This window comes from Opitutia bacterium ISCC 52 (assembly GCA_014529675.2).
Taxonomy (GTDB): Bacteria; Verrucomicrobiota; Verrucomicrobiia; order Opitutales; family UBA2995; genus UBA2995.
This window is the reverse complement of the sequence record CP076040.1, coordinates 3,863,987-3,921,657: the sequence shown is the minus strand read 5'-3', so window position 1 is coordinate 3,921,657 and position 57,671 is coordinate 3,863,987. Positions and strand designations below refer to the sequence as shown.

The window sequence follows — 57,671 nt, the reverse complement described above, 5'->3', positions numbered from 1 at the left end:
CAATGAGCAGTCTTTATCTAATGGTAGTTTGTTTAGTTGAGCAGTTTGAACCCTCACTCCGATGTATAAGCGGGTTCGGAGAAGGTTGGAGTTTGTAGTAGCGCAGATGGTATGTTCTATGGAGAAAGAACATGTTCTATGGTCTTATGGGGGTCTGTCAAAGAGTATTTTTTACCGTAAATGGGGTAGTAAGAGGCATTATTCCTATAATTATGAGGTGAAAATGCCAGTTTGTCTCCAATGGGATCCATGGTGCTTTGAATGACTGACTATTATAGCGATCTTATTTTTGAAAAACTTGAATATTTGTCCAATTGCTTGGTGGAAACATCTCAATGGCTAAAACGGCCTAGGTATTGGTATTCCTGGGTTTTATAGAGCCTGGGTGTGAGATAATTTAGGAATGGTATGGCGGGAATACGAGAAAGGATGCAGTTACGGCCTCTCAGGGTAGACGGGGGCCTTTTAGGGCTGCTCGTTGCCAGAATAAGCCATTTTGGCTAGAATATAGCAGGTATTTTTGTACAGCGGTGCACTGATACGGCCCGATTTTTAGCGATTCCGATGAAGCAATAGGAGAAATTTCCGATTCTAAATGCTCTCATTTGTGGGAGCACTCTTCAGGCTTTTATGACAACTTTGCTGGTTTTCGGCGAATTCTCTTCAATATGAGGGGGCTAAAGAAAGCCGCAATGAGCAGCAGGACCAAAAATGTGCAGATGGGGCGATTGAGAAAGGGGAGCAAACTACCTTCGGACTTTATGAGGCCCGTTCTGAAATTCTCTTCCACCATGGGACCGAGGATGAGGCCCAGTATGAGAGGAGCCAACGGGACTCGCCTGGCTTCCAGAAAGTACCCGACTAAGCCAAATATAGCCATGACGTAGACGTCGAATATGCTGTTTCTCAGTGAGAATGAGCCGACGACCGAAAATACTAATACTGCGACCATGATCATGCTGCGTGGCAGTTTGAGCAACCAGCCAAAGGTCTTTAGGCCTAAGTAACCACAGGGTATGAGTAGTAATTGGGTGATGAGCGCGATAAGGAAGATGGCGTTTATCTGTTCTGGGTTCTGTTCGAAGATGAGTGGCCCAGGTTTGATCTCGTACATCATCAATGCACCAAGGACGATAGCAGTGACTGCATCACCGGGAATACCGAATACCAATGCCGGAATCCATGCACCACTAACCGCAGCGTTGTTGGCGCTCGTGGGAGCCACTACGCCCGCAACTTCACCTTTCCCAAAGTTAGCTCCCTTTTTCGAAGTCCGTTGCTCCAGGCCATAAGCAGCCCAGGCTGCAATATCTGCCCCTGCGCCCGGAAGAGCCCCGATGATGGTTCCGGCTATGGAGGATTTGAATACGGTGAGTTTGTGTTTCCAGATAGCGAGCCAAGCATGAAGGGCCGAATCGCCCTTGTCTGAGTTCGTAGTGTCGGTGTCTTCAGCTTTGAATCCGGATAGGACGCTGCGAATAACTTCTGATACGCCAAACAAACCTATCATCACCGGAATAAATCCGAGTCCACCCATGAGCTCGGGGTTGCCGAATGTAAATCGTTGGGCCCCGCTCACTACATCCAGCCCAATGGTTGCCAGGAGCATGCCGAATGCAGCCGCCAGTAGGCCTCTTCGGGTGTTTCCGCTACTTACAACTGCGCTCATGCTAAGTCCAAAAATGGCTAACCAGAAATACTCAAAGTTTGAGAACTTGAGCGCAAAGCGAGCGAGTTGTGGGGCTATAAGAATCAGAAGGGTGACGCCGATCAGGCCACCGATGCTCGAGCAGAACAAATCTATGAGTAGCGCAAATCGGCCTCGTCCTTGCTTGGCAAGTTGATGGCCATCGAGAGTAGCCGCAGCGGAAGCCGGAGTTCCTGGGATCCGCAAGTAGGTTGCTGGTATGTCCCCGGCAAAAATGGCGGTGAAGCTGACGCCGATAATCATTGCCAGCCCGGTGTTGGGGTCTGGCATGTAAAAGCTAACGGGTACGATCAATGCCACGGCCATGGTGGCTGTCAGTCCCGGGGTTGCACCGACAAAGATTCCGAATAACATTCCCAGTAGCCAGGGAAGTAGTACGTGTACTTGGAGGAGCTCAGATAGCACAGACATCAGAAAGGCATTCCGAATACGCCACTTGGTAGCTGTACCCGAAAAAATTGTACGAACAGTACGTAAATGATGGTTAAGAGAATGAGGGATAATGACAGGGCTCTCCACCAGGGATTCCCGAGTATCATCATCATCGTTGTGGCCATTATCAAAGTGCTGGTGGCGAATCCCAGCCAAGGGAGTAATATCACGTAAACGGCAAATGCACCTAAGAGGAGCAAGACCGATTTCCCTTCGCCTTTTACCGGCACTTCTTTTGGTTCAGATGGTTTTCTTCTGACGAACTCGAATGCTCCCCCGGCGGCTAGGAGGAGGGATAATCCCATGGGGAATGCCTTGGGTCCTGGATCGAAATTGTTTCCTAGGCCGATGGATTGAATGGAACTCGATAAGACGAGCACAGCCAAGGTGGTACAAATAAAGAAAATGCCTAGCCAAATATTGCCGCTGAATGGTTGCTTTCCGTTATTTGGCATAACCTGCGGCTTCGATCACCGTCTTCCATTGGCTGTCTTGGTCGGCCAGGAATTGAGCGAATGCATCTCCGGTTCTGATCTCGGTTGAAAAGCCATTCTTTTTCATGAAATCATCATACGCGGGCGAAGTGACAATTCTTTCGCAGGCTTCCCTGATGGTTTTCAGGATTGGTTCGGGAGTCCCTTTGGGGATTGCTAGTCCGCGCCATCCAACGGCCACCCAGTTGATGCCCGACTCCTTGACGGTTGGCATGTCCGGGTAGTCGGGTAGACGATTCTCTGACATAACGGCCAATGTTCTAAGTTGGCCTGCTTCAATTTGAGAAATGGCTTCCGGGACACTGCAACAAACAGCGTCGATATGACCTCCCAGCAACTCGACAATAGAGGGAGCAGATCCCTTCGTCGGAATCCAGCGAATGGCTTCTACTGGGACACCGGCTTCCAGCTGAAAACCTGCTCGGGCCAAATCCCAAGCACCTCCGGTTGATGTTCCTGACATGGTTATATTTCCTGGGTCGGCCTTGGCCGCTGCTAGAAACTCATTAAGGTTTTTCCAGGGAGCGTCCGCTCGAACAATAATCGCTGCAGCATCTGCATTCATCTGGAGTACCGGTTCATAGTCTTCCCAGGTAAGATCTGAGATGCCCATCCAATGCATGGTGCTCAGTTCAAACGTAATCATTGTGATGGTGTGACCATCGGGTTTGGCCAGTGCTCCGGCTGAGTGTCCCACGGCGCCGCTTCCTCCAGTTCTATTCATTACAACACCGGGTTTCCCTAGTTCCGACTGAAGCTGGTCTGCTATAAACCGGGATAGGCGATCCGTTCCCCCTCCGGCGGCCCATGGGCAGATAACGGTGATGGTCTTGCTTGGGTAGTTGGAGGCAGCTGCGTTTGGATCAGAGGGTTTACATCCGGCAAGGAAAGATAGCAGAACTGCGAGGATTGTATTAATCGATTTGGTCATGAAGTGAAATGTTTTTATGTCCTTTGTATTGTAAAATCTAATACGAGATAATAACTCGGTTTTTGTAGGAGCGATTTTAATCGCGACCCGTTGGAGACTGATTGTATTGGGTCGCGATTAAAATCGCTCCTACAATTAAGTGAAGCGAGAAGTTTAAAACTCGTCGTTAAGGTAAGTCCGGAGGCCTGTTCTCCAGTAGTACTGCAATTTAAGCATCCAACGTTCGTAACCGACAATGGCATCTGTTCTGGAAGCCCAGTTGTGCCAATCACGAGCCATGGGGATAACTATTTCGTAGTAGTGATCTGAAGCGATGTTGTTGAGCTCGAGTGGGTCGTTATCAATGTCGTATAATTCCCAGTCATGGTGTGGTTGGCCGTCTGTAGATGTGAAGTTTTTGGATACAAGTTTATACTGGTCTTTAAAGATCGCCCGATTGGCCTCATGTTCAAAGCAAATGACTCGATCGGCCAGTTCTCCTCCTCTCAGGGCTGGCATCAAAGTGGTTCCTTCCATGGGAAGAATATCATGCCCTAATCTTTGCTCTGGATACTTGGCCCCGGTGACATCCACCACGGTTGCCATGATGTCTATAACGTGGCTTCTTTGTGTCTCACGTTCGCCTTTGCGTTTTAGGCCATCTGGCCAATGAACAACCATGGGCGTGTTGATTCCGCCTTCATGGTTAAAATGTTTGTAGAGCTTAAATGGAGTATTACTGACTGCGGCCCAATGGGCACCGGTATGGTGTCGCGTGTCTTTGGATCCCATGGTCTCCAAGTCTGCTCCGCTGAAGGGTCCATCTGCACCGAAGGGCCCACCTTCGTAGTTTGCTCCATTATCCGAGAGGAAGAAGATGAGCGTGTTGTCCAGCTGTTCCATGTCTCTCAACTGGTCGATCACTCGTCCGATGCCCTGATCCATTTGCTCCATCATAGCAGCAAATATAGCCATGCGGTAAACTTGGTCTTGCCGCTGGATATCAGTGAGTGAGTCCCAGGCGCTTAGTTTTGCGGGATCGGCAAACTCATCATGCCAGGGCGGGGCATCGGAAGTAGGTGGAAGCTCCTTTATCTGGGTGAACAATCCGAGCCTTTGCATTTTTTTCCAGCGCTCTTCCCGGATTTTATCCCAGCCTTTTTCATAGACGGGAATATATTTATCAATGAGCTCCTTGGGCGCGTGGAGCGGAAAGTGGGGGGCTTGATAGGCCAGGTAGAGGAAGAAGGGACTATCCTTCTCGTTTTCTTCATGATGCTTAAGGAAACGCACTCCATGATCAGTCGTCGCATCGGTGGCGTGAAAGGGCTCAACCGTGTAATCAATAGGCTCAAGGTCTGGGGATTCCAGGATGTAGATTTCTGGATCCCAGAAGCTCCCACAGCAACCTTCGTAAGCATAGGAGTGGTCGTAACCTCTAGCAGGGGGAAGCTTGTCGGGCGTATTCCCCAGGTGCCATTTTCCCGACATATAAGTAGCGTAGCCACTATCACCCAGGACTTCCGATATGTAAGCATTGTTGCCGGGTTCTACCGGTTCGAGCTCATAGCAGCCAACTTGATGACTGTAGAGTCCGGTCGATATGCTAGCTCTTGTTGGGCCACAGCGAGCACAGTTATAGAAATTGGTGAACGTCAGACCATTGTTTGCGAGACGATCTAGATTAGGAGTCTCAATCTCGCTTCCCTGAAACCCCGGATCTGAGAAACCCATATCATCTGACATGATAATGAGGATATTGGGTCTTTCTTCAGCAACGGAGTAAATGCTTATGAAGAACGAAATCAGGGCAGTGAGTATTCCTGCTTTTTTTAAGGGATACATAAATCTTAGAGTAGGTGTATGGGATTGGAGTTAAATTTGGACGAAGCGTTTCTCACGGTAAGACATATTCCCGTATTGGCAGATCGCAGCTGCTTGTACGCCTGCTTCGACATGATCTACGGGTTGTCGGTCGTTCTTAATCGCATCCAGCCAGTCAGCGATATGAAATTGTTGGGCATCAAAATCAGCTGCGTGATCAGACCCTAACGGACCTGAGCTTGCCACCATGGATTCGCTGACCTGAGCAACCGGTTCGTTGCCGGGGCGTTGCGGAATAACCTGGTAGAGGTTCCGATCAAAGTAGATCGTTGCATCTGTACCCATAATGACAGTACAGGCCTTTTGGTGGTTGTTGCTCCAGGAGCTCACATAGTCCATCTGCAAGTCAAGCTCTGGGTATTCCATAATGCAGTTGGTGATGTCGGGTGTTTCAAAGCTGCCTTTGCGATGGTACTTCCCGCCAGACATTATCACTTGGCTCGGCATAGGTAAATCCAATAACCAATTGGTCGCATCCAGCCAATGCACCATCAGGTCTCCCAGCGGTCCATTTCCAAAGTCCCAGATCCAGCGCCAGTTCCTCATGCGGAGTGGATCAAAGGGTTGGTCGGGAGCGTTCCCGAGGAATCGTTTCCAGTCTACTTGATCCTCAGTGATCTTATACCTTGGGTCTCCGCCGAAGGGCCCTGTATTGCGACACCATTGCATATGTACCCGTGTCACCTTACCTGGGTCGATTTCGCCGGAATCGAGTTTTTCTTTCAGAACGACCAGGTGAGGCATCGTTCTTTGTTGTGCACCTACCTGGACTTTCTTCCCGCTGCGATTTACGGCCTCAATGAGGTGATGGCCTTCTTCAAGTTTATGGGTGACGGGTTTTTCTACATAGACGTCTTTGCCGGCCTCCACCGCAGCGATCGTAATGGGGGCGTGCCAATGGTCCGGGGTCGCTACAATGACCGCGTCGATGTCCTTCCGTGCCAACACCTCTTCGTATCGGGTTGTTTTCTGGATTTCTCGGTCGCGACCTCCGACGAGCACGTGAGTAGAGTTTAAAAAGTCGTCATAGACATCGCAGACGGAGGCGATCCGAGTGCCAGGATTTTTTTCTAATCCTCCGATCAATCGCCGCATCCGTCCTCCGCAGCCGATCAATCCGAAATTCATGGTATCGTTCTTAGCGTAGCTTTGTGCTTTGGATGAGTTGCTTCCGAGGGCTAGGCCAGTCGCTCCAAGGCCAAGATATTTCATGGCCTCGCGACGGGTCATGGTGTTGGATGGATTGTCAGCTTTCATAGGGCATGGGGCTTGGGGTTTCTGCGTATATTGCTAGCTTGTCTTCCAAACTAGTGCGCTGTTCCGGTTAATGTTAAGTTAAAACCTCGAAACTATCGCATCTATATCTTGATTTGTGGTGGCGAAACGACAGGATTCTCCGCGTTTTGGGTTATCCTGCTATTCGAATATCCCACAACCTCTCATCTCATCCTTTTTTATGATTCCTTTCAAGAATACCTATCAAGATAAAAAAGTTTTAGTGACCGGGCATACCGGTTTCAAGGGCTCCTGGCTGAGCCTGTGGCTTGATTCCATGGGTGCTGAAGTCCACGGTATATCCGATGAAATCCCGACTATTCCCTCACATTTTGAAGCGGCGTAGCTCGGTGGAATCATCAATCACAACATCCTGGATGTACGAGATCACGAGGCAGTTAGCAAACTGATCTCTGAGATACGACCCGATTTTATCTTTCACTTGGCCGCCCAACCGCTGGTCCCTGAATCCTACGCGAACCCTCTCAAGACCTTCGAGGTCAATGTCATGGGGACAGGTAGCATCCTGGAGACCATTCGCACGGCAGACTTTCCTTGCTCGGTTGTCTTTATCACCAGCGATAAATGCTATGACAATGTTGAGTGGACCTATGGCTACCGCGAGACGGATGCCTTGGGGGGGGAAAGATCCATACAGTGGTTCCAAAGGTGCCGCCGAGTTGATCATTAAAAGTTACTTTCATTCCTTTTTCGTCGGGCAAGCAGATCGCCTCCGCATGGGAATTGGTCGTGCTGGGAATGTCATTGGTGGAGCCGATTGGGCAGCTGATCGTATCGTTCCAGATTGTATTCGTTCCTGGTCAAAAGGTGAGGTCGTGCAAATTCGGAGTCCTCATGCAACTCGGCCCTGGCAACATGTGCTCGAACCTCTGAGTGGTTATTTGATTCTTGGGCAGCGACTCCATGCCGAATTGAATGGTGAGTCGTTCCCTGGTGGAAGCGTGCACGGCGAAGCTTATAACTTTGGTCCCGATGCGGTTCAAAATGTGACGGTGGGTGAGCTGATCGAAAGCATGCGTGAGCATTGGGAAGGGGTTCGATGGGATGACGTCTCTGAGTCCAATAACGCCGGACATGAAGCAGGTCTCTTGAAGCTTTGCTGTGACAAGGCGCTGCATGGACTTCATTGGAAAGCCTGTTTGAATTATGACCAGATGGTGAAATTCACTGTAGACTGGTACCGTGATTTTTATGCCAATAGTGGGGAGTCCACTTTGGAATTAAGTCGAAAGCAAATCCAGGAGTATATGGAAGCTGCACTTGCTAGTGAGCTTTCGTGGATTTCCGAGTAACTGCCGTCTGATGTCAGCTTCTGATCCCAACCATTGTCCCATTCCGGACGTCACTTTGACACCTCTAAAAGTGATTGAAGGGGCTCAAGGTAACATCATGCATGGTATGCGTTCGGACGATGAAACCTTCGTTGGATTTGGTGAAGTATATTTTTCGACCGTACATGCGGGCGAAAAAAACCTTGGCGTCGGCACACCAAGTTGACTTTGAACTTGTTGGTTCCGCATGGGGAAATTCGTTTTGTTCTTTGCGACGATAGGGATGGGAAAGATCCCATATTTTGGGAAATCAACATGTCATTGGAGAATTATCAGTGCGTGACAATTCCACCCCGCATTTGGCTCGCATTCCAGGGAGTCTCCGAGGGTATTAATATGTTGCTCGATCTAATTGATTCACCTCACGATCCAGATGAATCAGATAAACGCGACCTCGAAGAAATTCCCTACGATTGGGGTGAGTGAGTCGATCCAGGATCTAAGCCGACCTTGCTCACGGAGTTAAGATGTTGAGGATGACGACTGAAAGGTGAGGGCACGCAATGCTGTGCGTAACTGAGCCGAGAGTAAGGAACACTCAGCATGTTAGCTCGAAGATGTGTGCAAAACGGAATTTTGAAGATGTGATTAGATCTGAAGCTATTAATATGTTTGGATTAGAGTATCTCCTTTGCGCGCATCTGGTGAGCAAGGTCGGCTAGGCTTAGATCACTACCAGGAACAGGGTCGCAGTTCCCCGTCCGGTATTGACGATCGTGTGCGGGATGTCGGCACGGTAGTTAGCTGAGTCTCCTTGTTCTAGCACATCGCTTTCTTCTCCCGATGTGACCTCGATCTGGCCTTGCTCAACGGTGAGAAATTCGCGGGTGCCTTCAAAGTGCGCTTGGCTTCGAAGTGCTCCTCCACGTTTCAGTTGTACTTCATAAAACTCCACATCCTTTTCCAGGTTGAGAGGTGAAAGCGTCCGAATCTTGCAGTTCTTGTCCGACCGGTAGTGAAACGTGCGGTCATTGGCACGAATGACGTTTAGCGATGAACTGGCGTTGGGCATGTTGATCAATTCGCCCAAGTCGAGTTCGAAGGCATGAGCAATACGCAACGTGACTGCTAAGGTGGGGTTGGCCTTTTCCCGCTCGGTCGGCTTCATGGGCAAGACCGGTCGTGGCACGCATGAGCATTGTGGTGTGATGGGCCGTGTGGACATCATTACAGGTACCTTAGGAAAAGCACTGGGTGGTGCGAGTGGTGGTTACACCAGTGGTCGAAAAGAAATTGTCGAGCTGCTGCGTCAACGTTCACGTCCGTATCTGTTTTCAAATACATTGGCTCCATCGATAGCAGGTGGATCAATGAAGGTGCTTGAGTTGTTGAGTGAGTCGACAGAGCTACGTGACCGGCTGGAAGAAAACACACGTTACTTTCGGGAAGAGATGTCAAAGCTGGGGTTCGTATATTGCCAGGAACGCACCCCATAACTCCAGTCATGTTAGGCGATGCTGCATTGGCTACCAGGTTTGCCGATGCGATGCTGGAAAAGGGGATTTACGTGATTGGGTTTTCTTATCCTGTAGTGCCGCAAGGAAAAGCCCGGATAAGGACACAAATTTCAGCAGCCCATTCTCGCGAGGATCCGGACCGTGCGATTGCGGCCTTTAAAGCAGTGAAGTCGGAGTTAGGGTAGCACAGGCATCTTGCCTGTGTACGTTCCGGTGATAAACACAGGCAAGATGCCTGTGCTACTTTAGGCTGCTCAAATAAGCCATGACGTCTCTCAGTTCTCGCTTGTTCAAAATCAGCCCCATGGGAGGCATCGAAGACATGGGTTCAGTCCGAGACTCAATATCTGCGCTCGAGATCATTTGTCTGTTTCCTTCTAGATCCACAAGCTCGATTCCCGAATCTGTTTCTTTACCCAATTGGGCGGTGATACTTTCTCCATTCTTCAAGCTAACGGTGGTCATGCCGAAGCCTTCTGCAATATCGGCGCCTGGTTCGACGAGGGATCGGAGGATGTATTCCTTATCTCTTATCGCACCGATATCTTTTAGGTTGGGGCCTATCTCGCTACCCCGACCATCTTTAAATTTGTGGCACCGGGCGCATTGGGCAGCCAGGTGTGTATTGGCAATCGCTTTACCCGCCTCGATACTTCCTCCTTCAAGTGTCTCGATGTAACCTGCGAGACTTGATTCCTGGGGGCGGGTGGCTTCAAAGGCTGCGATTTCGCTGGTCATGTCCCTGGCATTAGCCGCTTCTAGAATATCCAGTTGAAGTCCCGGGTTCAAGGTTCCGAGCTCTAGCTGTTCGAATTGCAGTTTGATTTCTCGGTCCGCGATTTCGTTCCCGATTTCGGCCAGCATGGCTATGGCTTTTTGTTTTTCGGTGAGTGAGCGCGAACGGCTTAGGCGGGTGGCCAGGAAATTGGCTGCACTTTCCTTATTTGTTTTTAAGAGAAAACTGGCTGCCGCCATTCTCAAGTCTTCGCTTCCTGAGTTTTGCGCGTAAGTTATGTTCTTTGGATCTTGAAGACTCTTCAGGGCTTCCACGCGGAGGGAGCCTGGGGCCTGATTATTGCGTAGGAGCTTCTCCAGTGCGACTGGGCTTAGGGTGACGGATAAGTTGTTCGCTGCGCTAACCGCTTTCTCTAGTATCTCTGAGTTCTCAGAGTTAAGCAAATTCTCCAATTTGCCTTTCACTATGCTTCCAATGTTGGTCACAGAGCGATCTTTGAAGTAGCGGCGTCTTCCATCTACACGGTCGAGTGGGGGAGGAGTTTTCCAATTCGCCAAGGCGTCGAGCGCATCTATGCGTAAGATAGCAGCATTGTTGTTATTGTCCGCGTATTCAGCGACCTGGTACGCTTCGTTTTCGCCTCCTATGCGAAAGTTGGCATTTATCAGCCTACGGACAAGCGCTTCGTTGTTGCTGCTGTTCGAAACAAGATGCCTTGCGAGTATGGGTAATGCTTCTTCGATAGAAAAATCATCATGGATGGCTCGTGCTGCTTCGGTTACTACGAGTTCTGAACTGTCCATGAGGAAATCAGCGACCGATGGGTTTACGAGTCTGCGAAGTGCAACGACTGCGCTAAGACGTACCTGCTCCGATGCATGGTCTAATAGGGTCTCCGCACCGCCAATACCCTCAAGGGAGACAACCCCTGCATGACGCATGTAGGTATCGTTCTCTTTGGTGGCTTCGATCATTGAAACGATCTTGTTGAAAGCTTCGCTCACTCCTTGTTGACCGATTGACAAGGCCGCTTGAAAGCGCACCCGAGGGTGAGGGGAATCCAATAGGGGGATGAGGACTTGTCCATTGAAACTGCCAGGTTTTAAGTCGCCAAGGGCTTTGCTCGCCTGCACTTGAATTTCAGGATCTGCCGCATCAAGGAGTTTGAGCAACTGATTAATGGCTGTTTCATTCTCAGCTCTCGCAAGCTGCCCCAGTCCCCAGACAGCGTGAATGCTTTTAAGTTGATGATCGGCTTGGCTGTCTTCCGCCAGCGAGTCGATCTCGTTTCGTTTGACCAGTTCAAATTGTGCATTGAGGCGAATGCGCTGATCCGCATGGGATAAGAGCTCACGCAGTTGTGGAACGGATCTTTCAGCCATGCCTTCCTGCAGTAATTGCTCCACTTCTGCACGGATAGCCTGATTCCCGCCCGGAGTATCCAGTTTCCAAATGGCTCCCGTTTCGTTCATGGGGTATCCACCACCCCAGTCAGGTGTATAGAGTGCACCGTCATTGCCCCAAGTCAGTCCGATAAGAGGTAGGCCTTCTCCGATCTGGTGGTCGTTCACCATCCTAAATGAGGCTCCATCTTGCTCTACCTGGAAGGCGTATTGTGCGCCATTCATAGTTGCGTTTAGGAAAAAGTAATCTTTGTAGCGCTCATTGAGCGCCGTGCCCGGATTCTTCACAAAACCCGCAGGTCCATCAACATAGTTGCGAATGGTAGGGACGATGTAAGCGGCTTGCCCTTTGTGATAAGGAATTGTCATTTTCTCATCCATCCAGGGGTTGTATCCATCACCCCGATACTGGTAGTCGTTGCGCCAGCCTGCATCCATGCCATCTACAATATACATGAATCGTTCGGTCTCACCGGTTTGGTCAGAGTCGTTGTCCACGCCAAACCAATTTCCATACTCGTCGAATGCTGGCTCCTGGACGTTTCTCAATCCGCGTGCGAATACTTCAAAGTCGCTTCCATCGGGGTTGGCTCGAAGCACTGCCCCTTGATTGGGATAGAAAAACCGAGTTCCTTCTTTAGAAACTACGTTTAGGCCCTTGTCCCCGATTGACCAGTAAATCTTCCCATCGGGCCCCACGATAAGTCCGTGCATGTCGTGTCCACCATAGGCGATATGGAGGCCAAATCCGGTGGCGAGCACTTCCTTCTTATCGGGGATGTCGTCGCCATCGGTATCTCGAAACTTCCACACGTCAGGTGCTACGGTCGCATAGACATCTCCTTCGTGCCAGAGCACTCCAGCCGCCACTCCGGTTACCAGGGTTTTGAAATCTTCATAGTAGATTTTTGAGCTGTCCGCGAATCCATCGTTGTCTGTATCTTCAACCAGATAGATACGCTCATTGTAGAAAGTAAGGTCCCGCCAGTCAACATATCCGTCTTCGTTGTAGTCTATAATCCGGTCCTTATTTTCTTCAGCTCTGCTTGGGGCCATTTGGGTCCTGAAAAATGATTCTTTCTCCTCTACAGAGTTTAAGCTGATATCGCCGACAATCCAATCTGTGTGACGGCGGATATCCAGATCGTTGGCTCTCCTGCGACGAGTTTGTGTTACGTAGGCGCGGCCGCGATCATCAAAGCTTATGGCAACTGGGTCCGGGATATTCAATTCCGGAGTCCATTTGATGTATTGGATGTCCTGGGAGTCGGCCTCATGTGTCCTGGGGGCATCCTTAGAAGCGACTACTTCCTCTGTTGTATCTGTTTCGGCAGCGGAACTTGTGCTTGTTTCGGATTGTTTGGAACAGCCTGCAACTACGAAGATGATAAATAAGGGCAGGATTATGGAAAACGTGCGTGGTAGCATAGGATTGAAAGATGAAATTTCGTGAGTGCTGTGCAAGTTAATACCTTGCGCAGCGCTACAGATGCCTCGATTTTGAGAATGTGATTCGTACTGCTACAGAAGAAGACCGTCCGATTTGGAAAGAATTACGAGAAATCGTCTATGACGGTTGTCCTGATGCGGTTCATTAAGAGGATATCAATATCTGGCTCCGTGACCCCGAGTTTGTTTCTTTATAGAAGAGAATTCCAAGGTTGCAGGCTTCCTCGAGGCCTCTTTACGCATTGTGGTTGATGGCTGCTTGTCGTCTCCCGTTGGATACATGGAAGGTATCTGTATCTTCCCGGAGTATCGGGGGCGTGGTCTTTCAAGGCGATTGATGGAAGCGGCCATGCAATGGATGAAAGATCAGGGCTGTACAGAAATGGGCTCCGATGCGGAGTTGCACAATGCCGAGGCTATTAAGTTCCATCAGGCAAATGATTTCAAGGAAACCTTTCGAGTGGTTCAGTTCATGAAAAAGCTTACCTAACTTTGACGGCGTGATACTTCGTAATTAAGAAATGAGCCTGAAAGATTCTAATATAGAGATACGCCCTCTGTGGCGAAATATTTGTCAGAACGGGTTAATCCTTCTCGGCATCGTGTTACTCATCCTGACACTCTTCCGGGCATACGGAACCATTGGTGGAGGGCCCGGGCAGATTATAATGCTGGGCTTCCTGCTAATGTGGTTTGTCCCATGGGTATTTTTAACCCATCAAGGCCGGAGGGAGATCGGGCTTACCTTGCCCAAAGGATTTGGTTGGGGCATATCGGCCCCGTTGTTGGGGTTGATATTAGCCCTCGTCTGCTACTGGATAGGAGTTCTGTTTTATGGCGATTCAGCTCAGCATTGGTTCCAATCAATTGCAGCCACTTTTCTTCAGGACGAACGAGTCCTGCAAATGCCAAGGAATAAACTGTTTTGGATGTTCACTATCCCAGCTATGATTTTTTCACCGATTGGTGAGGAAATCCTGTTTCGTGGCTGTATTCAACGAGTGGTTCAAGATCGCTGGGGCATCGTATGGGGTGTTGGGATTAGTGCCTTCCTTTTTGCCACCGTGCATTTATTCCACCATGGGATTGATTTCTACGAGGAGGGCTTGAATGTATTTTGGATCTCTGGATTCCTTTGGTGGATGTTGATGATCGTTGCAAGTGTGGGTTTTAGTTGGCTACGGGTGAAATACGATTCGCTCATTCCCGCGATCCTCGGGCATTCCTTTTATAACCTCGGCATGAACTATACGATTTTCTACCTGCTACTCCCATCTTAGGTATTGCCCGGGAACGCCAAGCTCCAGCTTAGCTTTGTATTGCCGAGCTGGTGCTCAGTGATCCCAGGATCATTGTGTGCTAAATAATTTGCAAATAGTTTTGATTTCCACCGGTGTGGTCCGTCATGAAACCACACATCAAGCTGGCTGAAACCAAAACCCCTGACGGAGGCACCATGTCTCTGTTCGAGCACGACGGGGATTATTCCATCAGTTTGGATGGGGCGGAGATCATGCATTCCCGGGCCAGCACCTCTGAAGAGCTGCTTGGCCAGCTGGGAGTAGATCGACTCAATCGTGAAAAAGAATCCCGGGTTCTGATCGGTGGTCTCGGTCTGGGATGTACTCTGAAAACCGCTCTCAGGTTTTCCTCAGATAAAACCATTGTCGAGGTAGCCGAACTTCTTCCGGCCATGGAAGAATGGAATCGTGAGCATATGCAATCGCTTAACGGCTCCTTGGTAGATCATGATCGAGTCAAGATTCGTATTCAAAATGCCAGCAACCTGATTCGCAAAGCCAAGCCAGGAACCTACGATTCGATCATGCTCGACGTTGACAACGGTCCCGTGGCGCAAGTGGTCAAAAACAATTTCTCTCTGTATTCGAATACTGGACTCAGGGCCATTCGCTCTGCGCTCAAACCAAAAGGCCGAGTCATCTTCTGGTCCGCGGGTCCAGAGCCCATGTTCGAACCTCGTTTTGGAAGAGTGGGGTTCAAGGTGAAGGCCGTCCCCGCCAAAGTTCATGAACGAGCCAAGCGTGCCGCCTATATGTTGTATGTGGGTGATCGTTTGGCTTAGAAATCTTGCTCGTCCTCCTACTTAATCTCCTACTTTTTTTAACCCAGGCTTACGCCTGGATAAATCCTCTTTGTCTTCGTCTTTCTCTACCGATAGGAAGCCATCGACTACTGTGTCGGATCGATTTTTTTTCGGAGCATGAAGTTGCCGTAGGGTGATGTTAAGTTCGAAAGTAGGAGATTAAGTAGGAGATTAAGTAGGAGGACGAGTAAGAAAGGAAAAAATTAAAACGCGTACAGATGCTGATCCGTCCGCACATACAAATGATTATCCACGATCGCCGGGCTGGCTTTTATGGATTCATTCATGTCCACGCTTTCGAGAATCTCGAATTCGTCAGAGGCCTTGAGGATGATGAGTTTTCCTGGTTCGGATGCGATGAGAATCTTGTTGTCCACACCGATAGGTGAGGCGTAATACTCGCCGGATGATCCCAGTCGCTTGCGCTCGTAATAGGCAACTCCCGAACTGGGATCGAGACAAGAAACCGTGCCACCTTTCTTAACGAGGTAGAGCCGGTTCTGATAAAGTAGGGGAGAAGAAACGTAAGGTATATTTTTTCGTTTTTCCCAATTCACATGCGTGTCTGTTATGTTTCCCCGTCCTCCCGGTTTGATAGATACAAATACATTTCTTCCAAACTTAGTTTCTGGATCGTCATCTATAAAAGAGGGTGCCAGTTCCTCGAAATCAACTAAGCCAGAGGCATTCGTATCGAGATAATTGAAGGCTTCTCTCATTCTACTCGGTGGTAGTTCTTCACGTGAGATCTTACGGTCCTGATTACTGTCGAATCGCGCAAAAAATGCCTCCGGATCGGACGCCTGTTCATCGGTTAATGGAAAATCCTCAGGGAAAGTGGATCGGACACGGGTGCTACCATCCACATTGCCGGTAGTCCATGCGCCGAAATAGACGCCCCTCTCGTCAGCCGTAGGGGTTGTACAGACGAATACGGGCAGATTGTCCACTTCCCATAAAAATTTTCCATCTTCGAGATTGTACGATCCCAGTTGAGCAGTTCCTGCCTGAAGAATATTCGTGGTTCCATTGTCTTCCCAGACAAACGGGGATGCGTAGCTGATTATTTTTCCTGATCTTTCAGCGAACCAGATTTCCTTTCCGCTCTCGAAATCCAGACACATCAGGCCAGAGCGAATACCGCCGTCACAATTAATAAGTAGTTTGCCATCTATGAGGGTGGGTGATGCACCGTATCCGAACTCGTAGGACGCAGGAATAAACTGTTTTTCCCAGATCACCTTTCCGTCCAGGTCGGTGGTAATCAAACCATAGTCGCCAAAAAGAAACGCTACCCGTTCACCATCCGTGCTAGGTGTTGGTACGGAAGGCGAGCTGTCTTCATGTGAGTAGCGTTGAAGCTCTTTCAATGGGCGTAAAAGGCTCCACAGTACTTCTCCGTTGGATCGGCTAACGCAGAGCATTATCAGCTGCATGTCTTCGAAGCCAGTTAGAAAAATCGTATCTCCCCAGACTACAGGAGAAGAATGCCCTGTTGGCAGAGCCGTTTTCCAAAGTGGTTTCTCAGGATCAATGCTGGATGGCAGTGTTTGTCCGTCGGCAATCGAGCGACCATCCGATCCACGGAACTGTGGCCAGTTGGCACTGACTGAAAGTGTAAAATAAAAAGTTAATACAAGGAAGATGATCCCCGCTCGAAAATTAGATATCATTTGTAGGTTTTATCTTTCTTGGTTTCTTTAGTGCAAACCAAGAGTTTGGAATATCTAAGCTTTTTAAACAATAGGGAGTTTCATTACTCAATCCCGGATTCGATAGTCATTACTTCTCCTGCCAGGTGGTCTTCTTCTCGGGCAACACACTCTCTTCCTCTTTCATGAAAAAATATATTTTAACCGCTCATCTTTGCTTATGTTCCGGTCGGTTGACCGCCGGGGAGTGTCGACTTTTCAATCCTCGGTAGAACGCTAAAAAAATATGTATTCAAATTAAGCGTGCCATAAGCGTGATCGAGCGGTCCCCGGCGAATGCTGGCTCTCCGTATTGTATTGATGGTAATTCGTTCTACCTCTTAACTTCCATCTCCTAAATCCATGCTCCATCTCCTCCGCATCATTCGCAAAGACCTCATCCAAGTGAACAGCGTTAAAAAGTATTTCCTCTACGCCATCGGCGAGATCCTGCTCATCGTTGTCGGTATCCTGATCGCACTTCAGATTGGCAACTGGAACAATCGCCGAATGGAGCGCATCGAGGAGAGAGAAGTTCTGACTCGAATCAGCAATGAAGTGAATCGGCACGTGGCAATCATTTCTTCAATTCAATCGTCTGCCTTGTCTAAGACAAAAGAGGCGTTGGAGCATTTTGCCTCCGTTTTTAATGGAGAGCCTATTTCAGATGATGACGAATTTCTCACCGCGGTAGTCCGATCGGGTTCTTTTGGTTATTCTACGCCGCGAATGCCTATCACTACTTACGATGATCTGGTTAGCTCAGGCAAACTTCAGTTAATTCGAAAGCTCGAATTGCGAGAGCTCGTTAGTGCTTATTACTTGCGCAATAATGATACGGAAAGGCGAGGGGATGCTGTGAAAGGTAAGTACGGGTTGCTAACCCTTGATTTGGTTCCTTGAGGAACGGGTGGGGCTATCAATACTTCGATTGAATCAATGAGTGACGAAATGGCAAAATCGGTTGTTGCCTCGGTCTTCGATTCAGACCTTCGCCGATTAATTATTCCTCAGCGAAATCGCTTAGAATTCCTTGAGTTTTTGTACTCAACTCAAATGGGAGAAGCGAACGAGCTTCTGGCCGAGATCGAAGTTGAATTGGAGAGAAGATGAATACAGTTTTAAACCGCTAAAGGACGCTTATTTAACGCTAATAATAAAACTGAAATAAATTTAAGCGTACCATAAGCGTAGATAAGCCGTGCCGTGCCGAAGTTTTAACGAAGGCTGGCGGTCCCCGGCTCCGCCGGCTCTCGGGGTTCAGGTTTTGATTGAATTTATTCGTGTCAATTGGTGTCCATTAGTGGTTAACTTCTCCCATGCTTCGACTTCTCAGAAATCTCAGACGCAACCTGCTTGGCACTTTAGGCACACGTAAGTACATCCTCTATGCTGCGGGTGAGATCTTCTCATTGTTATCGGGGTACTCTTGGCGCTGCAGCTGAACAACTGGAACAATTTCCGCATCATGCGTATCCAGGAGAAGCAGGTCCTCGTGCGCTTGAATGAAGAGCTGGAAAGTAGCCTTCGACGGATTTCTGTGTTCGAGCGCGCGGTTCAGCGTAAGGAGCAAGCACTGATCGATGTAGAGCCTTACCTGAACGGAAAGCCGATCGACGACCCTGAAGCGTTTCTTCAATTGGTGGTGGTTGCCTCGGCTTTTGGGTGGGAACAACCCGTCATGGAGCAGACCACATTCGAAGAAATACTCGGCTCAGGTAAGCTCAGTTTGATTCGCGATATTAATCTCAGATTGAACATCACCCGTTTTTTCCATACGACCAAACAGCGTGAACACCGATCGGAGGTGCGCATCACGGACTTTCCAAGAGTGATTTACAAATACGTTCCTATTACTCAGCAGAACATGCTCGAACCCGACTTAAGCGACCAACGACTGCAGGAAATCGTCGATGACATTCTTGCATCTGATTTAAAGGAGTACGTGGTTCCAGAGCTCAACCGAGCCCGATTCATTCTTAGCATTTGGGAGCAAACCAAGGAGGAAGGTAATGCCGTGCTCGAACGGATCATGGATGTTCGTGGCATGGAGGGCGTCATGACCGAAATGGAAGAGCGCATCGAGCGTATTGAAACCAACCGAGCGTTACGTAACCTGGTTGAAGGTGAGGAATCTCCACGAGAGCGCACGGGTCGCGGATCCCGGGAAGCGACTGAGGAAGAGTAGGATTAAATTTTTCTATCAAAGTATTATTTTTTGGCCCTCCTTCCCACGGAACGGCGCATGAGTTAGTAGAGGATCCACTCCTCGCTCTCTATGAACCTACAAATTTCACGCTTCCTGAAGTCCAGGATTGCCTCGGACTTGGCCGCTTATAAAGTAATTTTTAACGGATCCCCTTGTGGGTCTATTGTTCTCTCCATTCTGTGTAAAATTGAAAGGCTTCCCTATACCATCTCCTAAAAAGATCAATCGTCGTACCATGCTCCAAATTGGCTTGGGCGCTACCGCAGGAACCGTAACCGGAAACATGGCCCTAGCCAAAGATCAGGCTGCCTGTGGTGTTTATGCCGATCAAGTTATGGGCCCCTTTTACCCCATCCATGAGCAGGATGATACCGACCTGGATCTGACCATGCTCAGAGGGCATACCGAACGTGCCAAAGGAGAAGTCATCCGTATCCGAGGAAAGATTCTCGATGAGGACTGTAATCCGGTCCCGGGTGTATTCATTGAAATTTGGCAGGCCAATGCCGCCGGACGTTATAATCATGTGGAGGACAAGAATCCGGCCCCCTTAGATCCCAATTTCCAAAGCTTCGGCCAAACGGTAAGCGATGACAAAGGCAACTACGGCTTCAAAACGATCAAGCCGGCGCTTTATCCCTTGTCCTTCCTGCATGATGGTGAAGCGGATGAAGAAGCGGGCTATAGGACGCCGCATATTCATTTCAAGATTTCCATGCGTGGGTACCATGAGTTGATTACTCAGTGCTACTTCCCCGGAGAGCCACTCAATGAACCGGATATACTATTAAGTAATCTGTCGGTGGAAGAACAGGAGCGTTTGACGGTGGTTCCCAAAGAGGGCAGGAGAAATATATTCAGCCTTAACCTTCACTTAAGGAAGGTGGTGCCCTCAGCTGTCGATCCTGAGGTATTGGATACCTATGTCGGGCAATATCTCTTAAAAGCTAAAAAAATCGAACGGACCTACACGGTCACTCGAAATGGTCACCAACTCTTTGTCGAAATCGACGAGCATTTCCCCAAGGTTGAAATCCGACCTCTGGCAAACGGACGCTTCACCTACGGAGCCCGCAGCGATGGAAAACAATTGTCGTTCGCAAAAGCTAAGAATGGAACGGTAAGCTCCCTTACTATTCACCCCAAAAAGGGTAAGGATCAAAAACTAAAGAAGATTGGTTAACTAGTCATTTGTGGAAAGTAACTCTGATATAGAAATAACGAACGTGAGTCGGCGGTTTGGCGAAACCGTCGCGTTGGATGGGGTCAGTTTGACGATTAAGCAGGGGGAGTTTTTCTCTTTGTTGGGTCCATCGGGATGCGGAAAGACAACGCTCTTGCGGATTATCGCGGGGCTTGAATTTTGCGATGAAGGCACCGTATGTATCGGTGGTGAAGATACAGAGAATATTCCTGCTCATGTAAGACCAGTTAATACCGTATTTCAATCCTATGCCTTGTTCCCGCATTTTAATGTGAGGCAGAACATTGCTTTCGGGTTGAAGATGAAAAAGGTATCGCAGACCGAAATCGACGAGCGTGTCGACCGAGTGATGTCGCTGGTGGAAATTAAAAATCTGGCCGACAGAAAACCGAATCAACTTTCTGGTGGGCAGAAGCAGCGGGTCGCTTTGGCACGGGCCGTGGTTAATGAACCGAAAGTGTTGTTGCTCGACGAACCTCTGGCAGCACTGGACTTAAAGTTGAGGAAGCAACTGCAAGTGGAGCTATTGAATCTTCAACGCAACCTGGGAATCACCTTTATCTACGTGACCCATGACCAGGAAGAAGCCCTGGTATTGAGCGATCGTATTGCGGTGATGTGCGATGGAAAGATCGAGCAACTGGGTGATGCTGAGTCCCTGTACGAGCAACCGCAAACGCGCTTTGTTAGCCAGTTTTTGGGAACCTGTAGTTTGATTGAGGCTACGGTGAAGTCGTTCGATGGAAATGAAATGCTGGTCGATACGCAGTTGGGGCAATTACGTGTAGCCGCTGAGCATCCTGGTAGAGATCAGTTCACCTTGGCCATTCGCCCGGAGAAAATTCAACTGGGATCTGGCGATGGTCAGAACTCGGACAATCAATGCACTGTCCGTGTTGAGCAAGTGATCTACAAAGGATCCGAAACGCACTATGATTTGAGCGCTGGCGATCAGAAACTCCAAGCAGTCGCCATGAACCGAAAGCACCCCGAACACAGTCTGGGGCAGGGGTGTGAAACGACGGCATATTTACCCGCGGAAGCAATCATCGTATTGAACGATTAATGCAGGGGAAAAGTAGGAAATTTAAATTCGGCGAGCAGCTCACTGTCAAGGGAGAACTCATCCGCTCGGCCTTGATCAGTGGTCCGGGTATTGGCTGGGTGACGTTGTTTTTATTGTTGCCGCTAATTTTCATTCTGGTCATCAGTTTTTGCAGCCGAGGAACCTACGGTGAGATCGAATGGCAGTTTACCTTAGAAAACTTTAAACGCTTCGTCGGTTTCGGTTCGTTTGGTTTTGATCCGCTGTATCCGAAGATCATTTTGCGCAGCTTTTTGATGGCTGGTGGAACGGTGTTGCTCTGTGTGTTGGCAGCCTTGCCTTTGACTTTCTTTATAGCCGCTCTTCCTCGGAATCACAAGCTGCTCGGGTTGATGCTTTTGTTGATTCCTTTTTGGACCAACATGTTAATTCGGACATACGCCTGGCAGGTTTTGTTGTCATCCAACAGCTGGTTTTCGAAGGTGGCCGTGGCTTTCGGATTTCTGGAACCCGGGGAGGGATTGTACCCGAGTGCCTTTGCTGTGTTCCTGGCCATGACGGCCAACTACCTGCCTTTCCTTGCACTGCCGCTTTATGCCTCAGTGGAAAAGGTTGATTGGTCGTTGGTAGATGCGGCAAAGGACTTGGGCGCCAATGGATGGCGTGTATTTCGTCATGCGCTTTTACCGCAAATCAAACCCGGGCTATCGGCCGGTATGTTGCTGGTGTTTATTCCGGCCACCGGAGAGTTCGTAATCCCAAATCTATTGGGTGGTTCCAAAACCATGTTGTTAGGGAGTGCGATTGGCATGCAATTTGGGCAAAGCCGTGACTGGCCCTTTGGTTCGGCCATTGCCTGCTTGGGAATGCTAACCGTGATGATCGGACTCTGGGTGTTTGCACGGACAGCCGGTGAAGAGGGAAGGGAGAGTATGCTATGAATCGCAACCGTCCCTGCTCCTGGATCATCTCCATCTGTATATACATATTTCTCTACGCGCCCATCGTGGCCGTGGTGATTTATTCCTTTAACTCCGCCAAGTATGGCGGCCCTTGGGCTGGCTTCAGTTTGGAGTGGTATGCCAAACTCTTCAGCACGTCACAGAAATTGGATGCCGCGGCCAACTCGCTTATCCTGGCTGGAACGAGCACAGCCATCTCCACGGTACTGGGAACCATGCTTGGTTATGGATTGGTGCGCTATTCTTTTCCAGGTAAACAGGCCTTTTCCTGGCTGATGTATTTCCCGGTGGTCGTTCCGGAAATCGTCATGGCGGTTTCCATCCTCATCTTTTATTCTATGATTCATGCTTGGTTGGGACTGTTTAAACTCGGTTTGGGTACGATGATCATCGCGCACATCACCTTCCAGATTCCTTTCGTGGCCATCGTGGTTCGCGCACGCATGGCTGGTATGGATCCTTCGATTGAAGAAGCGGCACACGATCTCGGTGCAAGTAACTGGCAGAAGTTTCGTTACATTACGCTACCGCTAATTCTTCCTGGTGTGCTGGCAGGGGGCGCGCTCGCTTTCACCTTAAGCATTGATGATTTTGTGGTGAGTTATTTTACCGCTGGTGCGGGAGCGACGACTTTTCCAATTTTGATATTCTCATCTGTAAAGCGCGGGGTCACTCCCGACGTCAATGCTCTATCAACCTTAATCATTCTAGTATCTATCATCAGCACGATCACGGTCCTGATGCTCAGTAGAAATAAACAATCGTGATTCCCAAATTATGAAACACTTACTCTTCATACTCACTGCGTTGGTTCTTGTTGGTTGCGCTGAAAAGAAAGACCAACTGAACATCTTTATCTGGAGCGAATACCTGGATCCCGAGGTTGTTGCCGACTTCGAAAATCAACTCGACTGCGACATTGTCATCGATCACTTCGAAGAACCGGAAACTATGCTGGCTAAGTTGTTTGCCGGAGGCGATTCCGGCTACGACCTCGTGGTCGCCGATCACAGAACCATAACCGCGCTTAAAAACAGAAACATTCTAGCCGAGATTCGAGCGGAAGCTATTCCAAACCTGAAACATATCGATCCGAGATTCAGGGAATCGGATTTTAATCCCGACTTTAAATTTGGTGTCCCCTACCACTGGGGGACCACCGGGCTGTTCATGCGGCAAGAACCTGGTACTAGTGTTGATGAAACATGGGGTCTGTTTTTTGATCCCGAGAAACAATCGGGGCAGTTTCTGCTGATGGATGACATGCGTGCAACTATTGGGGTGGCTCTCATATACTTGGGCTACGATGTTAATTCCACGGATCCACAAGCACTGGTCAAAGCCGCCGACTTGTTAATCGAAACCAAGAAGCGGTCATTGGGATTTGAAACCAGTATCCTAGCAAAAAATCGAGTCTTGGCTAAGGAGGCGACTGCCTCCTCCACTTATAGTGATCATGGGGCAAAGGGAATGAACGCAGATTCTGAGACTGCCTATTTCATACCACGCGAAGGTGGATTGATTTGGGTAGATATCTGGTGTATCCCTGCTCGAGCCCCTCATCCGGAACTAGCAGAGAAATTCCTGAACTTCCTAAATGATCCGCAGATCAATGGCCAAAATACCACCTATAATCAAGCGGCCACGCCTAACATTCCTGCGCGTCAATATTCGGATCCAAGCATGTTGGAGAATCCAGCCATCTATCCGCCCGACGATGTTCTAGACCGGGTACAATATGATGTGGATATCGGTGACGCGGCCAAACTCTACGACGAACTCTGGACCAAAATTAAATCCAAATAAAAAAAATCAATTTCGTGTCACTCAATCGAAGCCGTTGGCGCATGACTAAGAATATGAAACATACTATTTTATTATCACTCATCGCACTGGTCTTCGCTGGCTGTGCTGAAAAGAAAGAACAGCTTCGCATCTACATCTGGAGCGAATACCTGGATCCCACCATTGTGGAGGATTTTGAGAAGCAGTTTAACTGCGAAGTGACGGTCGATTTTTACGAGGATACGGATACCATGATGGCGAAGATGTTTGCCGGGGGTGATTCCATTTACGATGTGGTCTTTCCTGAGAATCCGAGCTTACCCATCCTGGTCAGCCGGGGTATGTTGGCGCCTCTTCCCAAGGCAGCCATTCCCAATCTGAAAAACATCGATCCGTTTTTTGCCAACCAGTCCTTCAATCCAGGCATGGACTACGGAGCACCTTATCACTGGGGGTCGACTGGCATTTACATGAGGAAGCCCAAGATTGGATCCGTGGAAAAGACCTTGGGACTACTTTTCGATCCAGATAAGCAACCGGCTTCATTCTTGCTGCTGGATGATATGCGTCAGACCATCGGAATGGCACTTCTTTATTTGGGGCATGATATCAACACTACTAATCCGGAAGAATTGTCCAAGGCGGCTGACCTACTCATTGCCGCCAAGAAACGTTCTACCGGATTTGAAGGGGCTGTCCTGGCAAGCAATCGTGTGTTATCCAAAGAAGTGAACGCCGGGGTCACCTTCGGCCCCGTTGCGGCCCGAAGAATGGCAACAGATCCCGAGACGATGTACTTCTTTCCTAAAGAAGGCAGCCTCCTGTGGCAGGATGTAATGAGCATTCCTTCCAAGGCACCGAACCCGGAGATGGCCGCAGCGTTCATCAATTTCTTCCTTGATGCAGAAATCGGTGCGCGCAACGCAAACACCTGGCAAGTTGCGACACCCAATAAGGCTGCCATGGAGTATATCGATTCGGCTATGTTGAATAGCCCTGTTGTTTATCCTCCTGCAGAAGAAATGAAACGTCTAAAATTGGTCGAGGACGTTGGCGAGCATACCAAGCTGTTCGACGAACTGTGGTCTAAGATCAAATCCAATTAGAAAGGGAGGAGATCCTCTGGCTCCTCGTGTAACAACTATATGAATACCATCACCGTAAAACAACTCTGGCGATTTCCCGTGAAGTCGTTTGCAGGCGAACAACTTGAAGTCGCAGAATTTCTGGCAACGGGGCTGTTAGGAGATCGAGCCTTCGCGTTGATCGAAAAAGATTCCAACAAAGTGGTGACTGCCAAAAGTATCAAGAGATTCCCCGATTTGTTGGATTGCAGAGCTGAATATACTGCGTCGCCAAGGGTAGGGGAAGAGCCTCCGCCCGTTCTCTGTACTTGGGAAGAGGAGTGGAAAGGTAATCAGTGATCAGTAATCGGATTCCATTTCAATATTCGCTAATAAGGGTAGGAACGCATCGCCGACCGCGTTGGGTCGAAGCTTTTAAGCGAAGCCTAAGGTGTCCGCCTGTTACGACTTACGGCGCCCTCGGCGTTTCTAGCGAAGTGACACCAACAGTCGCCCAAAATTGTAACCACGGTGGTACCGAGCCTGAAAAGGCGACACATCTGCCAGCGAATGTAATGAGTGCAGATTAACAACACCGTGGAATGTATAATGCTTGGTTTTCTGTTAGCGTCAAATTAGCGTACTTAAGCGGTTAAAATATATTCTTAAATGCCGAGCCGGTGCTCGGCGTTCCAAGAATCAACTCCGTTTCAGCGGTGGTGACACCTTGAAATACAATACATTATGTTTTAAGGACGAGGGGATTATTCAGCTCTCTGCTCCTTGCTCTCCGCTGCGATAGCTCGCTATCGCTCCAACGGCGCACTTCGTCCACTATCGATCGATGAATCAAGCAAGGCCTTAAGCATGCGAACAATATCCGGATTCTTATGGTCGAGATTGTTTCTTTCGCCGGGATCTTCTTCCAGGTTGTAGAGCTGCCCCGGAGCATCGGGTGCGGCTTCGGGAAGAATGAACGGCTTCAGGTTGTCGCGAGTTTCGTAACGGTTTCCACTGGAGTTCTGATGATCGAGGTACTTCCATTTTCCGACACGCACAGCCAAGGCCAAACGGGAACGAGCGAGCTTGGAGAAGGATTTAGGGAAATTACTTGGACCGTAGAAAATGGGAAAATTACTTTCCCATTAAACGTAGGTTTATTTGGAGAAGGTTTCTTGAAAGTGAGTGGATACGTCGAAGTATTGGCAGGGCTCTAAAACAATCAGGAATTCCTGAATTACAATACGGCTCTTCGTGATGATTGGTGTGAAGGATCCTTTATGCGAGTTGTGAAAGCGCCCTAAATGTATGGGTCTGTTCGGGGCTAATCATAAGTCAAATCTAAGTCGTTATTCCGCACGTCGGCTAAGGTGGCTTTCATGCGCTGCTTAAAAGCTTCGGCCAGAAACTTGTATTCTGGAAACGTGGCCAGATTGTGGTATTGTTCGGGATCGGATTGGATGTCGAAGAGCTCTACTCCGTTTTCTGCATCCTCCCCGTATTGAATATACGAATACTCTTGTGTGCGGAGTAAGAATCCTTTGCGCATGGGGGCGACTGAAAAGGCTGCATCGCGAACTTCGACGGTAGGATCATCGAGCATGGCGGAAATGTCTTTGCCTTGGTTGGCTTCGGGATAATCCAGGCCACACAGTTTAGCCGTAGTCGGGTAGAGGTCGATGAGCTCGGTGAGTGAGTTGCACACGGCTGGCTTCTTGCCTGGGACACAAATGATTAATGGCACTCCAGCGGATGGATCGCGTAAGCTGACCTTCGACCAGAAGTCATGCTCACCTAGGTGATAGCCATGGTCGCTGGTAAAGATGACGATGGTCTCGTCCTCAAGGCCAGCTTCTTCGAGTGCGTCGAGCACCTTGCCGACTTGGGCATCCATGTAGGCAACGGATGCATAATAACCTCCCAGCAGTTTCTTCTGGCGACGAATATCCATTTCCATGCCCTGGCTGGTCTTGTAGTTGATGCCCGGGGTAGGGATGTCGTCCCAGTCACCCGGGATCTTGGGCGGGAGAACCATCTTATCGTATGGCTTAAAGGGAGGGAAGTAGCTGGCGGGTGCAACCAGTGGAACGTGGGGTCGAACAAAACCGACGCCCAACCAGAATTTTTCTCCTTTGCGGGATCCGGTCTTCTTGTCAAATTGCTGAATGAGCGCCACGGCTTTTCTCGCGGTCTTGCCGTCGGAGTGAACGTAGTCATCGCCATCGGCCTCGACCACCACGAAGGTGTTTCCGCCTACCGCGGGTTTCTTCAGGTCTGCATTGTTTTCCAAAGTTTCAGCATCGCCGGGTGCTGCCCACTCGGGTCCTTGGCTGTTGTAGCGTTCGGTCCAGGAGCGCTCGTCGTCGGCTCCGTGGCCACCGTCTTCAATGCCACCTGGAACGCCCATGTGATAAATTTTACTTACGCGACCTGCCCAATAGCCATTGTCCTTGAATAACTGCGACCAAGTTTGGCGGTCCCCAATCTGGGGACGGGGGCTCTTGTAGCCCAATGCGCCTGTTGCATGCGGGTAATAGCCTGACATGAATGAGGCCCGGGATGGTCCGCAGTAGGTGCCTTGGCAATAGGCGCGTGTGAAACGAACTCCTTTATCGGCCAGTCGATCAATATTGGGTGTTTCACAAACCGTGTTCCCATAACAAGAGAGGGCGGTGTAGGTCAGGTCGTCCGAGATAATGAACAGGACGTTGTACTTAGCATAGGAGCTAAGAGCTCCGAGCAATGAGAATAGAAATAGAGTGAGTAGGGTGGTCAGTTTATTCATCGAAATGGGTAAGGCCTTGGAAGATAATTGGCAGCAAGCTACCTCCTACAGCTGATGAATCGCAACTCCTATGTCGTAGAGTGGATTTGAACCACGGTCTTTTTGCTTCGGCTATTTATAAGCGAAGATTAGCGTGTTTGAGCCGTGCCTAGCCATAGTCTTTAAGACGACGGCTGGCGGTATAAAAAGACGTCGCTGTAGGCATCTCTGGAATGCACTCTGGGCTCTTCGCTCCCAGCTCTATGTTCTTTTACCGCGGCTCACTCATGATCACGTTTCCGGTTTCGGAAGTGGGTAGGCAGCCAACAAAGCCACCTGGAATCGGATCATAATGGGTCACTTTTTTGCAGACTTCCTCCGAGGTGAAGTAACCCGTGATAATCGCGCCTCTCAATTGAGTCACAAATTGCTTGTTGGTTTTACCGAGTGCTACGAGAGCCGCTGTTTGAGCCTCTGGAGTCTTATCACTGAATCCCGCTGTTTCCAATTCGGCCAATCCCGTTGAAAAAACAGTTTTTTCTTCTCCGGTCATATACTTGCCGTAAAGCACATCGATTAATTCGGGGACACCGACATCGAGGGCTCCTGGTGTGTCCGAAGCGGGAAGGATCAAGTTAGAAGCGGCTTTCACCAGCTTGGCCTGTGCTTCGCTTAAGAACTGTGGCTGCGAGTCAGCCTTTGCTCTGTCTCCACCTAGACAACCAGCGATCGTCGTTGAGGAGACAGCGGCACCCAGCATCATGGCCGTTCGCTTAATCGCTTCGCGGCGATTCATTGTGAGAGTGTTGTTTGACTGTGTTGAATGGCTCATCTTAAATGTTTCCTTTCTTTAGTTCGCTTACCGCGTGGTCCGCTGCTCTTGCAGTAAAGGCCATGTAAGTTAGCGATGGATTCTGGCAGGCAGAGGATGTCATGAAAGCGCCATCCGTCACATACACGTTCGGTGTCGTGTGGACCGCGTTCCATTTATTCAAGACGGAGGTTTTGGGATCGCGTCCCATGCGGGCCGTGCCCATTTCGTGGATACAAAGTCCCGGGGCGCTTCCATCATCAAATCCTTTGACGTCTTTTAGGCCAGCCACTTCGAGCATTTCGATCGCGCTTGCTTGAGCATCCTTCCGCATGGCCATCTCGTTCTCCTTGTAGTCACAATCAAACGTCACGGTAGGTTGGCCCCACTTGTCCGTCTTATCGTGATCGAGGAACATCTTGTTGTCGTGGTAAGGGAGATGTTCTCCCCACGCACCCATTCCGAATCGCCAAGGGCCGGGTTCGATCATGTCGGCCTTGAATTCGGCTCCGGCTCGGTTGAATTCTGCAATGCCTCGTGACCAGTCGAGGCGGCTGGCGCTTCCCTGGTATCCGTAACCACGAATGAAATCCTCTTGCTTGGTTTCTTCGTTGATATTGCGGAAACGCGGAATGTAGATGCCGTTCGGGCGGCGACCGGTGTAGTACTGGTCTTCCATGCCTTCGTAGACTCCACTGGCCCCTACTTTGAAGTGGTGATCCATCAGGTTGTGCCCGAGTTCACCACTGTCGTTTCCGAATCCATTCGGATAGCGGTCCGAGGTGGAGTTGAGCAAGATTGAGGTCGATGCGACAGCTGAGGCGCAGGAGAAAATGACCTTCGAATAGAACTCAATCACTTCGTTTGTTTCCGCATCAATGATACGCACGCCTGTGGCCTTGTTTGTCTCCTTGTCGTAAATGAGTTCACTGGCGATCGAGAAAGGACGCAGTGTGAGGTTCCCTGTGGCGTAGGCTGCAGGCAGCGTGGATGCATTGCTACTGAAATAGGCTCCATAGGGACAGCCTCGGATACAACGGTTGCGAGACTGGCAATTGCCACGTCCCTTATGAGGCACAGTGAGATTGGCCACCCGACCGATGGTCATGATACGGTCGTTGTAATGCTCACGAATCCGTTTGCTGATATGCGTCTCCAGGCAATTCATGTCCCATGGGGGCAGAAACTTACCATCGGGCAATTGGGATAGACCTTCATTGGTGCCACTGATCCCGGCAAATTCTTCTACGTAGTCGTACCAGGATTCCATGTCGCTGTAGCGCACCGGCCAGTCACAGGCGATCCCGTCCTTGGCATTGGCTTCAAAATCGATGTCCCCGATCCGGTAGGACTGGCGTCCCCAGAGGAGAGAGCGACCTCCGACATGGTAGCCGCGCATCCAGTCAAATTGTTTTACCTCATTATAAGGATTGTCCACATCGTCCACAAACCAGTGGGCGGAAGCGGGATGTGTGGTATAGCCTGTTCGGTTCTGAACCAACTGTCTCTGGATCTTTTCCTGATCCTTGGCTCCGCGACCTTCGAATTCCCAAGACTCCATCATGGCGGTCGGGTAATCGCCATGTTCCACATCGCGGCCCCGTTCGAGGACGAGGGTTTTGAGTCCTTTTTCGGTGAGCTCTTTAGCTGCCCAGCCTCCACTGATACCTGATCCGATGACGATGGCATCGTAAGTGTTTCCCGCTGTTCCTTTACCTTGTATATTCAATGTCTGATTTGATTGAGATTGTTTATGATGCCCGGGCGGCCGTGTTGAGACATGGGCTTTCTGGGGTAATCTTGCTTCTAAGAGCGTTGGTTCTGGTTCGAACGCTGGTATCCAAGCACCACCTTGCGGCGATGATCAAATACAATTGTTTTTAATATTGATTCATAGCTTGTGAAAAATATTCAGGCTCGAGCGCTCAAATGCGTGCAAAAGGACTGGACGCCCGTTCGGCCAATCAGTAGGCCTTCCAGACATGGCTAAGTTTCTCCCATTGTTTCTTTGTTTGTGTCTGATCTTCGGTTCAGGTTGCGCGTCCTTGTCCGATCGGCGTGGCTCTGCTTCTAGTATGGGAGACGGAGATGAAAGCATACAATTTACAGGGGCTGCCTACGTCTGTGTTTTGGGGCAGGAAGATCAACAGATCCAATTTGTTGAACGGCAGGTCAGCTTAACTGAGCGTGCTGTCCAAGTGGGGGGCGAGCCCCTTAAGTTATCCGAAATTGATTCGATAGCCTTGTACCCGGGAGATGTCACTCATCCTAATCAGTTACAGCTCCTGATCGGCAGGCGGCTCATTGTGATCCAGGTCTTGGGCTCACTTAGCAGCAATGACGATCAGCGAACCCTTCAGCTCTACGAGCAATTATCGGGGCTGGGTGTGCCTCGAGGTCGCACTGAGCAGCTTTACTATGTGGGTATGAATCTTGAGGAGGTCAAAAGGAGTGAGGGTGGAGACGGATTTTTTGCCGCTGCAGCTGGTGCTCGTGTGGGTGGATTCATCTGGGACTCGATCAAGGGACTTGGCAGTCTTTTGGTGAAGCCGTTTATCCCGTTGTTCTAGGTATGGAATTCCTCTTGAGAAGGAAGCTATTAGGAGTGAAGGTCTTATTTTTAATTATAATTCCTTCATCATTATGAAATCGTTTCCTTTTATTGTCTGTCTCGTGATTGGAGTCTGGGTGGGCTATTACATGGGTATCAAGAAGCCGGTAAAACCAGCATCGTCTGAAGTGTCCTCACCGAAGGCGTCCACCATGGAGCTCATGGAAAGTTTCCAGGAAGAGAATAAAGTGCTTCTGGAGCGGTTGGCTGAGTTGGAGGCACAGGTGGCTGAGTTGAAGACTCAGCTGGGCTCGTTGCCAGAAAGTGAGGATTTGGTGGATCAGGTGATCGAGCAAGTTGAGGACGCCCTTTCGGAAGAGTTGGAAGCCGTGGAAAAACAAACGCCTCCGCTATAGGATCGCTCCTATTCGTGAGGGGTCGATGGAAGGGCTCGATCGCCGTACCGAGGCGAAGTCGACATCACCCACGAGCCGTTGCGAATTCTTTAAGAGGAAGAGGAAGAGGAAGAGGAAGACGAAGAGACAGAACAGAAGTATGAGGACGATATTTATTCCCTCGCCCCGCGTCTCTCGCCCTTCGTCCCGTTCCTACCAATCCACCACGGAACCGTCATCCGCGTCATATTGCGGCATATACTCCCGTGGCTCGCCGACTTCATCCATCAACTTGTCTTCATCGATGGTGATGCCAAGCCCCGGACCTGTTGGTAGTGGACGGTATCCGTCTCTTACTGGAGGTAGTGGTTCTGCGAGCAATTCGTGCTCCCGGTCGCCGCGTTCCTGAACAAGGAAGTTAGGAATAGCACCGGCAATTTGCAGACTGGCTGCCAGAGAACAGGGTCCGTTCGGGTTGTGTGGAGCCAGGGGCGCGTAGTAGGCCTCAGCCATTCCAGCGATCACTTTCAGTTCAGTGATGCCACCTGCGTAATTCACGTCCGGTTGTAAAATCATCGCGGCGCCTTTTTCCAGAATTTCACGGAATCCCCATTTGAGGAATACGCGTTCACCGGTCGCGAGTGGGATGTGGGTCTTCTTTGCCAGATCGGCCATCACATCTACGTTTAGCGCTTGAACAATTTCTTCGTAGAACCAGGGGCGATAAGGCTCCAGCTCTTTGATTAAAATACTGGCTGTGGTCGGTTGAACCGCGCCATGGAAGTCGATCCCGATATCTACGTCCGGATATTTTTCGCGCAGGGCAGCAAATTTCTCCACCGCTTCATCCACCATCTTGTGTCCTTCCAGGTACTTGTGGAGCTTGCGGCTGCCGCTCGGGCCTACCTTCATCGCGCGAACGCCCGTGATAGGATCTGGAGTTCCATAAACAAACACTTTGTCCCGAGTAGGACCGCCCAGTAGTTTATAAGCGGGTACGCCATAACATTTGCCGGCGATGTCCCAAAGCGCTTGGTCGATTCCGGATGAGATGGCCGACTTGATTGGGCCGCCTCGATAGAAGGCTCCTCGGTGAATCGCCTGCCAGTGGTGAACCACCGGGCGTGGATCTTTACCGATCAAATAGTCGCCGACTTCGAGAGCACCAGCCGCGCAGGCCTTGGCGTCGTCCTTCAGCATTTCTCCCCAACCGGTGATTCCGGCATTGGTGGAGATCTTCACGAAGACCCAGGAGTTTTTCAGGACGAAGGTCTCGAGCTTCGTGACCTTGATATTGTCTTTGGGGGAAATGGGAGCGGCTTTTACGATGGAGCTCGCCGCATTTAATCCTACCAATGCGGCTGGGCCAACCATCATGGTCTGAAGCCAATTACGACGTGAGACTAAATTTTGGTGCATAGTGCGTTTAGGGTTGATTAAGGTTTCAATTGCAGCGTGTGCGTGGCTGTTTGGTTTGGCAACGTTTTCCTGTGTTTGAACTGAAAATAACGGCTGCTTTGGAAGGTATTAGAATCGTTGACTTCGATAGTTCTTTCGAGGGATCTTTGACTGAACGTTTTATGTTACCCCGCTCGCTCAAAGTTCTTTTTCCCTGCCTGGCCTTCTTTATATGCCTGGATGGGACGCTAATGGGCCAGCAACCGTATCAGCCGCGATATTCAGATCCGCTCGAGGATCGCTGGCGTTGGCAACGGCTTGAAGATCTGGGGAGCCACAACCGGCGTATCGTTGTGCATTCTTCCGGTCGGGCCGTGATTCAAAAAAAAGAGAGCGACGATCGAGTCATTTTGTATGATGGATGGAGCCAGGATACGCTTCTACTTCCCGATGAAATACAAGACCGACCGATTCGGGTTGGATTCGGTGAGGAAGGCAACATTCTCATGTTGGGATACAAGGGCGCCTACCTCTATGCGGACGATGCGTGGACCACGCTACTCACACACAATCTTCAGATTAATACACGCAGTGAAGTGGTGAGGGCGGGAAATAGCCGCTTCTGGATTTGTGGAAACAATGGCATCCTTGAATTTAATGGGACTAAACTGATTGAGCACCAATTCGACGAAATCCCATCCTCAGGAGTTCACGACTTATGTCTGGGCAAGGATGGCAAAAGTCTCTGGATGGTGGTGGGCCCGACCGGAGATGTATACCGTTGTCCGATCGTGGATGATGAATTGGTGCCAGAGAGGGAATGGGAAAGGGTCTACGAAAGTGAGCGGGAGTTTGTTCATCAGTCCTGGATACTCGCTACTGAGGAAAACCAAATTTGGGTGGTCAATAACCATGAGCATGACGGGGCTCTTATTTACGATATCGAATCCCAGTCTTGGGAATCTCACAATCTGCGATCTCTTGGGGGTGCCAATTTTAATACCTCACTTATGCAGAGTGCCGACGGCCGGGTTTGGGTAATTGGCCGGGGATCACTCCACCTCTACGATGATCGAGAGTGGGTCATTTACAAGGGGCCTGACTATCCCATTCCCGATGGGCAACCCTACCTTTCTCAAGACGGGCAAGGTAATGTGTATGTCGTTGAGACAGGTGCTGGAATCACTCGGATCGACTATCGTCAGGATCAGTACCGCAGCTTGTCCGGCTTACATTTTCAGGCTGAAGATTTGGATGGGGATTTTTGGTATTTGGATGTGGAGGGGCATGTAGTGCATGAAAACAAAGCCACCTCGGAATGGGAAATGTTTCCTATTTCTGAAACCAAAGTCGATGCGCCTGTCGCTCTCATCGTCCTAGACAATGGTGATATCCTGGTTGCCGGCTCGGACAATGAAGAGGCCTCTTTCAGTATCTTCGATGGTAAAGAATGGACCCCATATACTCACCCGGAGTTTGCGGCAGGGTTTAGTCATCAAGGGATTCTTAAATTGCACAATGGGGATGTGCTTTTGAGCTGTGGTCAGCCGCAGAGTGAGTATCCGGATATCTTGGGCGGTATGCTTCGCGTCTCATTTGAGGATGGAGAATACACCGTCAACCATCACGACTCTGTTCAAACTTCTTTCCGTCCATGGACGATTGCTGAAGACCCGGTTGACCACACCATCTGGTCCGGGGCAAACAGTCTGGATCGGATCGAGTTTGGTATACCCGTTCAGGCAGGCCAATTTGCAGGCGACATCTGGGTAGATAAGGTTGCCGTTGCCAATAACCAGGATGTCTGGGTCGCTCTTTGGGGAAATGGTGTCTTTCGTCTGCGCGATGGGGAGTGGCAAAATATGGCTGAAGATTCGGTCATTAGTGAGCATCACTATTCGAATATTCTTCTTCTGAATGGCGAGGATCCGATCGTCTCCACAGATCAGGGAATCTATCGCTTCGATGGCAATATCTGGGCACCCTTTGCATCCCCTGCATTTTCACTTTACCGGGTTGGAGGCGATTTAAGAGCATCTTCGGATGGTTCCTTCTGGATCAATGAGACGCATACGGATTGGTATTACCGTGGATTGAAGACGGAAGATTATCCGGACGTTAAAAAAAGCTTCTTTCGCACGATACAAGTTCTGAAGGATGAACATCCGCCCGTCACTCGTTTCTATCGCCGGCCGACGGTATTTTCTTCCCGGTCAGCGATGCTGAGTTGGGGCGGTGGTGACTTTTGGTCCAAGACCGATCGGCAGTCGCTCACCTATTCATATAGCGTAGATGATGGACCTTGGAGTCCTTTTACCAGTGCACGCAGCATGGCTCGTGCGGACTGGTCCGATGGCTTCCACACCATCCGTGTGCGCACCCGAGACTCAGACTTCAATATCGAACTCGAACCAGCCAGTCATACTTTCGAAGTCATACTTCCCATGTGGCAAAAAACGTGGGCACAATTTGTGTTGGGATTGATCATATTGCTCATCTTCGGACTGATTGTCCTGGTCGCTAAACAACGCGTTAAACACCTGCTCGAGTTGGAGCGTATCAAGCTGCATTTCTTTACTAATATCTCCCACGAGTTACGCACGCCACTGACTTTGATTCTGGGGCCGGTCGAAAAATTGCTCCAGGAAGATAAGGATGCCGCTTCCAAGCATAATTATCTTCGAACCATCCAGACGAATACGTCCCGGCTGCTTTATCTGATTGATCAGCTCTTGGATTTTCGGCGAGTGGAGCAGAGGAAATACCAACCGGATTTACACCCGGTTGATTTGGCCAGTTTGATCAGGAACATCATGGAATCCTTCGACTTTATGGTGAAGGAGAAGAAGCAAAGCCTGACTTTTATAACTCCCTTTGATACCTGCCGCTACTCACTGGATGAGGATAGCTATTACAAGATCATCGATAACTTGATCCACAATGCCATTAAGTATACTCCTCCCGGAGGAAGCATTGAAATAAAACTTTCGGTTGTGCCGAAACAAGGGAGTGATCTGACACAACGCCTGCGTCTCGAAATAAAGGATACAGGCACGGGCATTTCAAAGGAGCTCATCGAAAACATCTTCGAACCCTTTTATCAGGGCTCTCAAAAAGCAGGTAAAATGAAACAGGGCGTTGGAATGGGGTTGGCTCTGGTTAACGAGTTGGTCGACCTTGTCAAAGGCACCATAGAAGTCGAGAGTCCTGTCCGAGGGCAGGGGAGCGGCACTCGCTTCGTTGTGACTTTACCTGTGGCTGAGCCTGAACTGATTTTTAAAAGCGACCAGGAGCTTGTCGCGCTGGTCGAGGAGAGGCCTGAAGATTTAGCTGAGCCAAGCGAAGAGGAGGAGAATGTGATTCGTCGGGCTCATATTCATCTAGCTGAAGACAATCTCGATGTGCTGAACTTTATGCATTCGGAGCTCGCAAATGATTATGAGGTTTCCGTTTCGAAAGATGGATTGGCTGCTGAGACTTTTATTCTGGAATCGATTCCTGACCTTGTGATTACCGATGTGATGATGCCGGAGCAGGATGGATTCGATCTCTGTAAGCATCTGAAAATAAATCCAGCGACAAGCCATATACCGGTGATCATGCTTACGGCTTTTAAGACGAAGCATCACGAGGAAGAAGGCCTGTCATTGGGAGCCGATGACTACCTGGCAAAACCCGTTTCTATACGGCTGCTCAAACTCAAGATCACCAATCTTTTAGCCCAACAGGAACGACTCCGTGAGCGCATCCGGCTGGAGTATGGTCTGTTGCCAGTGGCTAGCACTGAAATCCGTGCGGTCGATAAAGAGTTCCTGGATAATGCTGAGGAGATCACCAACCGCTACCTGGGGGATGAGTTCTTCGGAGTGGAGCAGTTTGCAGAGGAGATGGGCATGAGCCGAAGTAGCTTCTATAAAAAATTTCGCGATCTGACCGGTATGTCTCCGGCCTCCTATGTCAAAGTCAGGCGGCTCAACGAATCGGCGCGGCGCATTGAAGTCAAAGATGGCAATATCACCGAAATCGCATTCGACGTGGGCTTCTCAGATGTGAGTTACTTCAGTCGCTGCTTTAAAGAGCACTTCGGTTGCCCGCCCTCCAAATACAGGGCCCAGAAAGTTGAACAAAGAGCAGAGAGCGAAGAGCATAGAGCCGAGACTAAGAGCCGGGAGCCCGGAGCGGAGAGTGAATAAGCAGCCACGGTGGTGACACCACATGGAGAAGGCCTGACAAGCGACCACCTCTTCTTCCTCTGTCCTCCTCCTCTTCCTCTTCCTCCTACTCCTACTTAACCCCAAATAACCTATACCTCTTTCTCCAGCCTCCGGTTACCACACAGACCACAGACCACTGCTCCCTCTTTCCTTTCTTTGTTACCTTCGTTCCCTTTTGTTAAAAATACGCAGTTGCTAGTGCCTACCTAACCCGCATCCAAAGGCCGATTAGGATTAGGATTAGGAGTAGGAGGACGAGTAGGAGCAGGATTCATTTTCCTGACACCTGACACCCTCCGCTTTCCCTTTTTTTCTGACCACCGACCCCTCGCCCCACGCCCCTCGCCCCATTTTCCACTTTGATTTGACCTGAAGGGATATCCTTCTTCCTGTTGGCATTACACAATCCAATCACTTTATGAATCCACGCTACACAAAACACCTGCTTGTTCTCTCCATCATCTTCACCCTCGCCTTGCTCAGCCGAGTGCAGGCCGAACGGCCAAACATTGTATTTATCTATGCTGACGATATCGGATACGGAGACTTCAGTTGCTACGGAGGAACCGGAATGGACACCGCCTATACTGGCAAGCTCGCCGCTAATGGATTACGTTTCCTTTCCGGCTATAGCTCAGCAGCCACCTGCACGCCTTCCCGTTATTCCTTACTTACCGGGCAGTATGCATTTCGCAACAAAGGTGCGCGCATTCTTCCGGGAAATGCACCCTTGATTATTGATCCCAAGAAGCCAACGATCGCCAACTTCCTGCGCGATGAAGGGTATTCCACCGCCTTGGTGGGCAAATGGCACTTAGGGCTCGGTAGTGCAACTGAGCCGCTTGATTGGAATGCAGAAATCAAACCAGGCCCGCGTGAGGTCGGTTTTGAATACTCCTTTCACATTGCCGCCACCGGAGATCGTGTTCCGTCCGTGTATATTGAAGATGGATACATCGTGGACCACGATCCCAACGATCCCATTTCTGTCAGTTACAGCGATCCTGTAGGCAATGAGCCGACCGGTATTTCTCATCCACACCTCTTAAAAGTGCAGGCCGATGAACAGCACTCCGGCACCATCGTAAACGGCGTGAGCCGGATCGGTACCATGACAGGTGGGCATAAAGCACGTTTCGTCGATGAAGACATGGCCGATGTGTTTGTGGAAAAGGCCGTCAACTTTATTGAGCGCGAAAAGGACAATCCCTTCTTCCTCTACTTCGCCACCCATGACAACCACGTGCCGCGCGTTCCTCACAAGCGTTTTGTTGGTTCGTCTAGCATCGGGCTTCGAGGGGATGCTGTCATGGAGTTCGACTGGTGTGTAAAACAAATCGTTCTCGCTCTGGAAGAAAATGGCCTCACCGAAAACACCATGATCGTTTTGTCGAGTGACAATGGCCCCGTTCTATTTGATGGCTACTGGGATGGGGCTATTGAGCGCAATGGAGAGCACAAAGCTGCTGGCCCATGGCGCGGTGGAAAATACGGTCGCTGGGAAGGCGGCACACGCATGCCTTTTATAGTCACCTGGCCTGGCAAGATTGAGCCGGGAATTTCCGATGCCATTGTATCCCAAGTTGACCTATTCGCTTCTATTGCTGCGCTGCTGGGTAAGCCCATGCCTGAGGGTTCAAGCGACGACAGTCAGAATTTGCTTCCGGCCTTATTGGGCCAGTCGCCCGATGGCCGCGATTACCAAATCGAGGAGGCCCTGGGAGAGTTGGCTATTCGTAAGGAAAATTGGAAATTCATCCCGCAAGGGGGCTCGGGTGTCGTTCGTCATCGCCTGGGCATTGATGCCAATGAAAACACTCCGGTTCCAGAAGAGGGTTTTCTATTCCATCTATCCGAAGATCCCATGGAGCAAATCAACCTGGCTTCAAAATACCCTCACAAAGTAGCCGAACTGATGGGTATCCTCAAGGAAGTGGCCCCTGAAAAATTTTGAACGAGGCTAGTGACGAGAGGCGAGGGACGAGTGGGCTTTTAGTACGTAGGGCTCGATGCTCGCATCGATGCCATTCTACGGCTCTGGAAGCTTACGTTGCGATCCACGACCGTACGATCATATTAGTATGTCTCTGCTATCCCTTTAGCTTCATTCAGCGTGTTTTGGCTCTCCTGGTCAGACCCTAAAGTCGCTCCGGAGCGATTCTGACTGCAGCCAGATTGGATCGCTTTAGAATAAGATAAATTTAAATCAATCCTTTGTCCCATTGGCTATTAAGCCAATGCGGGTTAACTTCAGCTGAATTATAACATTTTTTTATGGAAGAGACAATCATCATTTACGGCGGTTCGGGTGGAGTTGGAGCGTCCATTGCCAAGTTACTTTCCAGTCAGGGACATGGCTTGCATCTTGTCGCGCGCTCTGGGGAGCGGCTCGCTTCCATTTCCAACGACTTAGGAGCTTCCTACACGGTGGGTGATGTTAAAGATCCCAATCTTTTCGAACGTGTGGCAACTCAAGTCGAGGGTGCTGTGAGGGGCCTCGTCTATGCAGTTGGAACTATTAACCTGGGGGGATTTACCCGTTTTAAGCAGGATGCCTTCATAGAAGATTTTAAAGTCAATGCCTTGGGAGGAGCTCTGGCTGTGCAGTCAGCTATACCTGCTATGAAGGGATGCGATGGAACGACCTCCGTTGTCCTCTTCTCTTCGGTTGCAGTTCAGCAGGGCTTTAAATTTCATGCCTCCATAGGCATGGCTAAAGGAGCTGTGGAGGGGTTAACCCGATCGCTTGCTGCAGAGCTTGCACCTTCCATCCGAGTCAATGCCATAGCCCCCTCTCTTACTCGTACCGCATTGGCCTCCAAGATTCTGAGTAACGACAAATCCGCCAAGGCTATTGCCGATTCGCACCCGCTTAAACGGCTCGGTGAGGCAAATGACATATCGGCTATGGCTGCATTTCTTCTCTCTGAACAGTCGGGCTGGATCACGGGTCAAATCATAGGCATCGATGGAGGTCGATCTGCAATCAGTGCCTGATTCCAGTCGATTGTATTCGCTACCGGTTATTCCATGGCTCTCACACACATTTGGTAGGATTAGATTCAATTTGAATGCCGCTTTAGCTGCCTCCAAGTTCGTTTTCCTTGCACGTAGCTGAAGGGGTATCGCCAGCCTTTTTGTGTGATTCAGCATCTTTTGACCACTCGTAGTCAGAGCCTACCTTCGCTGGCCTAGGGGTATTATGTTAGGGCGTGATCGCCGAGCGCGCCTAAGGCTCTTAATCAAATGTAGCCACGGTCGTAAGACCGTGGACTCATCTGACTGCGAGCTATCCGTTCCCACGGTGTCTCCACCGTGGCTACAACTGAATCCTCTAGTCCCGTCAAGTGGTATGTCTCGGGAAAAAGATTAAGTCGCTCCGGAGAAGTTTAATAAAAATCTTCCTCCTACTCTTCCTCTTCCTCCTACTTCGCCCCGCGTTCCAATTTCACTGACCACCGATTACCGATAACTGCTCACTCAACTACCACTCGTCAGTCTTCGCTCTTCGTTGCCTTTGTTTTCTTCTGTTCAAAAAATACAAAACTCAAGCCCTCTCGTCTACCCATTGCGTTGAGAGAGAACGTTCTTCTCATGCTCACGAATCGGATCCATTAATCCCCCATCCAGTGGGACTTCATTTGTTTCGCAATATTGATTCCACACTGCGCCGAAGGGCATGGTTTTAAGAGATTCAAATAGGGCCATGCGGGAGGTGAAGTCACCTTTTCGCTCTGCTTCCTGTAAAGTATTTGTCGGTTCGAGCAGGGCCACCAAAAGAGCTCGAAGGATGTTTCGCGTACCAATCGACCACGCCGCCACGCGATTGATACTGGCATCAAAGAAATCCAGTCCCACATGAGTGCGATCCAGGTAATCGCCCACGACTAATTCTCGCGCGATCGATTGCAGATCATCGTTCAGTACGATCACGTGGTCACTGTCCCAGCGAACGCCTCTACTGACGTGTAGTAATAACCTGGGTACGTAGAACATAACGGACGATATCTTATCGGCGATCGACTCGGTCGGGTGAAAGTGCCCGGCATCCAGGCAGAGCACGGTTTGGTTTTTGATGGCATAGCCCATGTAGAATTCATGGGAGCCCACCACGTAGCTTTCTGATCCCAGTCCGAAGAGTTTGCACTCCACCGCATCGAGATTGTGGGTGGGGTCGAGTGACTCGGCCAAGGTGGCATCCAAGGACTCGGTTAACAGTTCTCTTGGACCTCTCCGGTCGGCCGGCGTATCCTTGAGCCCATCGGGTATCCAGATATTTGTGACGCAGGTATTCTCCAGTTCGCGGCCGAAGAAGGCGCCAATCTTTCGGCATCGTTTCCCATGCTCAATCCAGAAGTCCCGCACGTGCTTATCGGGGTGGGCGAGGGTGAAGCCATCGTTGGCCAAGGGGTGGGAGAAATAAGTGGGGTTGAAGTCGAGTCCGATTTCCTGGGTCTTTGCCCAGTCTGCCCAGGACTGAAAGTGTTTTTCCTCAATGTCTGTTCGGTCTACCTTCTGGCCGCCATGATCGAGATAACTGGCGTGTAGGTTCAACCGATGTTTACCTGGGACGATCGAGTAGACTTTTTCCAAGTCGGTGCGGAGTTCATCAATCGTGCGCGCTCGACCCGGATAGTTGCCTGTGGCCATGATGCCTCCTCCCGTAATTCCAGAATCTCCCTCAAAGCCCGCAACGTCATCTCCCTGCCAGCAATGCACTGAAATCGGGATAGTTGCCAGGCGTTCCAGCGCGGTATCGGTATCTACCCCGATGGCAGCATATTGTTCTTTCGCGAGTTCGTAGTTAGACGAGGTGTTCATGGGTATAAAAATTTTGTGAGTGAAGGTAGGGCCACTGCGTCTCCGCAGTGCCGCTTGTGTTGAGAATTTCGTTAATGCCTTTTGTTTTTAACTGGTACTTTTAGGATCCAAAATACTGATCACCGTTTACTGAAAACCGATTACTGAGTCTATGCCAGCAACACCTCGACCTTTTGCTTTTTGATATGAGAAATTATACTTTTCGGAGCGTCGCGATTTGTCACCAGTACGTCGACTGATTTCCAATCACAGAGAGGAGTAAAGGACTGTCGTCCCATTTTACTACTATCCAGGCAGACGATCACTTGTTGGGCCGATGCAATCATGGCGCGTTGAATTTCGATAAGTAGCATGTGCGAATTCATGATCCCATCTTCGGTCGCACCGCCTGCACCCAGGATCGCAATATCCGCATTGAAAGATTGGTACGCTTTGACCGCGAGATCACCGACCAGGACCTGCAGGCGTGGGTAAATGACGCCACCGCTTACGATGACTTCAATGTCGCGATGCCCCGCGTATAAATTGGCAACCGATAAACTGTTTGTGACGATGTGTGGTGTTTTCTCTTCCAACTTGCGTGCCACTTCAAAGACCGTCGAGCCAGCGTCTAAAAAAATGTTCTGATTGGGTGAAACAAGCTCCGCACAGCATTCAGCGACGCGGAGTTTACCATCACTTTCCACGGTCTGGCGTCGGGAAAAGTTAAACTCCTCGCTGGGAGGTTGCGTCAATCGAGCTCCCCCGTGAGTGCGTTTGATCTTACCGTTATTGGATAGTATTCCGAGATCGCGGCGGACGGTGGAGAGGGAAGCATCTACTTTGTCCGACAGCTCCTCCAGGGAGGCGAACTCCACCTCCTCCAGGTACTCTTCTATTAACTTCTGTCGTAACTCGGCCTGCATATACCCAAACGATTCAAAAAGCTGAGATGTGTTGAGGAGCAAGGCGCAGTTTGGAAGCCCGTGCGGGAGCGTAGATAACTACGTGACCAAGTGGGTTGACGGCTGGAACGCAGCTCATCGCGCATGTCGGTTTTAGCCTTCGGAAGCGCCTCCATCGATATTCACTTTTAGTGAGATTTGAAATTACCATATACAGATTCATAACTAACTATTTTCTAATTGTTTAATGTCCGCGGTTGCGAAGGCGTTTGAAACTTTGGGGTGTTGTTGAATGAAATTGGAAGATATTGAAAGATAATGCAAACTTTTGATTTGACTATTTTTCCCTCTCAAGAACATAAATGAACGCTCGATGAATGAAACACCTTTGGAGTCGTTGTTGGATTTGTGCCACAAGTTAGGATCTGCGAACCTGCGCCTGGCTATTCTTGGTGAAGGAAACGCATCCGTGAAATTGGATGATTCTACCTTTGTTGTAAAAGGCAGTGGCTTTTCCCTTGCGACGGTGGAACGAGAAGGCTTGGCGCATTGTCAGTTCGACTCCCTGGTCCCAGTGGTTGAGAGCGACGCTCCGGTTCCTGACTCGGATGCAGTTTTAATGGCCTCTCGTGTGGATCAAGCAGGAGTTAAGCCCTCCGTGGAAGCCTTGTTTCATTCCTGGCTTCTAACCCTGCCCGGTGTGAATTACGTGGCGCATACCCATCCCATTGCAGTGGGAAAGATTCTTTGTAGTGAACACGGTCCGCTCTTTGCTGAAAAGCGTTTGGTGCCCGATCAAGTCGTTTGCTGCCAAGCTCAATCGCTTTGGGTGCCCTACGTTGATCCAGGTGTTGATCTGGCTCGTGAAATTTCGAAACGCATGCGTAAGTTCATAGAAGACCATGGCACCGCTCCCAATGCCATCCTCTGTCAAAATCACGGTCTGATTACTCTCGGATCGACGGCTGATGCGGCCTGGGGAGCCATGATCATGGCGGAGAAATGTGCCGAGATGTTTGTCGGAGCCGCTTCTATTAGTGTAACAGGATTTCCTGAGTTTATGCCCAAGAAAGAAGTCGAACGCATCTGTGGCCGCCCCGATGAGGAATACCGTCGGAAGATCCTAAACTTCACAAATTAAGTCGACTATCAGATGAAAAGCACAGGGGAAGATAAAATGAATTTTGTTTTAACGGTTAATGGCGATAGGGGCCTCTGTATACAACGATGCTTTCCATCTTCGGGCGGACATGCCGTTTATCCTCCATTCTGGCTCTCTCACTCACCGGCGTGCGCTCAGTCGCCAGGCACTCGTCAATTCCAACATCTCCACTCCGTAGTCGACTGAATTTCAAAACCAAATCCATTTGCTGGAAAATATAACACCGACCACTGACCACCGACCACCGACTACTCTACCTCTTCCTCCTACTCCTACTTAACCCCAATACCCACTGACCACTTTCCAATATGAGCCAATCCAATTACAAACACGTTAACTACCTTTGGGATGATGCGGTAGTCGGATCCATGACGCCGCTGCAACGCTTGCAGTACCGCTCCAATATTTTGGGATCCGATCTTCGAATCACCAACACCGGAGGCGGAAATACTTCCAGCAAGGCGATTGAAAATGATCCGCTCACGGGAGCCGAAGCGGACATTCTTTGGGTGAAAGGTTCTGGAGGGGATCTACGAACCTCCAAGCCAGAGAATTTTGGATCTCTGTATTTGGATAAGGTATATAGTCTCGAAAAGATTTATCGCGATGCGCCCGAGTCCGGAGTCAAGTCAGACATCGAAGATGAGATGGTGGCCATGTATCGGCATTGCACCTACAATCTGAATCCTCGAGCTTGCTCCATTGATACGCCGCTCCATGCATTTATCCCGGGCAGACATGTTGACCATATACACCCCAATATGGTGATCGCCGTGGCGGCCGCAGAAAACGGTGCCAAGCTGACCGAAGAAATTTATGGCGACGACGTGGTTTGGACGGAGTGGCAGCGTCCTGGGTTCGACCTGGGTCTTTCCTATCGCGATGTCATTGCTGGAAACTCCAAATGCCGCGGCATTATGATGGGACAACATGGTGTAATCAATTGGGACGACGATGATAAGGCTTGTTATAAGCTGACTCTCGACCTGATTGAAAAGGCCTCCCAGTTTATCGAAACCAAAGCGGAAGGAAAACCGGTCTTCGGTGGATTGAAGTATGATCACGTATCCGATGTGCAACGACGGGACCTCCTGGTGAAGTTGCTGCCCTGGTTGCGTGGCCGTGTTTCTGGGGAGCAACGCTTTATTGGTACCGTGCAATCGGATCAAAAGATGATGCAGTTTGTGAACTCACACGATGCGGCCCGCTTGTCTGAGTTGGGCACCAGTTGTCCCGACCATTTTCTCAGAACGAAGATCAAACCGCTCTATGTTGATTGGGATGCTGCCACAGAATCGTTCGACCAATTAAAAGGGAAGATCGATGAAGGCCTGGTAAAATACGTCGAGGACTACCGCGCCTACTACGACCGCTGTAAGCATGCAGATTCGCCTGCTATCAGAACCGCAGTACCGACGGTGGTGCTGATCCCTGGTCTGGGCATGATCGCCTGGGGAAAGAGCAAAAGCGAGTCACGCGTGACAGCTGAATTTTATAACTGCGCCATCGAAGTGATGCGGGGTGCGGAAGCGATTGATCACTATCGCGGATTGCCCGAGCAGGAAGCCTTCGATATCGAATATTGGCAGTTGGAAGAAGCCAAACTGCGTCGCATGCCTCCGGAAAAGTCTTTGGCCCGTCAGGTGGTCGCCGTGGTCGGTGCCGGGAACGGGATCGGTCGTGAAGTGGCTGAACGCATCGTGCCTGAAGGTGCACATGTGGTTGCGGCTGACTTGAGCGAAGAGGCGGCTGAGAAAACGGTGGCTGCGCTTACCCAGGAACATGGAGAAGGTATTGGTATCGCGGGTACGGGTGTATCATCTTGTGGCCCTGCGATGAGTGCCGCTGTAAATATCACGGATCGTGATTCGGTTGAGGCGATGATCGAGCAAGCCGTTTTAGCCTATGGTGGCGTTGATTCTGTCGTGGTAACTGCCGGTGTGTTTATTCCGCCCGATAAGACAGGTCACATTGCTGATGACCGCTTTTCTCAAACTTTCGATATCAATGTGAAAGGGAGTTACATCGTCGTGGATGCTTTGAAGGAGCACGTCTTCGATCTGCAAGGTTTGTCGGGCAATGTAGTGCTCACGACCAGTGCCAATGCTGTGGTGGCGAAGAAGGGGAGTGTGGCCTACGATACCAGTAAAGCTGCCGCCAATCATTTGGTGCGGGAACTGGCCATCGAGCTCTCTCCGCAAATTCGCGTAAATGCAATTGCTCCGGCCACCGTTGTGAAAGGTAGCACCATGTTCCCGCGCGATCGCGTTATCTCATCTCTCGTAAAGTACAATATCGAATATTCAGAGCAGGACGACGATGACTCACTGCGGAACAAACTCGCCTCTTTTTACGCTCAGCGTACCTTGACTCAATCCCCGATCACACCGGATGACCAAGCCGAAGCAGCCTACTTACTGCTCACGCAAGCCTTCTCAAAAACCACCGGCCACGTCATCCCTGTCGACGGCGGCCTCGCCGATGGATTTCTCAGATGAGGTGACACGACTAACAATATCTGGTAGTCACCTCTTTGAATGGAACCAGTAACCCACGCTCCCGCTCGTTTCCCCCATCTCCAATCTCCCATCTCCAATCTTCAATCTCCAGGCCAAAGGCCTCCCATCTCCCAGGCCGAAGGCCTTCCACCATGTCCTACCCCGTATATCTCGCAGTTGATCTCGGTGCCACCAGCGGCCGTGTCATGGCGGGTGTGCTTTCAGGCGGAGCCATTCGACTTGAGGAAGTGAATCGTTTCCCGACCAAGGGAGTGGAGGTCGACGGAGCCTGGCATTGGGACGTGAAGGATATCTTTGCCCATGTGGTCGACGGATTGACCCGGGCTTCGATTTTGTATGGTTCCCGGGTAGAAGGGATCAGTGTCGACACCTGGGGTGTGGATTACGGTTTGCTCGATGCTTCAGGTGAGCTGCTTTGCGATCCTTTCATGTATCGGGATTCCCGGACCGATGGAGTAGAGGAACGTATTCATGAGATGGTTTCCAGGGAGACCATTTACAACGAGACGGGTATTCAGTTCATGTTTTTTAACAGTATCAACCAGCTCTTTTCCGAAAAGGAATCGGGGAAGGGAAGGTTGGAGAGCGCGAGCGATCTTTTGTTCATGCCCGATCTGTTTAACTATTGGCTGTGCGGCGCGAAAGTTCAGGAGCGGTCCATGGCGAGCACCAGTCAGCTGCTCAACCCAGTCACTGGAAAGTGGTCCGATGTTTTGCTGGAAACCTTAGAGCTTCCCCAGAAACTATTTCGAGACATCACCGAACCAGGCACGAGGATTGGAACCTTGCTTCCCACCTTGCAGGAAAAAACGGGGCTTGGCGATATTCCCATTTTCGCGGTCGCGGGCCATGACACCGGATCCGCGGTTGCAGGTGCCCCTTTGCGCGATGATGCCCCCGCTTTTCTCAGTTCTGGCACCTGGTCGCTGATGGGAATCGAGTCGCACCTCCCTTTGGTGCAGCCCGAGACCTTGCAGGCGAGTTATTCCAATGAAGCGGGAGTGGAAGGCACGACTCGTCTCCTCAAGAATATTTGTGGCATGTGGCTCATTGAGCAGTTGAAAGAGGAATGGCTTCTGAGCGGAGCTGAGTTGAGCTATGATGAGCTGGTAGAACTTGCACGCGGAGCGGAACCCTTCCGTTCGATTGTGGATCCCGACGATGCTTCCTTTGCTCGACCCGGTCCCATGGCGGATCGTTTGCGTGATTATTGCCGTGAACAAGGGCAACCTATTCCGGAAACCCGAGCTCAACTGCTACGCACCGTATTCGATAGCCTGGCCTGCAAGTATCGCCTGGTATTCGATCAGCTCGCCACCTTCACCTCAAAGCCGTTGACCGAGCTGCGCGTGGTTGGAGGGGGAAGCCAGAATGACTTTTTAAATCAATGCATCGCCAGTGCGCTCAATTGCCAGGTGCATGCCGGCCCCGTTGAGGCCACCTCCTTCGGGAACATACTTATGCAGCTGCGTGGGGCAGGGGAGATCGACTCACTCGAGTCTGGCCGCGAGATGGTTAATCGCTCCTTTGAGTCCCACAGCTTTCTCCCCATTGCCCCGGAAACCTGGGAAGCGCCCGTTGAGCGCTTAAGAAGGAAGTTGGAAGATAGGATTTAGGATATTGGGCAGAGAAGTAGTCCGTAATCAGTTTTATGTTCGCTATAAATGGTAGGGGCGCATCGCCGAGGCGACCGCTTGCAGTGAGGTGCGGTATTTTCGGTCTTTGGAGCGCTGCGCTCATTAACCGTTCCCTTACCTATATTATCCTCCATCCATTTTGTTTTGCGGAGCCTTTCGGCGAAGCAGCTTCTTCACTTTGTGTAAAGAAATCCTTCGTTCTCTTCGTTACCTTGTGTTCAAAAAATCACGCTCCTGCTAGTCCCCTCGTCCCTTGTCCCGCGACCCTCGTCTCGTTAAATCCAGCAACCAGCTGACACTCTATTACTTGATCAATAAACGGATGTTTACAGATATTCTATAGTTAGTAAGTCTTATCGCTTCCTGATTCTTTTTCATATTGAAAAACTTCCTGGGATTCAAAAAACCTAGATGTGATGAAGAGCAAGGCGCAGTTTGTAAGATGACGCGGGAGCGTAGAACTCTACGTAACCAAGTATCTTGCGAACTGGAACGCGGTTCTTAGCGCATGTTGGTTTTAGCCTTCGAAATTGCTCCCAATAATCATAATCATTGTTACGGTTTTCAAAATCGCCATTCATATTCGTTACTCAGAATTTTTGTAATCCTTTATACCCGCACTTTTGAAGGCGGTTGAACCCATGAACATATTAGTTACAGGAGGCGCCGGTTTCATTGGCAGTCACACCAACGTCGAACTACTCGAGAGCGGGCATGAGTTGATCGTGTTCGACAACTTTTCCAACAGTGAACGATCAGTATTGGAGCGCGTCGAAAAAATTTCCGGAAAGTCGGTGGAGCTCGTGGAAGGTGATTTGCTCAACCCTGAGGATCTTTCGTCGGTGTTCCGTAATCATTCGATTGACGGAGTCATTCACTTTGCTGCCCTCAAGGCCGTCGGCGAGTCGGTGGCGTATCCACTTCGTTACTACCGAAACAATATCACCGGCACTGTCAACCTGCTCGACTGCATGGTCGAGCATCAGGTGAACACCTTTGTTTTTAGTTCCTCAGCCACGGTTTACGGAGAGCCGAGCGCGGTGCCTATCACGGAAGATGAATCGATCAAGGCGACTAATCCCTACGGCCAAACCAAAGCCATGATGGAGCAAATCCTATTAGACTTGGCTGCTTCACGACCCGAGATGAAGTTGGGGATCCTGCGTTACTTCAATCCAGTTGGAGCGCATGCCTCAGGACTGATTGGAGAAGCACCGACCGGAGTGCCCAATAACCTGGTGCCGTTTATTGCGCAGGTGGCTACCGGCATGCGCGAGCAGGTCAGTGTTTTTGGCAACGATTATCCAACTCCCGATGGCACTGGAGTCAGGGACTATATCCATGTGGTGGATCTCGCGAAGGCCCACCTCGCTACCTTGAATTATTTAACAGGTGAAAACTCACCCGACGAACCTCTGATTGTGAATCTGGGAACCGGCAATGGCTACAGTGTGCTCGAAGTGATCCAGGCATTCGAAAAGGCCAGCGGCAAAGCCGTTCCCTATCAGATCGTTGATAGACGACCTGGCGATATCCCCACCTGCTATTCTGAAGGCACCAAAGCCAAGGAGCTCCTCGGTTGGGAAGCCAAGCTCGACCTCGACGCCATGTGCCAAGACGCCTGGCGCTGGATGCAACACAGCCAAACCCTCTAACCTAGGAGGCCTCACTCCTTCAGGAGTGTAACGCCCACCTCAGCTTTTCCTCTTTTGCCCTTAGCTCTGCGCTCTTTGCTGTCTCCGCGCTCCTGCGTCTCCGCGCGAGTAGCGAGTGAAACGACACATCTACAAATGGATTCATCCATGCAGAATAACATCCCCCACGCTCCTGTTCGCAAAAAACCGACCCAGTCGGTGGGAACTGAACGATCCATAATTATGGAACGGTACATTTACCTCTCCCAACGTCGCTTTAACAACAAGCTATGAAGGACACGCAGTACTTCTTCCGGATCTCGAGCACGCATTCGTTTGAAGACCTGATTAGCGATCCAGGGTTTCGAAGCATACTGGACAGTTTGGGAAAGCTGGGACTGTATGATGAGTAAGGGTTCCGAGCGTTTAGCGACATGTACGACTGCTTTTGCGGATCGGACCAATACTAAAAAGCTTAGGGGAGCTGGGACTCTATGAGGCTGGAGGAGGCTAGACTAGAGTTGATACATTCTAACCGCTTAAGTACGCTAATCTAACGCTAATGGTACCAGCTGAGCTGCGGGAATGGGGAATAGTGGATGGAGGAAGGCTAAACCTTAGGAGTTAGGTGCTGGTAGTTGCCTGGATAGACAACAAGGCAAATATTAAGAGGAAGAGGAAGAGGAAGAGGAAGAGAAAGAGGAAGAGGAAGAGGAAGAGAAAGAGGAAGAGGAAGAGTGGGATTGTCTACGAAAGCTGAGTGGGCATACCAGAATGGGATGAGTCCGCTTGGTGATTTTACCATTGGGCATATTCCAGGTCGCTGAAAATGCGGAAGTCGGCGGGGTTGAGGGTGGCGATTTGCTGGAGACCGTGGGTGCGCATGGTGGCGACGATATTGGCATCGTGAATTCGTTTTCCTTTGAGCCTGTGGCGTTTGATCAGGTTTTCGAGGTGGATGGAAGTGTCGGCTGTTTCTTCCAAAATGCGTACGCAGCGTCTAAATTCGGTACCATTAGCGTACCTGAGCGGTTTAGAAATATGACTACCATTTTAGTAACAGGTTGTGCGCTTGACTGTTTTTAACTTTTGAATATGGATAAAAAGAGAAAAGTATCTATATGAATAAAACAACCATATTGTTGCCAGAGGATTTACAGAAGCGAGCGAAGCTTTTGGCAAAGAAGAAGGGGACTACTCTAACGGGGTTGATTCGAAAACAATTGGAAGCAGCTGTGGTTCAGGATGAGGGGGCCGAAGTTGAAAGAGCTGAAGATCCCTTGTTCAGTAACTGGCAACCGTCTGATAAGATCGTTCCTTCGGATCTGTCCGTAAATCATGATCGTTACCTCTACGACGAATGATTCCAAGGAAACTGTTTCTGGATACGGGTTGTTTTATCGCCCGCGAATTAAGTCGTGATCAGTTTCATGCTGCAGCCAATGAGGCTTGGCAGCGTCTCTCTAAATCTCGCTGTAAACTCTATTGTGGGGAGCATATTTTAGACGAGTGCATGACCTTACTCGCGCGTCGGCACTCTTATGCTTTTGCTGCAGAATGTGGATACAATTATTTAAATTCAGGGATTATTCAGTGGCTTACGACTTCGGAAGAAGACCTTCGGGAATCGCTCAGGCTTATGAAAAAATATTCTGACCAGGCTGTCTCCTATACGGACTGCCTATCCTTTGTTTTGATGAGACGAGAAGGAATCAAACACGTTTTTGGCTTTGATCATCACTTTAAGGCGGCCCGCCTAAATCTCTGGCCCGGATGAGTGGGACAAAGAGCGGAGAGTAAGGAGCGACGACTATGGAGCCGAGAGTACAGAGCAAGCAGTTGTTCCTAAATTACGTTTATTCAATCCCCTAATAACGGATAACCCATTAACCAATAACCTTCAGCCATTCACCAATAACTCTTTGCATTTAGCGTACCATTAGCCGTGCCGTGTCGAAGCTTTTAGTTGTACCGAGGCATTTATTGCCGACATCTCAACGCAACAAGGAAAGAATAACAGTCTGGCGTACTTACGTGTCCGTCAAAGCTCATTGAGCGGCGTGGGAAGCGGTTAAAAGTTCATTGCCTTGCTTGTTTAGTTGATAACACATTTACGGTTTAAAAATATGACTACCATTTTAGTAACAGGTTGTGCGGGATTCATCGGGAGTGTGACGTGTCGTCTGCTTTTGGAAGCAGGCCACACGGTCGTTGGTATCGATAACCTGAACGACTACTACGATGTGGAGCTGAAGCGTTGGCGGTTGAAGCAATTGGAAGACCGTGAGGACTGGCAGTTTATAGAGGTGAGTATCGAGGATGTAGATTTCTTGAAGCAGATGTTCTCTGAGCATACGTTCGATGCGGTCATCAATTATGCGGGGCGAGCGGGAGTACGTTCGAGTATGGAGAACCCGACAGCCTATGTAGAGACAAATGCTTTAGGGTTTATTCATTTGTTGGAGGCAATGCGTGAGCATGGGGTGAAGAAATTGATCCTGGCCTCGACGTCGTCCATCTACGCTGGTCTTGAGGTGCCCTTTGTGGAGTCGTTGCCGGTAAACACACCGATCAGTCCTTATGCGGCGTCCAAGAAGGCAGCGGAGGTGATGGCCTACACCTACCATCATTTGTATGGGATCGATGTGACGGTAAATCGTTTCTTCACCGTGTATGGTCCGGCGGGCCGTCCGGATATGAGTCCTTTCCGGTTTATCAAATGGATCGATGAAGGCACACCGATCACACTTTACGGCGATGGGACCCAAAGTCGTGATTTTACCTTTGTCGATGACATTGCTCGTGGGGTGATTGCCTCGCTCAAACCACTCGGTTATGAGATCATCAATCTAGGAGGCGGCCAGAATCCCATTTCCATCAATCGTATGATCGAGACCTTTGAAACGCTCCTCGGAAAGAAGGCCATCATCGATCAAAGGCCTTTTAACAGCTCCGACATGATGCACACCTGGGCCGATATTGAAAAGGCTGGCAAAGTGATTGATTGGAAACCGCAAGTGGACTTCGAAGAAGGGATGAAGAAGACGGTCGAGTGGTACCTGGATAATAAGGAGTGGGTGAGAAACATCACGGTGTGATGTTTTAACGGGGCGTAGGACGCGTGGCAAGAGGCGAGGGACTAACAGCAGCGAAGGGATCTTTAACGGGGCGCACGGAGATCGCTAAGGAAAAGGAAGAGAATACTTTTAGTAGTGATTTAAAAACCCCGGTCGAATTGGCCGGGGTTTTTCTTTGAGTTCCGAGTTACCGAGCCAAAACGGCGACAGCGAAGCGTTTCGAGGAACAGCGTGACGACACCTCAACGAACGTTCCGAGCCACAGGCGACATGACCACTACCGACAGCAGGGACACATCTATTACCGAACGCAGCAGCCATGAGTTTGAGTAAAAGGGGTCAGTTCTTAATTCTTGTACTTAAGCGTTTTAACAGCTTCCTCGCCCCTGGCCTGAAAGATCGGACTTGAAGCTAGGAGGTAATGGGCAAAGATAGGATGCTTCCGAAGGTGTAAATTTCAAACTGTTACTCATTATGACTCAATCCAACTCAGAAATTAATCGTCGTTCTTTTATCAAGACTGCTGCTGGCGCGACCGCCGCAAGTATGGTCGCCTTTCCGCATATCTCTTCAGGCAATGCTCATGCTGCCAGTGAGAAGCTCAACCTGGCTTTCGTCGGGGTAGGTGGAAAAGGTGTAAGCTCTATCATGCCCCTCGCGGATCTTGGCCACAACATTATCGGTTTATGTGATGTGGACGATCGTCGCATTGCCTCAGCTTATAATAACCCTCGTGGCGGAGACGCCTTTCGGGCTGTCATCGAGAAAGCCGAGTCCAAAGGGGCCAAGTGGTTCAAAGACTACCGGGTCATGTTTGAGAAGCTGGGCGACAAGATTGACGCTGTGGTTGTTTCCATTCCAGATCACATGCACTTTCCTGTGGCGATGTCGGCCGTCAACCTTGGCATCCATGTTTATTGCGAAAAGCCGCTCACTCACACGGTTGAAGAAGCTCGTATGCTTGCCAAAGGTGCCCGCAAGAATGGGGTCGTTACTCAGATGGGTAATCAGGGGCACTCCAATGAAGGGGTCCGTCTGGCCAAGGAGTGGATTGCTGCCGGAGTGATTGGTCAGGTGCGCGAAGTGTATTCCTGGACGAACCGTCCGATCTGGCCGCAAGGCTTGAGGAAACCCAGTCACAAAGAGTCTATTCCGGTGATTCCGAAAGGACTGGATTGGGACTTATGGTTGGGAGTTGCTCCCAAGCGTGCTTATGATCCTGCCTACCTGCCTTTCAGTTGGCGCAATTGGTGGGACTATGGTTGTGGTGCGGTAGGCGACATGGCTTGTCATGTGATGGATGCCGCCTACTACAGTTTGGATCTTGGATTGCCTGAATCGGTTTCCGCATTGGCCACCAATGTAAATGATCAGAGTGCTCCCAATGCCTCGGCCATTACCTACAAGTTTCCCAAACGTGGAAAATTTGCTCCCGTAACCTACCACTGGTTGGACGGCGGATTACTTCCTCCGGCCCCGGAAGGGATCACTCATGCCGATATGCTGAGTCGGGATAAGAGTGGCTCTCTCTTCATCGGAGATGAAGGTTATATGATGACCGACACCTACACCAAGTCGGTCCGGATCCTTCCCGAAGAGCGCTTTGCCGAAATCAAAAGAAACCCACCAGCCAAAACCATCCCACGCGTAAAAGGAAGTCACCAGGGTGATTGGTGCCGTGCGATTAAAGAAGGTGGGCAAGCGTGTTCCAACTGGGACTACGCATCGGGTCTCACCGAAGTAGGCGTTCTAGGCAACGTAGCTATCCGTTCCAAAGCGGCCATCGAGTACGATGCCAAAAAGATGAAGGTGACCAACATTCCGGAAGCGAACAAGTTCCTGAAGAAGGAGTATCCGAAAGGGTGGATTTTGAGTTAAAATGAGCCTTCTAACTCGGTTATCAGTAATTGGTAATCGGTATTTAGTATGTTTTGGAGCCCCGGTCTAATTTAGGCCGGGGCTTTGTTTTGAACGGGTAGGGGCGCATCGCCGAGGCGACCGAATTAAAGCAATAGGGCGAAGATATTTCTTTGTAGGAGCAAACTTGTTTGCGACCTAATGAGCAGGATTGGAAAAAGTCGCGAACAAGTTTGCTCCTACACTAATCAGAGTTCTCCGTTCTTACGGTGCGCAACTAATACACAAAATCGCATCCGGTTGCGCTTCCAGTCGTGCTGGGGCAATGGGCTGTCGACACATCACGCATTGACCGTAGCTGCCGTCTTCAATGCGATTCTGAGCCTCTTTTAGCTTCTGCAGCTCGGCTTCCTGCCGGCGATGTTGCTCCAAAGCCATTTGCTGCATCTGCATGGAGTCCAAGCGCGAGAGACGACCGATCGATACGTCGGGCTCAATGGGCTTGGTGTCTTCCGAGTCATCGCCTAAAAGATTTTCAAGTTCTTCGATCCGTTGGTCGATCTTATGGCGGATAGCTGAAAGTTCTTCTTTGGTCATGGTTCTAATAAAAAACAACGTACCCGAAAGCGGATACGTTGTTTGGGTTTATAAAAATGGTTTACCGTTGTTCGCGCATGCGGAGGGAGTTGAGCATGCCTTCGCCTTGGGTGGCATCAATGGTTTCGAGGATTTGGATGTCGCCTATTTCGACTTCGGCGATAACGGGGTCGAAGTCGGCATTGTGTTTGCTCAGGTGTTTCATCTTGGTCCCGAAATAGGGGGCAGCTGCTTTGCTGAGGGCAGTGTGTGCCTTTCTGAAATTAGTTCCTGGGGAGCGAATATTGTAACGGGTGGACCAGAGGCGTTTCCATTCTTTGTTTTCCAGCAATTCCTGGAAATCGAATGCGGTTACGATGATAAAGTAGCGTTCGGTCTGAAGAGCGGCTCGCAGTTCGTATTCATCTTGTCGTGTGATGCCGGTGAAGTGTTCCCAGCGAAGGTAGGGATAAAATCCGAGGAGCTTTGAGTTGCGGCGCTTACCGAACCATTCATAATCCGATTCTTTGTAGCTGCCTGCTGCCAGGTCGTCGTAATACTCGCCGTCGAAGGGATCGGGAATAATGCGTCCGGCCACGTCACCATGGTGTCCCGGGTTGGTCGTTCCCCAATTAACTATCAGTAGCAGATCGCAATCTTCCTTACTCTCCGCTGGCCAATAATTTTGTTGGGTCAGGTGAGGAGCCATCGATTGGGCGAGCTGTAAAAAGCTCACATCGGTTAAACTGTCATCTCGAATGTAGCCTCCAAAAAAGAGCCCCTCGAAAAAGTAATAGGTTTCCCGTTTATCTGGTGATCGTTGAGCGAGGTAGTCTTCGTCGGCGTCGCTGTGGATGTAGACAGGCTTGTAGGCCAGGGTCTGGCTGCTCAGGAGAAGGGTGATACCGAGACTTACACTCGCGACTAGTTTGAAAGGGATATGCGTGCGTTTGATCATCGTTTTCGCTGGTTGATTGGGATCATGCTGTATCTTACTGGCGGCCCCCATACTGACATATTACGCCAGGAGTCTGTTCCCGGATCCATTTTTTATCAAGTCCCAAGGGAAAGCGTGGGAATACAAGGTATAGCTCCGCAGAAAACTAGGCCGCTTGTTTCCGTTTCCGTTTCCATTCTGTGTAAAATGGAAGCAGGAGGAAGAGAACTGCGACCAAGACAAATGTGAGCGCGAGGGGTCGGGTAAATAGAGGGAGGAAGGAACCGTCCGAGGCTTGCAGGCCTGACCGAAGGTTTTCCTCAAGAAAACCGGTCAAGACGTAGCCAATAACAAATGGGCCTAAAGGGAATTTCGCTTTGTCTAAAAAGAAGCCAACGATTCCAAACACGAGGACCAGCCAGACATCAAAGATGCGATTACTCTCAGCGAATGCCCCAATCACGCAGAATACAAATATGACCGGTATCAGGTAAGCGCGATTGATGTTAATGACCTTGGCCACGGCTCGGGTGGAAAAGAGCATGATCAGAAACATGAGGATGTTGGCCACCAGGTAGCCGCCCATCAGGGCCCATACTAATGAACCGTTCGTTTGGAATAGCAGGGGTCCGGGTTGGATGTCGTGCATGATCATCGCACCGAGAAGAATGGCATCCACAGGTGCACCGGGAATGCCCATAGTGATCAGTGGGATGAGTGCGCCACCTGCATTGGCGTTGTTGGCGGCCTCGGAGGCTACGATGCCTTCTTCGTGGCCGGTACCAAATTTCTCCGGCGTCTTGCTGAATGCCTTGGCCATGCCATAGGAGACCATCGATGAGATGCTTGCACCAATCCCCGGTAGAATTCCAATCCAGGTGCCGACAATCGACGAGCGCAATAAGTTGGTGATGTGTTTCTTCCAGGTAGCGAGTTTTGGAAATAGCCGTGAATTTTTCAGGGATATACTGGTCGCCTTTTTGTTCAGCTCGACCGTATCTTTGATCAGTTGGCTCATGACAAAAATACCCAACAGGACGGGTAGCAAATTGAAGCCATCTGTCATTGATTCATGCCCGAAGGTCAGGCGCAGCTGTCCATCCGATGCATTCAATCCGGGAAGGGCTGCGGTGATTCCTAGCATGGCCGAGAGCAAGCCTTTGAGCATCGTGCCCTGGGATATGGAGGAGATGAGGACCAAGGCCATCAGGACCATGGCAAAATACTCCCAGGGGCCAAACTTGAGCGCGAGCTTGGCCAAGGGCGGTGC

45 protein-coding genes and 3 pseudogenes (1 of these 48 cut by a window edge) are annotated in these 57,671 nt (G+C 50.0%); 28 read left to right on the top strand and 20 right to left on the bottom strand.

The genetic code is table 11. The features are described 5' to 3' along the window. Nucleotides 1-628 precede the first annotated feature (628 nt). The 5 genes from GA003_16635 to GA003_16615 form a co-directional block, all read right to left on the bottom strand. On the bottom strand, nt 629-2,119 hold the full coding sequence (locus GA003_16635; protein ID QXD27621.1) for a tripartite tricarboxylate transporter permease: 1,491 nt from the start codon (nt 2,117-2,119) through the stop codon (nt 629-631). Then, nucleotides 2,119-2,595 carry a tripartite tricarboxylate transporter TctB family protein gene (locus GA003_16630; GenBank protein ID QXD27620.1) on the bottom strand — a complete coding sequence of 159 codons (477 nt, stop codon included), beginning with the start codon at nt 2,593-2,595 and terminating at the stop codon, nt 2,119-2,121. Before GA003_16630 ends, GA003_16635 begins: the two co-directional genes overlap by 1 nt. Then, nucleotides 2,585-3,565 carry a tripartite tricarboxylate transporter substrate binding protein gene (locus tag GA003_16625; GenBank protein QXD27619.1) on the bottom strand — a complete coding sequence of 327 codons (981 nt, stop codon included), beginning with the start codon at nt 3,563-3,565 and terminating at the stop codon, nt 2,585-2,587. Before GA003_16625 ends, GA003_16630 begins: the two co-directional genes overlap by 11 nt. A 153-nt stretch (nt 3,566-3,718) precedes the next feature. After that, nucleotides 3,719-5,389 (bottom strand): arylsulfatase, encoded by a 1,671-nt coding sequence (locus tag GA003_16620; protein QXD27618.1) that lies wholly within the window; start codon nt 5,387-5,389, stop codon nt 3,719-3,721. Between the two features lie 30 nt (nt 5,390-5,419). Further along, nucleotides 5,420-6,685, bottom strand: a complete 1,266-nt coding sequence (locus GA003_16615) for a Gfo/Idh/MocA family oxidoreductase (protein ID QXD27617.1) — start codon at nt 6,683-6,685, stop codon at nt 5,420-5,422. A gap of 199 nt (nt 6,686-6,884) precedes the next feature. Between GA003_16615 and rfbG the strand changes: the two are divergent. Together rfbG and GA003_16605 are read left to right on the top strand one after the other, a co-directional pair. Beyond that, nucleotides 6,885-8,016: pseudogene (rfbG, locus tag GA003_16610) on the top strand (CDP-glucose 4,6-dehydratase). A 10-nt stretch (nt 8,017-8,026) separates the two neighbouring features. Beyond that, nucleotides 8,027-8,481: pseudogene (locus tag GA003_16605) on the top strand (dTDP-4-dehydrorhamnose 3,5-epimerase). Nucleotides 8,482-8,719: 238 nt separating this feature from the next. On the opposite strand, the gene GA003_16600 reads toward GA003_16605, so the two are convergent. Beyond that, complete coding sequence (locus tag GA003_16600; protein QXD27616.1) at nt 8,720-9,223, bottom strand: cupin domain-containing protein; 504 nt, start codon at nt 9,221-9,223, stop codon at nt 8,720-8,722. On the opposite strand from GA003_16600, the pseudogene GA003_16595 reads away from it, so the two are divergent. Then, nucleotides 9,162-9,697, top strand: a pseudogene (locus GA003_16595) (aminotransferase class I/II-fold pyridoxal phosphate-dependent enzyme). The gene GA003_16600 and the pseudogene GA003_16595 overlap by 62 nt on opposite strands. A 55-nt stretch (nt 9,698-9,752) precedes the next feature. Here the strand turns inward: GA003_16595 and GA003_16590 are convergent. Then, complete coding sequence (locus GA003_16590; GenBank protein QXD27615.1) at nt 9,753-13,079, bottom strand: c-type cytochrome; 3,327 nt, start codon at nt 13,077-13,079, stop codon at nt 9,753-9,755. A gap of 214 nt (nt 13,080-13,293) precedes the next feature. Between GA003_16590 and GA003_16585 the strand changes: the two genes are divergently transcribed. The 3 genes from GA003_16585 (at nt 13,294) to GA003_16575 (ending at nt 15,183) form a co-directional block, all read left to right on the top strand. Next, nucleotides 13,294-13,590, top strand: a complete 297-nt coding sequence (locus tag GA003_16585; GenBank protein ID QXD30467.1) for a GNAT family N-acetyltransferase — start codon at nt 13,294-13,296, stop codon at nt 13,588-13,590. 31 nt (nt 13,591-13,621) lie between these two features. Continuing rightward, a complete protein-coding gene (locus GA003_16580; protein QXD27614.1) occupies nt 13,622-14,380 on the top strand; it encodes a CPBP family intramembrane metalloprotease in 759 nt (252 codons plus the stop codon). Between the two features lie 125 nt (nt 14,381-14,505). Further along, nucleotides 14,506-15,183, top strand: coding sequence for a spermine synthase (locus GA003_16575; protein ID QXD27613.1), 678 nt, complete (start codon nt 14,506-14,508; stop codon nt 15,181-15,183). 224 nt (nt 15,184-15,407) lie between these two features. Here GA003_16575 and GA003_16570 read toward each other — a convergent pair whose 3' ends face one another. Continuing rightward, on the bottom strand, nt 15,408-16,877 hold the full coding sequence (locus GA003_16570) for a PQQ-binding-like beta-propeller repeat protein (GenBank protein QXD27612.1): 1,470 nt from the start codon (nt 16,875-16,877) through the stop codon (nt 15,408-15,410). Between the two features lie 381 nt (nt 16,878-17,258). Here GA003_16570 and GA003_16565 point away from each other — a divergent pair, with 381 nt between their 5' ends. The 9 genes from GA003_16565 (at nt 17,259) to GA003_16525 (ending at nt 25,524) form a co-directional block, all read left to right on the top strand. Then, the gene (locus tag GA003_16565; protein QXD27611.1) at nt 17,259-17,798 is read left to right on the top strand and encodes a hypothetical protein; all 540 of its coding nucleotides are present in this window, start codon (nt 17,259-17,261) and stop codon (nt 17,796-17,798) included. Between the two features lie 526 nt (nt 17,799-18,324). Further along, complete coding sequence (locus GA003_16560; GenBank protein QXD27610.1) at nt 18,325-19,083, top strand: hypothetical protein; 759 nt, start codon at nt 18,325-18,327, stop codon at nt 19,081-19,083. A 256-nt stretch (nt 19,084-19,339) separates the two neighbouring features. After that, a complete protein-coding gene (locus tag GA003_16555) occupies nt 19,340-20,287 on the top strand; it encodes a hypothetical protein (GenBank protein ID QXD27609.1) in 948 nt (315 codons plus the stop codon). Between the two features lie 10 nt (nt 20,288-20,297). Continuing rightward, nucleotides 20,298-21,374 (top strand): ABC transporter ATP-binding protein, encoded by a 1,077-nt coding sequence (locus GA003_16550; GenBank protein ID QXD27608.1) that lies wholly within the window; start codon nt 20,298-20,300, stop codon nt 21,372-21,374. Continuing rightward, a complete protein-coding gene (locus GA003_16545) occupies nt 21,374-22,294 on the top strand; it encodes an ABC transporter permease (GenBank protein QXD27607.1) in 921 nt (306 codons plus the stop codon). The genes GA003_16550 and GA003_16545 overlap by 1 nt, the downstream gene beginning before the upstream one ends. After that, nucleotides 22,291-23,082 carry an ABC transporter permease gene (locus GA003_16540; GenBank protein QXD27606.1) on the top strand — a complete coding sequence of 264 codons (792 nt, stop codon included), beginning with the start codon at nt 22,291-22,293 and terminating at the stop codon, nt 23,080-23,082. Before GA003_16545 ends, GA003_16540 begins: the two co-directional genes overlap by 4 nt. Before the next feature lie 10 nt (nt 23,083-23,092). Next, a complete protein-coding gene (locus tag GA003_16535) occupies nt 23,093-24,121 on the top strand; it encodes a spermidine/putrescine ABC transporter substrate-binding protein (protein ID QXD27605.1) in 1,029 nt (342 codons plus the stop codon). 53 nt (nt 24,122-24,174) lie between these two features. Then, entirely contained in the window at nt 24,175-25,206 is a 1,032-nt protein-coding gene (locus GA003_16530; protein QXD27604.1) for a spermidine/putrescine ABC transporter substrate-binding protein, read from the top strand. A gap of 39 nt (nt 25,207-25,245) precedes the next feature. Next, complete coding sequence (locus GA003_16525) at nt 25,246-25,524, top strand: MOSC domain-containing protein (GenBank protein QXD27603.1); 279 nt, start codon at nt 25,246-25,248, stop codon at nt 25,522-25,524. Nucleotides 25,525-25,970: 446 nt separating this feature from the next. On the opposite strand, the gene GA003_16520 is transcribed toward GA003_16525, so the two are convergent. The 4 genes from GA003_16520 to GA003_16505 all read right to left on the bottom strand — a co-directional run bounded on the left by GA003_16520 (nt 25,971) and on the right by GA003_16505 (nt 30,468). Next, nucleotides 25,971-26,222 carry a hypothetical protein gene (locus tag GA003_16520; protein ID QXD27602.1) on the bottom strand — a complete coding sequence of 84 codons (252 nt, stop codon included), beginning with the start codon at nt 26,220-26,222 and terminating at the stop codon, nt 25,971-25,973. Between the two features lie 266 nt (nt 26,223-26,488). Then, entirely contained in the window at nt 26,489-27,949 is a 1,461-nt protein-coding gene (locus GA003_16515; protein ID QXD27601.1) for a sulfatase, read from the bottom strand. Between the two features lie 250 nt (nt 27,950-28,199). Then, complete coding sequence (locus GA003_16510) at nt 28,200-28,724, bottom strand: gluconate 2-dehydrogenase subunit 3 family protein (protein QXD27600.1); 525 nt, start codon at nt 28,722-28,724, stop codon at nt 28,200-28,202. Between the two features lie 37 nt (nt 28,725-28,761). Beyond that, the gene (locus GA003_16505) at nt 28,762-30,468 is read right to left on the bottom strand and encodes a GMC family oxidoreductase (GenBank protein QXD27599.1); all 1,707 of its coding nucleotides are present in this window, start codon (nt 30,466-30,468) and stop codon (nt 28,762-28,764) included. Between the two features lie 253 nt (nt 30,469-30,721). On the opposite strand from GA003_16505, the gene GA003_16500 reads away from it, so the two are divergent. Both GA003_16500 and GA003_16495 read left to right on the top strand, forming a co-directional pair. After that, complete coding sequence (locus GA003_16500; protein ID QXD27598.1) at nt 30,722-31,309, top strand: hypothetical protein; 588 nt, start codon at nt 30,722-30,724, stop codon at nt 31,307-31,309. 73 nt (nt 31,310-31,382) lie between these two features. Further along, complete coding sequence (locus tag GA003_16495; GenBank protein ID QXD27597.1) at nt 31,383-31,706, top strand: hypothetical protein; 324 nt, start codon at nt 31,383-31,385, stop codon at nt 31,704-31,706. Between the two features lie 192 nt (nt 31,707-31,898). On the opposite strand, the gene dgoD is transcribed toward GA003_16495, so the two are convergent. Beyond that, nucleotides 31,899-33,104 carry a galactonate dehydratase gene (gene dgoD / locus GA003_16490; protein QXD27596.1) on the bottom strand — a complete coding sequence of 402 codons (1,206 nt, stop codon included), beginning with the start codon at nt 33,102-33,104 and terminating at the stop codon, nt 31,899-31,901. Between the two features lie 161 nt (nt 33,105-33,265). Here dgoD and GA003_16485 point away from each other — a divergent pair, with 161 nt between their 5' ends. The 3 genes from GA003_16485 to GA003_16475 all read left to right on the top strand — a co-directional run bounded on the left by GA003_16485 (nt 33,266) and on the right by GA003_16475 (nt 40,294). Further along, nucleotides 33,266-37,276, top strand: a complete 4,011-nt coding sequence (locus GA003_16485) for a helix-turn-helix domain-containing protein (protein QXD27595.1) — start codon at nt 33,266-33,268, stop codon at nt 37,274-37,276. 439 nt (nt 37,277-37,715) lie between these two features. Beyond that, a complete protein-coding gene (locus GA003_16480) occupies nt 37,716-39,251 on the top strand; it encodes an arylsulfatase (protein QXD27594.1) in 1,536 nt (511 codons plus the stop codon). 320 nt (nt 39,252-39,571) lie between these two features. Then, nucleotides 39,572-40,294: an SDR family oxidoreductase gene (locus GA003_16475; GenBank protein ID QXD27593.1), complete on the top strand. Its 723-nt coding sequence runs from the start codon at nt 39,572-39,574 to the stop codon at nt 40,292-40,294. Nucleotides 40,295-40,858: 564 nt separating this feature from the next. Here GA003_16475 and GA003_16470 read toward each other — a convergent pair. Together GA003_16470 and GA003_16465 are read right to left on the bottom strand one after the other, a co-directional pair. Continuing rightward, the gene (locus tag GA003_16470; GenBank protein ID QXD27592.1) at nt 40,859-42,118 is read right to left on the bottom strand and encodes an L-rhamnose isomerase; all 1,260 of its coding nucleotides are present in this window, start codon (nt 42,116-42,118) and stop codon (nt 40,859-40,861) included. 149 nt (nt 42,119-42,267) lie between these two features. After that, nucleotides 42,268-43,023 (bottom strand): DeoR/GlpR family DNA-binding transcription regulator, encoded by a 756-nt coding sequence (locus GA003_16465; protein ID QXD27591.1) that lies wholly within the window; start codon nt 43,021-43,023, stop codon nt 42,268-42,270. A gap of 352 nt (nt 43,024-43,375) precedes the next feature. On the opposite strand from GA003_16465, the gene GA003_16460 reads away from it, so the two are divergent. The 4 genes from GA003_16460 to galE all read left to right on the top strand — a co-directional run bounded on the left by GA003_16460 (nt 43,376) and on the right by galE (nt 49,975). Continuing rightward, a complete protein-coding gene (locus GA003_16460; protein QXD27590.1) occupies nt 43,376-44,143 on the top strand; it encodes a class II aldolase/adducin family protein in 768 nt (255 codons plus the stop codon). 329 nt (nt 44,144-44,472) lie between these two features. Further along, on the top strand, nt 44,473-46,662 hold the full coding sequence (locus tag GA003_16455) for a bifunctional rhamnulose-1-phosphate aldolase/short-chain dehydrogenase (protein QXD27589.1): 2,190 nt from the start codon (nt 44,473-44,475) through the stop codon (nt 46,660-46,662). Between the two features lie 152 nt (nt 46,663-46,814). Continuing rightward, entirely contained in the window at nt 46,815-48,299 is a 1,485-nt protein-coding gene (locus tag GA003_16450; GenBank protein QXD27588.1) for a rhamnulokinase, read from the top strand. A 662-nt stretch (nt 48,300-48,961) separates the two neighbouring features. Beyond that, entirely contained in the window at nt 48,962-49,975 is a 1,014-nt protein-coding gene (gene galE / locus GA003_16445; protein ID QXD27587.1) for a UDP-glucose 4-epimerase GalE, read from the top strand. Nucleotides 49,976-49,986: 11 nt separating this feature from the next. Here the strand turns inward: galE and GA003_16440 are convergent, their stop codons facing one another. Beyond that, nucleotides 49,987-50,193 carry a hypothetical protein gene (locus tag GA003_16440; GenBank protein QXD27586.1) on the bottom strand — a complete coding sequence of 69 codons (207 nt, stop codon included), beginning with the start codon at nt 50,191-50,193 and terminating at the stop codon, nt 49,987-49,989. Between the two features lie 559 nt (nt 50,194-50,752). Next, the gene (locus tag GA003_16435; protein QXD27585.1) at nt 50,753-50,938 is read right to left on the bottom strand and encodes a hypothetical protein; all 186 of its coding nucleotides are present in this window, start codon (nt 50,936-50,938) and stop codon (nt 50,753-50,755) included. 137 nt (nt 50,939-51,075) lie between these two features. Between GA003_16435 and GA003_16430 the strand changes: the two genes are divergently transcribed. The 4 genes from GA003_16430 (at nt 51,076) to GA003_16415 (ending at nt 54,909) form a co-directional block, all read left to right on the top strand. Continuing rightward, entirely contained in the window at nt 51,076-51,318 is a 243-nt protein-coding gene (locus GA003_16430; protein QXD27584.1) for a hypothetical protein, read from the top strand. Continuing rightward, complete coding sequence (locus tag GA003_16425; GenBank protein QXD27583.1) at nt 51,315-51,731, top strand: PIN domain-containing protein; 417 nt, start codon at nt 51,315-51,317, stop codon at nt 51,729-51,731. Before GA003_16430 ends, GA003_16425 begins: the two co-directional genes overlap by 4 nt. Nucleotides 51,732-52,080: 349 nt before the next feature. After that, the gene (locus GA003_16420) at nt 52,081-53,052 is read left to right on the top strand and encodes an SDR family NAD(P)-dependent oxidoreductase (protein QXD27582.1); all 972 of its coding nucleotides are present in this window, start codon (nt 52,081-52,083) and stop codon (nt 53,050-53,052) included. Between the two features lie 453 nt (nt 53,053-53,505). Beyond that, nucleotides 53,506-54,909, top strand: a complete 1,404-nt coding sequence (locus GA003_16415) for a Gfo/Idh/MocA family oxidoreductase (GenBank protein ID QXD27581.1) — start codon at nt 53,506-53,508, stop codon at nt 54,907-54,909. A gap of 243 nt (nt 54,910-55,152) precedes the next feature. On the opposite strand, the gene GA003_16410 is transcribed toward GA003_16415, so the two are convergent. The 3 genes from GA003_16410 to GA003_16400 form a co-directional block, all read right to left on the bottom strand. Continuing rightward, nucleotides 55,153-55,485 carry a TraR/DksA family transcriptional regulator gene (locus GA003_16410; protein ID QXD27580.1) on the bottom strand — a complete coding sequence of 111 codons (333 nt, stop codon included), beginning with the start codon at nt 55,483-55,485 and terminating at the stop codon, nt 55,153-55,155. A 61-nt stretch (nt 55,486-55,546) separates the two neighbouring features. Continuing rightward, nucleotides 55,547-56,473, bottom strand: coding sequence for a hypothetical protein (locus GA003_16405; GenBank protein ID QXD27579.1), 927 nt, complete (start codon nt 56,471-56,473; stop codon nt 55,547-55,549). Nucleotides 56,474-56,567: 94 nt separating this feature from the next. Further along, on the bottom strand, nt 56,568-57,671 hold the 3' portion of the coding sequence (locus GA003_16400; protein QXD27578.1) for a tripartite tricarboxylate transporter permease. Its footprint extends 381 nt past the window's final position; only the last 1,104 of its 1,485 coding nucleotides appear in the window; the start codon falls outside the window, past its right edge; its stop codon occupies nt 56,568-56,570.

Excerpts from the sequence above, each read along its gene's own strand:
- GA003_16635 (QXD27621.1), bottom strand. The coding sequence starts at position 2,119 with ATGTCTGTGCTATCTGAGCTCCTCCAAGTACACGTACTACTTCCCTGG.
- GA003_16630 (QXD27620.1), bottom strand. The coding sequence starts at position 2,595 with ATGCCAAATAACGGAAAGCAACCATTCAGCGGCAATATTTGGCTAGGC.
- GA003_16625 (QXD27619.1), bottom strand. The coding sequence starts at position 3,565 with ATGACCAAATCGATTAATACAATCCTCGCAGTTCTGCTATCTTTCCTT.
- GA003_16620 (QXD27618.1), bottom strand. The coding sequence starts at position 5,389 with ATGTATCCCTTAAAAAAAGCAGGAATACTCACTGCCCTGATTTCGTTC.
- GA003_16615 (QXD27617.1), bottom strand. The coding sequence starts at position 6,685 with ATGAAAGCTGACAATCCATCCAACACCATGACCCGTCGCGAGGCCATG.
- GA003_16600 (QXD27616.1), bottom strand. The coding sequence starts at position 9,223 with ATGATGTCCACACGGCCCATCACACCACAATGCTCATGCGTGCCACGA.
- GA003_16590 (QXD27615.1), bottom strand. The coding sequence starts at position 13,079 with ATGCTACCACGCACGTTTTCCATAATCCTGCCCTTATTTATCATCTTC.
- GA003_16580 (QXD27614.1), top strand. The coding sequence starts at position 13,622 with ATGAGCCTGAAAGATTCTAATATAGAGATACGCCCTCTGTGGCGAAAT.
- GA003_16575 (QXD27613.1), top strand. The coding sequence starts at position 14,506 with ATGAAACCACACATCAAGCTGGCTGAAACCAAAACCCCTGACGGAGGC.
- GA003_16570 (QXD27612.1), bottom strand. The coding sequence starts at position 16,877 with ATGATATCTAATTTTCGAGCGGGGATCATCTTCCTTGTATTAACTTTT.
- GA003_16565 (QXD27611.1), top strand. The coding sequence starts at position 17,259 with ATGCTCCATCTCCTCCGCATCATTCGCAAAGACCTCATCCAAGTGAAC.
- GA003_16555 (QXD27609.1), top strand. The coding sequence starts at position 19,340 with ATGCTCCAAATTGGCTTGGGCGCTACCGCAGGAACCGTAACCGGAAAC.
- GA003_16545 (QXD27607.1), top strand. The coding sequence starts at position 21,374 with ATGCAGGGGAAAAGTAGGAAATTTAAATTCGGCGAGCAGCTCACTGTC.
- GA003_16540 (QXD27606.1), top strand. The coding sequence starts at position 22,291 with ATGAATCGCAACCGTCCCTGCTCCTGGATCATCTCCATCTGTATATAC.
- GA003_16535 (QXD27605.1), top strand. The coding sequence starts at position 23,093 with ATGAAACACTTACTCTTCATACTCACTGCGTTGGTTCTTGTTGGTTGC.
- GA003_16530 (QXD27604.1), top strand. The coding sequence starts at position 24,175 with ATGAAACATACTATTTTATTATCACTCATCGCACTGGTCTTCGCTGGC.
- GA003_16525 (QXD27603.1), top strand. The coding sequence starts at position 25,246 with ATGAATACCATCACCGTAAAACAACTCTGGCGATTTCCCGTGAAGTCG.
- GA003_16515 (QXD27601.1), bottom strand. The coding sequence starts at position 27,949 with ATGAATAAACTGACCACCCTACTCACTCTATTTCTATTCTCATTGCTC.
- GA003_16510 (QXD27600.1), bottom strand. The coding sequence starts at position 28,724 with ATGAATCGCCGCGAAGCGATTAAGCGAACGGCCATGATGCTGGGTGCC.
- GA003_16500 (QXD27598.1), top strand. The coding sequence starts at position 30,722 with ATGGCTAAGTTTCTCCCATTGTTTCTTTGTTTGTGTCTGATCTTCGGT.
- GA003_16495 (QXD27597.1), top strand. The coding sequence starts at position 31,383 with ATGAAATCGTTTCCTTTTATTGTCTGTCTCGTGATTGGAGTCTGGGTG.
- dgoD (QXD27596.1), bottom strand. The coding sequence starts at position 33,104 with ATGCACCAAAATTTAGTCTCACGTCGTAATTGGCTTCAGACCATGATG.
- GA003_16485 (QXD27595.1), top strand. The coding sequence starts at position 33,266 with ATGTTACCCCGCTCGCTCAAAGTTCTTTTTCCCTGCCTGGCCTTCTTT.
- GA003_16480 (QXD27594.1), top strand. The coding sequence starts at position 37,716 with ATGAATCCACGCTACACAAAACACCTGCTTGTTCTCTCCATCATCTTC.
- GA003_16475 (QXD27593.1), top strand. The coding sequence starts at position 39,572 with ATGGAAGAGACAATCATCATTTACGGCGGTTCGGGTGGAGTTGGAGCG.
- GA003_16470 (QXD27592.1), bottom strand. The coding sequence starts at position 42,118 with ATGAACACCTCGTCTAACTACGAACTCGCGAAAGAACAATATGCTGCC.
- GA003_16465 (QXD27591.1), bottom strand. The coding sequence starts at position 43,023 with ATGCAGGCCGAGTTACGACAGAAGTTAATAGAAGAGTACCTGGAGGAG.
- GA003_16460 (QXD27590.1), top strand. The coding sequence starts at position 43,376 with ATGAATGAAACACCTTTGGAGTCGTTGTTGGATTTGTGCCACAAGTTA.
- GA003_16455 (QXD27589.1), top strand. The coding sequence starts at position 44,473 with ATGAGCCAATCCAATTACAAACACGTTAACTACCTTTGGGATGATGCG.
- GA003_16450 (QXD27588.1), top strand. The coding sequence starts at position 46,815 with ATGTCCTACCCCGTATATCTCGCAGTTGATCTCGGTGCCACCAGCGGC.
- galE (QXD27587.1), top strand. The coding sequence starts at position 48,962 with ATGAACATATTAGTTACAGGAGGCGCCGGTTTCATTGGCAGTCACACC.
- GA003_16440 (QXD27586.1), bottom strand. The coding sequence starts at position 50,193 with ATGGATCGTTCAGTTCCCACCGACTGGGTCGGTTTTTTGCGAACAGGA.
- GA003_16430 (QXD27584.1), top strand. The coding sequence starts at position 51,076 with ATGAATAAAACAACCATATTGTTGCCAGAGGATTTACAGAAGCGAGCG.
- GA003_16425 (QXD27583.1), top strand. The coding sequence starts at position 51,315 with ATGATTCCAAGGAAACTGTTTCTGGATACGGGTTGTTTTATCGCCCGC.
- GA003_16420 (QXD27582.1), top strand. The coding sequence starts at position 52,081 with ATGACTACCATTTTAGTAACAGGTTGTGCGGGATTCATCGGGAGTGTG.
- GA003_16415 (QXD27581.1), top strand. The coding sequence starts at position 53,506 with ATGACTCAATCCAACTCAGAAATTAATCGTCGTTCTTTTATCAAGACT.
- GA003_16410 (QXD27580.1), bottom strand. The coding sequence starts at position 55,485 with ATGACCAAAGAAGAACTTTCAGCTATCCGCCATAAGATCGACCAACGG.
- GA003_16405 (QXD27579.1), bottom strand. The coding sequence starts at position 56,473 with ATGGGGGCCGCCAGTAAGATACAGCATGATCCCAATCAACCAGCGAAA.